43 protein-coding genes and 3 tRNA genes (2 of these 46 only partly in view) are annotated in these 57,671 nt (G+C 68.9%); 28 read left to right on the forward strand and 18 right to left on the reverse strand.

All coding sequences use genetic code 11. The features are described from left to right. The 3 genes from ACQ1RG_RS02075 to ACQ1RG_RS02085 form a co-directional block, all read left to right on the forward strand. Nucleotides 1–460, forward strand: the end of a protein-coding gene (locus ACQ1RG_RS02075; RefSeq protein ID WP_131247877.1) for an APC family permease. 1,070 nt of this gene lie to the left of the window's left edge; the window shows 460 of its 1,530 coding nt (coding positions 1,071–1,530); the start codon falls outside the window, past its left edge; the stop codon is at nt 458–460. 256 nt (nt 461–716) lie between these two features. Next, entirely contained in the window at nt 717–2,138 is a 1,422-nt protein-coding gene (argG, locus tag ACQ1RG_RS02080) for an argininosuccinate synthase (protein WP_009381039.1), read from the forward strand. Nucleotides 2,139–2,451: 313 nt separating this feature from the next. Next, complete coding sequence (locus ACQ1RG_RS02085) at nt 2,452–3,255, forward strand: DNA alkylation repair protein (RefSeq protein WP_260984428.1); 804 nt, start codon at nt 2,452–2,454, stop codon at nt 3,253–3,255. A 192-nt stretch (nt 3,256–3,447) separates the two neighbouring features. On the opposite strand, the gene ACQ1RG_RS02090 is transcribed toward ACQ1RG_RS02085, so the two are convergent. After that, nucleotides 3,448–4,143 carry an alpha/beta hydrolase gene (locus ACQ1RG_RS02090; protein ID WP_144588944.1) on the reverse strand — a complete coding sequence of 232 codons (696 nt, stop codon included), beginning with the start codon at nt 4,141–4,143 and terminating at the stop codon, nt 3,448–3,450. A gap of 259 nt (nt 4,144–4,402) precedes the next feature. On the opposite strand from ACQ1RG_RS02090, the gene ACQ1RG_RS02095 reads away from it, so the two are divergent. The 12 genes from ACQ1RG_RS02095 to ACQ1RG_RS02150 all read left to right on the forward strand — a co-directional run bounded on the left by ACQ1RG_RS02095 (nt 4,403) and on the right by ACQ1RG_RS02150 (nt 17,667). Then, entirely contained in the window at nt 4,403–5,587 is a 1,185-nt protein-coding gene (locus ACQ1RG_RS02095; RefSeq protein WP_144588942.1) for a Gfo/Idh/MocA family protein, read from the forward strand. Continuing rightward, nucleotides 5,584–6,576 carry a sugar phosphate isomerase/epimerase family protein gene (locus ACQ1RG_RS02100; protein ID WP_144588940.1) on the forward strand — a complete coding sequence of 331 codons (993 nt, stop codon included), beginning with the start codon at nt 5,584–5,586 and terminating at the stop codon, nt 6,574–6,576. Before ACQ1RG_RS02095 ends, ACQ1RG_RS02100 begins: the two co-directional genes overlap by 4 nt. Nucleotides 6,577–6,616: 40 nt before the next feature. Further along, nucleotides 6,617–7,384 carry a GntR family transcriptional regulator gene (locus tag ACQ1RG_RS02105; RefSeq protein ID WP_009381048.1) on the forward strand — a complete coding sequence of 256 codons (768 nt, stop codon included), beginning with the start codon at nt 6,617–6,619 and terminating at the stop codon, nt 7,382–7,384. 323 nt (nt 7,385–7,707) lie between these two features. Continuing rightward, entirely contained in the window at nt 7,708–8,898 is a 1,191-nt protein-coding gene (gene iolC / locus ACQ1RG_RS02110) for a 5-dehydro-2-deoxygluconokinase (RefSeq protein WP_082835001.1), read from the forward strand. Further along, complete coding sequence (locus tag ACQ1RG_RS02115; protein ID WP_009381058.1) at nt 8,898–9,809, forward strand: Cgl0159 family (beta/alpha)8-fold protein; 912 nt, start codon at nt 8,898–8,900, stop codon at nt 9,807–9,809. The genes iolC and ACQ1RG_RS02115 overlap by 1 nt, the downstream gene beginning before the upstream one ends. Then, nucleotides 9,806–10,792: a 5-deoxy-glucuronate isomerase gene (iolB, locus tag ACQ1RG_RS02120; RefSeq protein ID WP_430600457.1), complete on the forward strand. Its 987-nt coding sequence runs from the start codon at nt 9,806–9,808 to the stop codon at nt 10,790–10,792. Before ACQ1RG_RS02115 ends, iolB begins: the two co-directional genes overlap by 4 nt. After that, the gene (iolD, locus tag ACQ1RG_RS02125; protein WP_009381062.1) at nt 10,789–12,690 is read left to right on the forward strand and encodes a 3D-(3,5/4)-trihydroxycyclohexane-1,2-dione acylhydrolase (decyclizing); all 1,902 of its coding nucleotides are present in this window, start codon (nt 10,789–10,791) and stop codon (nt 12,688–12,690) included. Before iolB ends, iolD begins: the two co-directional genes overlap by 4 nt. Nucleotides 12,691–12,752: 62 nt before the next feature. Next, nucleotides 12,753–13,682, forward strand: coding sequence for a sugar phosphate isomerase/epimerase family protein (locus ACQ1RG_RS02130; protein ID WP_009381064.1), 930 nt, complete (start codon nt 12,753–12,755; stop codon nt 13,680–13,682). A 61-nt stretch (nt 13,683–13,743) separates the two neighbouring features. Then, nucleotides 13,744–14,760, forward strand: coding sequence for a Gfo/Idh/MocA family protein (locus ACQ1RG_RS02135; RefSeq protein WP_009381065.1), 1,017 nt, complete (start codon nt 13,744–13,746; stop codon nt 14,758–14,760). Nucleotides 14,761–14,770: 10 nt separating this feature from the next. Further along, nucleotides 14,771–15,655 (forward strand): sugar phosphate isomerase/epimerase family protein, encoded by an 885-nt coding sequence (locus ACQ1RG_RS02140; RefSeq protein WP_009381067.1) that lies wholly within the window; start codon nt 14,771–14,773, stop codon nt 15,653–15,655. Nucleotides 15,656–15,834: 179 nt separating this feature from the next. Then, nucleotides 15,835–17,250 carry a sugar porter family MFS transporter gene (locus ACQ1RG_RS02145; protein WP_009381069.1) on the forward strand — a complete coding sequence of 472 codons (1,416 nt, stop codon included), beginning with the start codon at nt 15,835–15,837 and terminating at the stop codon, nt 17,248–17,250. Between the two features lie 57 nt (nt 17,251–17,307). Next, nucleotides 17,308–17,667 (forward strand): universal stress protein, encoded by a 360-nt coding sequence (locus ACQ1RG_RS02150; RefSeq protein ID WP_063250605.1) that lies wholly within the window; start codon nt 17,308–17,310, stop codon nt 17,665–17,667. A gap of 131 nt (nt 17,668–17,798) precedes the next feature. On the opposite strand, the gene ACQ1RG_RS02155 is transcribed toward ACQ1RG_RS02150, so the two are convergent. Continuing rightward, nucleotides 17,799–17,874: transfer RNA gene (locus ACQ1RG_RS02155), tRNA-Arg, on the reverse strand. Nucleotides 17,875–17,990: 116 nt separating this feature from the next. Beyond that, a complete protein-coding gene (locus tag ACQ1RG_RS02160) occupies nt 17,991–18,116 on the reverse strand; it encodes a hypothetical protein (protein ID WP_258403367.1) in 126 nt (41 codons plus the stop codon). A 186-nt stretch (nt 18,117–18,302) separates the two neighbouring features. Here ACQ1RG_RS02160 and ACQ1RG_RS02165 point away from each other — a divergent pair, with 186 nt between their 5' ends. After that, nucleotides 18,303–20,135 carry a phosphoenolpyruvate carboxykinase (GTP) gene (locus ACQ1RG_RS02165; protein WP_278373420.1) on the forward strand — a complete coding sequence of 611 codons (1,833 nt, stop codon included), beginning with the start codon at nt 18,303–18,305 and terminating at the stop codon, nt 20,133–20,135. A gap of 715 nt (nt 20,136–20,850) precedes the next feature. Here the strand turns inward: ACQ1RG_RS02165 and ACQ1RG_RS02170 are convergent. From ACQ1RG_RS02170 to ACQ1RG_RS02185, 4 genes are all read right to left on the reverse strand, one after another. Further along, nucleotides 20,851–21,084 carry a hypothetical protein gene (locus ACQ1RG_RS02170; RefSeq protein ID WP_009381072.1) on the reverse strand — a complete coding sequence of 78 codons (234 nt, stop codon included), beginning with the start codon at nt 21,082–21,084 and terminating at the stop codon, nt 20,851–20,853. After that, entirely contained in the window at nt 21,081–22,508 is a 1,428-nt protein-coding gene (locus ACQ1RG_RS02175) for an inorganic phosphate transporter (protein WP_430600458.1), read from the reverse strand. The genes ACQ1RG_RS02170 and ACQ1RG_RS02175 overlap by 4 nt, the downstream gene beginning before the upstream one ends. 292 nt (nt 22,509–22,800) lie before the next feature. Further along, a complete protein-coding gene (locus tag ACQ1RG_RS02180) occupies nt 22,801–24,276 on the reverse strand; it encodes an aspartate aminotransferase family protein (protein WP_009381074.1) in 1,476 nt (491 codons plus the stop codon). Between the two features lie 41 nt (nt 24,277–24,317). Then, nucleotides 24,318–25,802 (reverse strand): CoA-acylating methylmalonate-semialdehyde dehydrogenase, encoded by a 1,485-nt coding sequence (locus ACQ1RG_RS02185; RefSeq protein ID WP_009381075.1) that lies wholly within the window; start codon nt 25,800–25,802, stop codon nt 24,318–24,320. A 116-nt stretch (nt 25,803–25,918) separates the two neighbouring features. Between ACQ1RG_RS02185 and ACQ1RG_RS02190 the strand changes: the two genes are divergently transcribed. Continuing rightward, nucleotides 25,919–27,526, forward strand: a complete 1,608-nt coding sequence (locus ACQ1RG_RS02190) for a PucR family transcriptional regulator (protein WP_009381076.1) — start codon at nt 25,919–25,921, stop codon at nt 27,524–27,526. A 41-nt stretch (nt 27,527–27,567) separates the two neighbouring features. Here the strand turns inward: ACQ1RG_RS02190 and ACQ1RG_RS02195 are convergent, their stop codons facing one another. Beyond that, entirely contained in the window at nt 27,568–28,161 is a 594-nt protein-coding gene (locus ACQ1RG_RS02195; RefSeq protein WP_009381077.1) for a short chain dehydrogenase, read from the reverse strand. A 322-nt stretch (nt 28,162–28,483) separates the two neighbouring features. Next, nucleotides 28,484–28,572 (reverse strand) — tRNA-Ser (locus tag ACQ1RG_RS02200). A gap of 736 nt (nt 28,573–29,308) precedes the next feature. Between ACQ1RG_RS02200 and ACQ1RG_RS02205 the strand changes: the two genes are divergently transcribed. Continuing rightward, on the forward strand, nt 29,309–31,285 hold the full coding sequence (locus ACQ1RG_RS02205) for an LCP family protein (RefSeq protein WP_201671929.1): 1,977 nt from the start codon (nt 29,309–29,311) through the stop codon (nt 31,283–31,285). Next, a complete protein-coding gene (locus ACQ1RG_RS02210) occupies nt 31,282–33,618 on the forward strand; it encodes an FAD/NAD(P)-binding protein (RefSeq protein ID WP_131247852.1) in 2,337 nt (778 codons plus the stop codon). Before ACQ1RG_RS02205 ends, ACQ1RG_RS02210 begins: the two co-directional genes overlap by 4 nt. A gap of 186 nt (nt 33,619–33,804) precedes the next feature. Here ACQ1RG_RS02210 and ACQ1RG_RS02215 read toward each other — a convergent pair whose 3' ends face one another. Both ACQ1RG_RS02215 and ACQ1RG_RS02220 read right to left on the reverse strand, forming a co-directional pair. Further along, nucleotides 33,805–36,291 (reverse strand): YhgE/Pip family protein, encoded by a 2,487-nt coding sequence (locus tag ACQ1RG_RS02215; RefSeq protein WP_040342535.1) that lies wholly within the window; start codon nt 36,289–36,291, stop codon nt 33,805–33,807. Continuing rightward, nucleotides 36,288–39,245, reverse strand: coding sequence for an MMPL family transporter (locus ACQ1RG_RS02220; RefSeq protein ID WP_009381081.1), 2,958 nt, complete (start codon nt 39,243–39,245; stop codon nt 36,288–36,290). Before ACQ1RG_RS02220 ends, ACQ1RG_RS02215 begins: the two co-directional genes overlap by 4 nt. Before the next feature lie 171 nt (nt 39,246–39,416). Here ACQ1RG_RS02220 and ACQ1RG_RS02225 point away from each other — a divergent pair, with 171 nt between their 5' ends. After that, nucleotides 39,417–40,076 carry a TetR/AcrR family transcriptional regulator gene (locus ACQ1RG_RS02225; protein ID WP_430600459.1) on the forward strand — a complete coding sequence of 220 codons (660 nt, stop codon included), beginning with the start codon at nt 39,417–39,419 and terminating at the stop codon, nt 40,074–40,076. Nucleotides 40,077–40,100: 24 nt separating this feature from the next. Next, a complete protein-coding gene (locus ACQ1RG_RS02230; protein WP_009381091.1) occupies nt 40,101–41,117 on the forward strand; it encodes a hypothetical protein in 1,017 nt (338 codons plus the stop codon). Here ACQ1RG_RS02230 and ACQ1RG_RS02235 read toward each other — a convergent pair. Continuing rightward, nucleotides 41,114–42,250, reverse strand: a complete 1,137-nt coding sequence (locus tag ACQ1RG_RS02235; RefSeq protein WP_259820042.1) for a C45 family autoproteolytic acyltransferase/hydolase — start codon at nt 42,248–42,250, stop codon at nt 41,114–41,116. The two genes, ACQ1RG_RS02230 and ACQ1RG_RS02235, sit on opposite strands and share 4 nt — an antisense overlap. Beyond that, nucleotides 42,247–43,374, reverse strand: a complete 1,128-nt coding sequence (locus ACQ1RG_RS02240; protein ID WP_009381094.1) for an MBL fold metallo-hydrolase — start codon at nt 43,372–43,374, stop codon at nt 42,247–42,249. The genes ACQ1RG_RS02235 and ACQ1RG_RS02240 overlap by 4 nt, the downstream gene beginning before the upstream one ends. A 289-nt stretch (nt 43,375–43,663) precedes the next feature. On the opposite strand from ACQ1RG_RS02240, the gene ACQ1RG_RS02245 reads away from it, so the two are divergent. Next, complete coding sequence (locus ACQ1RG_RS02245) at nt 43,664–45,067, forward strand: APC family permease (RefSeq protein WP_167560582.1); 1,404 nt, start codon at nt 43,664–43,666, stop codon at nt 45,065–45,067. A 509-nt stretch (nt 45,068–45,576) separates the two neighbouring features. On the opposite strand, the gene ACQ1RG_RS02250 is transcribed toward ACQ1RG_RS02245, so the two are convergent. Both ACQ1RG_RS02250 and ACQ1RG_RS02255 read right to left on the reverse strand, forming a co-directional pair. Next, nucleotides 45,577–45,664, reverse strand: a tRNA-Ser gene (locus tag ACQ1RG_RS02250). 103 nt (nt 45,665–45,767) lie between these two features. Further along, the gene (locus tag ACQ1RG_RS02255; protein WP_430600460.1) at nt 45,768–49,259 is read right to left on the reverse strand and encodes a maltokinase N-terminal cap-like domain-containing protein; all 3,492 of its coding nucleotides are present in this window, start codon (nt 49,257–49,259) and stop codon (nt 45,768–45,770) included. 285 nt (nt 49,260–49,544) lie between these two features. Between ACQ1RG_RS02255 and ilvA the strand changes: the two genes are divergently transcribed. Beyond that, the gene (gene ilvA / locus ACQ1RG_RS02260; protein ID WP_223289898.1) at nt 49,545–50,831 is read left to right on the forward strand and encodes a threonine ammonia-lyase IlvA; all 1,287 of its coding nucleotides are present in this window, start codon (nt 49,545–49,547) and stop codon (nt 50,829–50,831) included. A gap of 76 nt (nt 50,832–50,907) precedes the next feature. Here ilvA and ACQ1RG_RS02265 read toward each other — a convergent pair whose 3' ends face one another. Then, entirely contained in the window at nt 50,908–52,101 is a 1,194-nt protein-coding gene (locus tag ACQ1RG_RS02265; protein ID WP_051995659.1) for an epoxide hydrolase family protein, read from the reverse strand. Nucleotides 52,102–52,246: 145 nt separating this feature from the next. Between ACQ1RG_RS02265 and ACQ1RG_RS02270 the strand changes: the two genes are divergently transcribed. The 5 genes from ACQ1RG_RS02270 to ACQ1RG_RS02290 all read left to right on the forward strand — a co-directional run bounded on the left by ACQ1RG_RS02270 (nt 52,247) and on the right by ACQ1RG_RS02290 (nt 56,096). Further along, entirely contained in the window at nt 52,247–52,837 is a 591-nt protein-coding gene (locus tag ACQ1RG_RS02270; RefSeq protein ID WP_095376382.1) for a CGNR zinc finger domain-containing protein, read from the forward strand. 79 nt (nt 52,838–52,916) lie between these two features. Continuing rightward, the gene (locus ACQ1RG_RS02275; RefSeq protein WP_063250613.1) at nt 52,917–53,993 is read left to right on the forward strand and encodes an NAD(P)H-quinone oxidoreductase; all 1,077 of its coding nucleotides are present in this window, start codon (nt 52,917–52,919) and stop codon (nt 53,991–53,993) included. Then, a complete protein-coding gene (locus ACQ1RG_RS02280) occupies nt 53,990–54,724 on the forward strand; it encodes a proteasome activator (RefSeq protein WP_009381112.1) in 735 nt (244 codons plus the stop codon). The genes ACQ1RG_RS02275 and ACQ1RG_RS02280 overlap by 4 nt, the downstream gene beginning before the upstream one ends. After that, nucleotides 54,721–55,266 carry a hypothetical protein gene (locus ACQ1RG_RS02285; RefSeq protein WP_009381114.1) on the forward strand — a complete coding sequence of 182 codons (546 nt, stop codon included), beginning with the start codon at nt 54,721–54,723 and terminating at the stop codon, nt 55,264–55,266. The genes ACQ1RG_RS02280 and ACQ1RG_RS02285 overlap by 4 nt, the downstream gene beginning before the upstream one ends. Further along, nucleotides 55,263–56,096 (forward strand): Cof-type HAD-IIB family hydrolase, encoded by an 834-nt coding sequence (locus ACQ1RG_RS02290; protein WP_063250614.1) that lies wholly within the window; start codon nt 55,263–55,265, stop codon nt 56,094–56,096. Before ACQ1RG_RS02285 ends, ACQ1RG_RS02290 begins: the two co-directional genes overlap by 4 nt. A gap of 18 nt (nt 56,097–56,114) precedes the next feature. On the opposite strand, the gene ACQ1RG_RS02295 is transcribed toward ACQ1RG_RS02290, so the two are convergent. Both ACQ1RG_RS02295 and serS read right to left on the reverse strand, forming a co-directional pair. After that, the gene (locus ACQ1RG_RS02295) at nt 56,115–56,963 is read right to left on the reverse strand and encodes an HAD family hydrolase (protein ID WP_095376383.1); all 849 of its coding nucleotides are present in this window, start codon (nt 56,961–56,963) and stop codon (nt 56,115–56,117) included. Nucleotides 56,964–56,995: 32 nt separating this feature from the next. Further along, nucleotides 56,996–57,671: the 3' portion of a serine--tRNA ligase gene (gene serS / locus ACQ1RG_RS02300; RefSeq protein ID WP_040342538.1), read on the reverse strand. Its footprint extends 605 nt past the window's final position; only the last 676 of its 1,281 coding nucleotides appear in the window; the start codon falls outside the window, past its right edge; the stop codon is at nt 56,996–56,998.

The following is a 57,671-nucleotide window of genomic DNA, read 5'->3' on the forward strand; positions in this document are numbered from 1 at the left end:
AGTCGCCGAGGGCACGAAGGTCCCCCGCAACGCCCTCATCGTCGCGTGCACCGCGCCCGCGCTCATCTGCGTGCTCATCTGGTTCAACGACGGCATCCTCGTCGCGGTCACCTCGTTCGCGATCCTCGGCATCTACCTGAGCTTCCAGATGGTCGTCCTCGCCTCCCTGCGCCAGCGCGCCAAGGGGTGGAAGCCGGCGGGTCCGTGGTCGCTGGGAGCGTGGGGAATCGTCGTCAACGTCCTCGCGCTCGCGTACGGGATCTTCGCGATGATCCTGCTCGCCCGGCCCGGCGAGTCGGGGGCGTTCTTCGCCGACTACGTCGTCCTCATCGGTCTCGTCGTCGTCCTCGCCGTCGGGTTCCTCTACCTCTTCATCGCGCGTCCCGACCGGAAGTCGGATGCGCCGGAGGGTGATGCCATCGCCGTCGCCGAGGCGATCCGCGCCCACCGCCGCGACTGACCTCCCAGCGGGGCGGGGACGCGGCGCGGGCGCATCGCCGCAACCGCTCGGTTTCGATCCGCATGGCATGGATCGATCCGTACCGTGCGGATCGAAACCGAGCGGTTGTGCCGCCGTCGCAGGGCCGGCCGGACACGGCACGGCGGACCACCTCGGCGAACCACCCAGGCGGACCACCTCGGCGCCTCCACATAAAAATTCATTCCCCTGCATAACAATTCGACACAGGCACCTCGGGACGGCTACAGTGAGGGGCATGTCGAAAGTTCTCTCCTCCCTGCCCATCGGTGAGCACGTCGGGATCGCCTTCTCCGGCGGCCTCGACACGTCCTGCGCGGTCGCGTGGATGCGTCACAAGGGCGCGATTCCGTGCACGTACACCGCGGACATCGGCCAGTACGACGAACCCGACCTCGAGGGCGTGACCGCTCGGGCCAAGGAGTACGGCGCCGAGATCGCGCGCTTCGTCGATGCCAAGCGCCTCCTCGTCGAAGAGGGCTTCGTCGCCCTCCAGTGCGGGGCGTTCAACGTCCGTTCGGGCGGGAAGACCTACTTCAACACGACCCCGCTGGGTCGGGCGGTGACGGGCACGATGCTCGTGCGCGCGATGAAGGAGGACGGCGTCGACATCTGGGGCGACGGTTCGACCTACAAGGGCAACGACATCGAGCGGTTCTACCGCTACGGGCTCATGGCAAACCCGAAGCTGCGGATCTACAAGCCGTGGCTCGACTCGGCCTTCGTCGAGGAGCTCGGCGGTCGGCAGGAGATGAGCGAATGGCTCGTCGCCCACGGCTACCCCTACCGCGACTCCGCGGAGAAGGCGTACTCGACGGATGCGAACATCTGGGGTGCGACGCATGAGGCGAAGAGCCTCGAATTCCTCGACGCGGGACTCGACATCGTCGAACCGATCATGGGCGTACCCGCCTGGCGCGACGACGTCGAGGTCGAGACCGAAGAGGTCACCGTCCGCTTCGAAGCCGGTCGCCCGGTCGCGATCAACGGCGAGGTCTTCGACGACCCGGTGGCACTCGTCTACAAGGCCAACGAGATCGGCGGTCGGCACGGGCTCGGCGTCTCCGACCAGATCGAGAACCGGATCATCGAGGCGAAGTCCCGCGGCATCTACGAGGCCCCGGGCATGGCCCTGCTCCACATCACCTACGAGCGTCTCCTCAACGCCATCCACAACGAGGACACGATCGCGCTCTACCACGAAGAGGGGCGCCGGCTGGGGCGGCGGATGTACGAGGGCCGGTGGCTCGACCCGCAGTCGCTTATGCTCCGCGAATCCATGCAGCGGTGGGTCGCCTCGGCGATCACGGGCGAGGTGACGCTGCGCCTGCGCCGAGGCGACGACTACACGATCGTCAACACCGAGGGCCCCAACCTCTCCTACCACCCGGAGAAGCTGTCGATGGAGCGCGTCGGCGACGCCGCATTCGGACCCGAGGATCGGATCGGCCAGATGACGATGCGCAACCTCGACATCGCCGACTCCCGCGCCCGCCTCGAGCAGTACGCGGCGATGGGCATCGTCTCGGGCCCGACCTCGGAGCTCGTCGGATCGCTCGAGGCCGGAGGCGCCGAGGAGATCGCCAGCACCGATGTCGACGTCGATGCCGCGACCGACCGGTCGGGCCTCTCGGCCGCGTTCGACACCGGCACGGACTGAGATCCGCGGCCCGCCGGGCGTGACCTGTGCCTGCGATCGATGGGCCGTCGGCGTCGTCCGGCACCGGTGCAGCTGCCGGGCGACGCTCACACGGAGGACCCGCCTCGAATGGGTATCGGATTTCGAGGCGGGTCCTCCGCTTGTCTGCTTATCTGCGCTGACCGGTCGGGTGCGCGTGCCCCCTCCCGTGATGGCACCGGCTGTTCGTGCTCCCCTCTCGGAATCGCGCTCGCGAGGAGGATCGGAGTCGACATCTCCGTGATTCTCGAGCCTGATCCTCCTCGCGGGCGCTGCGCTCATGCAGACTGAAGCCATGACCACGGAAGGCGCGACCGATTCCCGAACCCTCGCCGAGGTGATCGACGCCGAACTCCGTGCCCGCGCGGATCCCGCTCGCGCTGAGAAGGAGAAGGCGTACCTCAAGAGCGCGCTCACGCACTACGGGGTGAGCGTTCCCGACACCCGCGCCGTGGTCACGGACGTGATGCGCGGCATCGACTTCGACCACGATGCGGTCGTCGGTCTGGCCACGGAGCTGTGGTCCGGACCGGTCGGCGCACGCCCGTCGGCGGCTGTGCGTCAACTGCGCTCGGTCCCGATCTACGAACGGCGATCGGCGGCGGTCATGGTGCTCATTCGGGGGAAGGGCCACCTCAGCGGCGCGGATGCCGATCTCATTGAAGCCTTCATCCGGGAGGCCGGAACCTGGGCCCTCGTGGATCCTCTCGCCGGCGATCTCGCCGGTCCTCTCGCCGATGCGAGCGGCGAGTTCGATCAAGTGCTCGAGAGATGGGCGGTCGATGAGGACTTCTGGGTGCGGCGGGCGGCTCTGTTGGCCCACCTGCGGCCACTGCGCGTCGGGGCCGGTGACTTCGAGCGCTTCTCGCGCTTCGCCGACGCGATGCTCGAGGAGCGTGAGTTCTTCATTCGCAAGGCGATCGGCTGGGTCCTGCGCGACACCGCGAAGAAGCGGCCTGACCTCATCTTCGAGTGGCTGCTGCCGCGGGCGCACCGCGCCTCAGGTGTGACGGTCCGGGAGGCGCTCAGACCGCTGTCGCCCGATCAGCAGACCGCGATCCGCTCGACACACCAGAGTGGACGCTCGTCGCACGCTTAGCAGCACCCCGCACCTTCGACGACACATCGCCCCGACAGCACAGCCCCGGAGGCGGATCTGGTTCGAAACGCGACGCGATATCGAACCGGATCCGCCTCCGGGGCGCTGGCAGACGGGCGCCGGGCAGGCGGCCGCGCGTGGACGGCCGCCCGGCCGCCGCACCGAGCGGCGCCGCCTGGCCGGACGCCTGCGTCAGGCGGTGACGGCGGCCGCAGCCTCGTCGATGAGGTCGGCGACGGCCTTCGGCTGCGAGGCGAGCGAGGCATGGCTCGCGTCGAGCTCGATCGTCTTCTGCGGCTGCATCCGCTCGGCCATCCGACGCTCGTTGTCGGGCGCGATCATCCGGTCCTGCGTCGAGACCTGATACCAGGTCGGCTTCGCCTTCCACGCCGGGTCAGTGACTGCGTCTTCGAAGGTGGAGCCGAGCGGGGCCTTCTGCGTGACGGCCATGACGAGGGCCTGCTCGTCACCGAGGTCCTGGCAGAAGCTCTCGTGGAACTTGTCCTGCTTGACCCACAGGTAGCCGTCCGAGTCGGGCTCGAGGTTCGGGGCGGCCTCCGGAGGCATCTCCTGCGTGATCCCGCCCGGGCTCTCACCGGCGTCGGGCGCGAAGGCGGCGATGTAGACGAGGCCGAGGACGTTGGGCTGATCGCCCATCTCGGTGATGACGGCTCCACCGTACGAGTGGCCGACGAGGATGACGGGGCCGTCGATCTGGGCGACCATCTTGCGTGTGCGCTCAGCATCGTCGGCGAGGGAGGTGAGGGGATTCTCCACAGCATGGAGGTCGGTGTAGCCGCGCTTGCTCAGCTCGACGATGACGTCGGCCCAGTGGGCTGCACCTCCCCAGAATCCGTGGACCAGGACAACACTCGGCTTGTCTGACATCTGTACTCCTCGAATCAGCGGACGCGTCCCGTTCGGGGCGGCGTCCCATTCTCAGCGGGGGTGCAGGGCGGGTGCCCACCGTGAGCCTACAACGGCCCTTGAGCCTCCCACCGGGGAATTCCCTGTGAAGGCACCGTCCGTCCGCGTCTCAATAGGCTCAAATTTCATGTCCGGACAAATTAAACTCGCAAACCTCTTTTGACCGGACAAATTCCTCGCTAGTGTGGTGTGTGCTCACCCCGTCTTCGAAGGAGAAGTCATGACCGAACGACTCGGCGTCGCCGTCATCGGAGCCGGCATGGCCGGTCGCGCCCATGCCGCCGCCTGGCGGGCCGCCCCGACCGTCGGCACCGGAACTCTGCCGACCATCGACCTCGTCTCGATCTGCGACGTCGTGCCGGACGCCGCTCGAACCACGGCCGAACGCTTCGGCTACTCCCGCTTCGACACCGATTGGCAGGACATCGCCGCCGCCGATGACATCGACATCGTCAGCGTCGTCGTCGCCAACTCGCTCCACAAGCCGATCGTCGAGGCGCTCCTCGGCGCCGGCAAGCACGTGCTGTGCGAGAAGCCGCTCACCGATACGATCCCCGAGGCGGACGCCATGATCGCCGCCGCTGAGAACGCGGATTCGATCGCCCGCCTCGGTTTCACCTTCCGCCGCACCCCGGGTCTCGCGGCGATCGCCGACCTCGTCGCGAACGGCACTCTCGGTCCAGTCCAGCACGTCGACGCCCACTACTGGACCGACTACGCGTGCTCGCCGACCGCGCCGATGAGCTGGCGGTACCAGGGAGGTGCCGGCACCGGGGCACTCGCCGACGTCGGCAGCCACCTCACCGACTCCGTCGAGTTCATCGCCGGTCCGATCACCGCGGTCTCGGGAGGGCGGTTCCACACCTCGATCGCCGAACGCCCGCTGCCGCTGGGCCACGTCACCGGCCATGACCATGTCGAGGTCAGCGACGAGTACGAGCCCGTGACCAACGACGACTACGCAGGCTTCGGCGTCGAGTTCGGCACCGGCTCGGGCACCCTCCAGGTCTCGCGCATCGCCGCCGGGCACCCGAACACCTTCGCCATCGAGGTCTTCTGCGAGAACGGCTCCGCCGGCTTCGACTTCCGCCGCCCCGGGGAGATCACGCTCGGTCGCACAAGCGGCGATCCCACCCGCGACGGGCTGACGACCATCCAGCTCGGGCCGGCCCACCCGTACTTCGGCACCGGCGTGCCGATGGCCGCCCCAGGCGTGGGCATCGGTCAGAACGACGGCTTCACCTTCCAGGCCCGCGCCTTCCTCGACGAGGTCGTCGGTCGACCCGAATCCGAGTCCTACCCGCGGTGCGCGACCTTCGCCGACGGTCTCCACGCCCTGGCCGTGCGCGACGCCGTCATCGCCTCGGCCGCGAACGGCGGGGCTGCCGAGGAGGTCACCCGATGAGGCTCGGCGTCTACACGGCCATCCTCCACGACCGCGGGCTGCCCGAGGCGCTCAACGCGGTCCGCGATCTCGGCCTCGATGCGGCCGAGATCAACGTCGGCGGCTTCCTCCCTCCCGTGCACATGCCGACGATCGACGACATCCTCACCTCCGATGCCGCCCGCGACGACTACCTCGCGACCTTCGCCGAGGCGGGGGTCGCCCTGGCGGGCCTCAACGCCAACGGCAATCCGCTCGACCCGAACCCGGAGATCGGCCCGCCCACGCTCGCCGACATCGAACGCGCCATCGACGTCGCCGCTCGCCTCGGTCAGACCCGGGTGGTGACGATGTCGGGACTGCCCGGCGCCCGCGCGGGGGCCGCGACCCCGACGTGGATCGTCAACCCGTGGGAGTCCTCGCACCTCGACACCCTCGAGGACCAGTGGACCCGCGCCGTGCCCGTGTGGCGCGAACTCGACCGCCGTGCCGCCGACCGCGGGGTGATGATCGCCATCGAGATGCACCCGCACAACCTCGTCTTCAACCCCGCGACCCTCGAGCGTCTCATCGACGCCACCGGGGGTGCGAACATCGGGGCGGAGATGGACCCCTCCCACCTGTTCTGGCAGGGGATCGATCCGATCGCCGCGATCGACCACCTCGGCGATCGGGTCGTCCACGCCGCAGCCAAGGACGTGCGGATCAATCCGGCGGCGGCCGTCCACGGCGTCCTCGACGACCGGCACACCCGGTTCGCCGGGGACCGGATCACGCGCATCCGCGGGGGCGCGGCGATCAACCGGTGGCCGGAGGGCTCCGCCTGGGACTTCGTCGCGCTCGGACGCGGACACGACCAGGACTTCTGGAACCGGTTCGTCGCAGCCCTCGCCGCCGTCGACCCCGACATGGCCGTCCACATCGAACACGAGGACGAGTCGCTCGGGCGCATCGAAGGACTCGAGACCGCCGCCGAGGTGCTGCTCACCGCCCGCGATCACGCCGGGTAAGCTCGAGGGCAGACCGAGTACGGAACGAAGCAGGGACCCCATGGCACGCGCACCCGAGACCGAGCTGAGCGAGGAGTTCTTCGGCACCCTCGACCGCTCCGCCGGAGCCGCGCCGCTCTACGTCCAGATCGCCCGCCGCCTCGAGGCCGCGATCACCGCCGGAGACATCGCCGCGGGCACCCGTCTGGAGAATGAGGTCTCGATGGCCGAGCGGCTCGGTCTCTCCCGACCGACGATCCGGCAGGCGATCCAGGACCTCGTCGACAAGGGGCTGCTCGTGCGTCGGCGCGGGGTCGGAACGCAGGTCCTCCAACGCCCCGTCGCCCGGGCCGTCGATCTCACGAGCCTCCACGAGGACCTGCAGAAGTCGGGCAACGCACCGGCGACGACCGTGCTCAGCCACCGCGTCGAGGCGGCGGACGCGGAATTCGCCGAGCGCCTCGGTGTGGCGGTGGGGTCCCCGACCCTCCACCTGCGCCGACTCCGGCTCATCGGCTCGACGCCGCTCGCGATCCTCCACAACGTCCTGCCCGAGCCGTTCGCCGATATCACCGCCGCCGAGCTCGTCACCGCCGGTCTCTATGAGACCCTGCGCGAGCGCGGGGTCGTCTTCTCCGTCGCCCATCAGACGATCGGCGCCCGCGCTGCCGCCGACGACGAGGCCGACCTCCTCGACATCACCCCAGGTGCCCCGCTGCTGACGATGCACCGGACCGCGCTCGACCATTCGGGCCAGATCATCGAATGGGGCGACCACTGCTACCGGCCCGACCTCTACTCCTTCGAGACGACGCTCGTCTCCCGGTGAGGGGCGCCCCCGGCTGGTGGCGCGGCACAGATCGTCTCGGGGCCAGCTGAGGGACGGGAACGCTGAGCGGCAGGAGCGCTCGTGCTCGTTGCGAGCCGCTGCAACGCCGCGGTGTGGATCCGCACGCGGTGGTTCGATCCGTACCAGGGGGATCGAAACCGAGCGGCTGCCTCACGACCGCTCCCGGGATGCGAGCACTCCCCAGAACCGCCCCCAAAAAAAGGGGGTGACGCAGAGCACGATGAGTGATATTGTCATGACAAATAGTTTGTCCTGACAAATAGACACGCGGCACTGCAGCCGCACGGAGGGAACCGACGTCCATGACTCAGACACCTTCGCCGTCACCGCAGGATCACCCGCGGAACGAGCAGGCTGACGCGCAGCCGGTTCACCCGCGGACCGGTACGGCTCACCCGCGAATCGAGCAGGCCGACGCGCAGACCGACCGGACTCCCGCTCCGACGACCCCGCGCACCACCCCGTTCGACCTTGTGAGCATCGGGCGCATCGGCGTCGACATCTACCCGCTCCAGGACGGTGTCGGCCTCGAGAGCGTCGAGACCTTCGGCAAATACCTCGGCGGTTCGGCCTCAAACGTCGCCGTCGCCGCTGCCCGCTACGGACTCAACTCCGCGATCGTCACCGCCGTCGGCGACGACCCGTTCGGGCGGTACCTCCGCGATGAGCTCACCCGCCTCGGCGTCGACAACCGTTTCGTCGCCACCGACACCGAGCACAACACCCCGGTGACGTTCTGCGAGATCTTCCCGCCCGATGAATTCCCCCTCTACTTCTACCGCGACCCGATCGCCCCCGATCTCACGCTCACCGAGGCCGATCTCGACCTCGACGCGATCCGGACCGCCCGGATCTTCTGGGCCACGGTCACGGGTCTGAGCGTCGAACCCAGCCGTTCGACCCACCATGCGGCCTGGGCGGCCCGCGGTCGCGCCGAGCACACGGTCCTCGACCTCGACTACCGCCCGATGTTCTGGTCCGATCCCGCGACGGCCACCGCCGAGGTGTCCCGAGCCCTCGACCACGTCACCGTCGCCGTCGGCAACCGGGAGGAGTGCGAGATCGCCGTCGGCGAGACGGACCCCGACCGCGCCGCCGACGCCCTGCTCGAGCGCGGCATCGAACTCGCCATCGTCAAGCAGGGACCCAAGGGCGTGCTGGCGAAGACCGTCGACGAACGCGTCGAGGTCCCGCCGTATCCCGTCGACGTCGTCAACGGTCTCGGCGCCGGCGACGGCTTCGGCGGCGCCCTGTGCTTCGGACTGCTCGAAGGCTGGGATCTCGAGTACCTGCTGCGCTTCGCCAACGTCGCCGGTGCCATCGTCGCCACCCGTCGGGAGTGCTCGACGGCGATGCCGACGACCGCCGAGGTGACCGCCGTCGTCGGTGGCCCCGGTACCACGCAGACCGCCTCGGCGAACGACAACGCCGGAGCCGACCTCGCTCACACCTCACCCTCGACCCCCGCCGCCTCGACATCGAAGGACCGCTGATGCCGACTCCCACCCTCTCCCCCGCGGCGTTCGCCCGCCTCCGCGACGCGCGCTTCGACGACCCGGCAGCGATCTCCGCCGCGTGGTCCGCCCGCGCCCGCCGCCCGATCGGCGGTGCCGATTCGAAGCTCTTCATCGTCGCCGCCGACCACCCCGCCCGCGGAGCGAACGCCGTCGGCGACGACCGGTTGGCCATGGCCGACCGCGAGGACCTCCTCAACCGGCTCGCCACGGCACTCTCCCGTCCCGGCGTCGACGGCGTCCTCGGCACTCCCGACGTCCTCGACGACCTCGCGTTCCTCGGCTGCCTCGAAGGCAAGCTCGCCGTCGGGTCGATGAACCGCGGCGGCCTCGCCAGCTCGGCCTTCGAGATCGACGACCGCTTCACCGGTCACACCGCCGCCGGCATGGCCCGCGACGGCATCGACCTCGCGAAGACCCTGCTGCGGATCAACCTCGGTGACCCGGCGACCGCATCGGCGCTCGAAGCCAACGCCCGCGCCGTCAACGACTGTGCAGCCGAGGACATCCCGGTGATGATCGAACCCTTCCTCAACGAATGGGCCGACGATCGGGTGCGCAACATCCTCACCCCCGAAGCCGTCATCACCTCGATCGGGATCGCCCAGGGCCTCGGCACCTCCTCGGCGCACACATGGCTGAAGATCCCCGTCGTCGACGATATGGACCGAGTGCTCGCGGCGACGACCCTGCCCACCCTCCTCCTCGGCGGCGAGCGCTCGGACGACCCCGAGGCAACGTTCCGCAGCTGGGAGGCCGCGCTCGCGCTGCCCGGGGTCCGCGGCCTCGTCATCGGCCGCTCCATCGTCTACCCCGCCGACGGCGACGTCGGCGCCGCCGTCGACCGGGCGGCCGCACTCGTCCACGGATCGGAGAGGACCTCGGCATGATCAACGACTGGCTCCACCGCCGCGACACCCTGAGCTCGGGCGCCTGCGAATCCCTCGTCGATGCCTCCCTGCCCGGGTGGGCGCACACCGGCCTGCGGATCCTCGAGCTCGCCGATGCGACCGTCGACCTCCCCGCCGAGGCGGTCGAACGGGTGCTCGTGCCCCTGTCCGGGCCGACATTCACCGTGAAGTACTCCGCGCCCGAGGGCATCGTCGGGGAGCAGAACCTCGCCGGTCGCCGCTCGGTCTTCCACGGTCCTGCCGACTGCCTCTACCTGCCCACCGGCACCGCCGCGACGGTCAGGGGCTCGGGACGCATCGCCGTGTGCGAAGCCCCGACCGAGGAGACCCGACCCGTCCAGTACCTGCCTGCGGCCGATGTCCCCGTCGAGCTGCGCGGGGCCGGGCGCTCGAGCCGACAGGTTCACAACTTCGCGACCCCGGCGGGACTCGACTGCGTGAAGATCATCGCGTGCGAGGTCATCACCCCGGCCGAGAACTGGTCGTCCTATCCCCCGCACAAGCACGACGAAGCGATCGCCGGGACCGAGACCCGGCTCGAGGAGATCTACTACTTCGAATCCGCAGTCTCCCGCGGTCTGACCGCCCCGGCTGCGGCCGATCCGTTCGCGCTCTTCGCGACGTACTCCTCGGTGGCCGGGGAGATCGAGACCTCGGCGATCGTGCGCACCGGCGACATCGCCCTCGTCCCCTACGGGTACCACGGCCCCGTCGCCGCGGCCCCCGGCTACGACAACTACTACCTCAACGTCATGGCGGGCCCCGACCCCGACCGTGCGTGGCTCATCACCGACGATCCCGCCCACGGCTGGGTCCGCGAACAATGGGAGGGTGAGGAGTTCGACCCGCGGCTGCCCTACACGGCGGAGCCGACCGGCGATGAGGACACCACAGGCACTCAAAACGCCGCCGCACCCGGACGCGACGGGTTCACCACCGAGGATGGAGGAGAACGGCGATGACGACGATGACGGTCGCGCAGGCGCTGATGACGTTCCTGACCCGCCAGTACACGGTCGACGGCGATACCCGGGTGCGCACGATCGCAGGGACCTTCGGGATCTTCGGCCACGGCAATGTCGCCGGCATCGGTCAGGCGCTGCGTCAGCTCCACCATGACGAGCCCGGGGCGATGCCTTACCACCAGGCGCGGAACGAACAGGCGATGGTCCACCAGTCCGTCGGCTACGCCCGGATGAACCGGAGACTTTCGACGTTCGCCTCGGCGGCCTCGGTCGGTCCGGGAGCGGCGAACATGCTCACCGGGGCGGCCTTGGCGACATCGAACCGGATGCCCGCGCTGCTTCTGCCCTCCGACACGTTCGCCACTCGCGTCGCCGACCCCGTCCTCCAGCAGCTCGAACACCCGCACGACACATCCTTGCAGGTCACCGACGCGTTCCGGCCGCTGTCCCGGTTCTTCGACCGTGTCGACCGGCCCGAGCAGCTCTTCTCGATCGCTCTGACGGCGATGCGCGTGCTCACCGACCCCGCCGAGACCGGGGCGGTGACGATCGCCCTGCCCGAGGACGTCCAGGCCGAGACCATCGAGGTCCCCGCCGAGTTCCTCACCGAACGCGACTGGCACCTGCGCCGGCCCCTGCCGGAGACCGGTCCGCTCGAGCGGGCGGTCGCAGCGATCCGCGAGTCCCGGACCCCGCTCATCGTCGCCGGAGGCGGTGTCCTCTACTCCCACGCCGAGGACGAGCTGCGGGCCTTCGCCGAGGCGACCGGGATCCCCGTGGCCACGACCCAGGCCGGGGGCGGGGTCCTCGACTGGGATCACCCCCTCAATCTCGGCGGGATCGGAGCGACGGGGTCGACCGCAGCGAACCGGATCGCCGCCGACGCCGACCTCGTCATCGGCATCGGCACCCGCTACAGCGACTTCACCACCGCGAGCCGGACCGTATTCCAGAACCCGGAGGTCCGCTTCGTCAACCTCAACGTCGCCGCCTTCGATGCGTTCAAGCACGGCAGTCGCCTCCCCCTCGTCGCCGACGCGAGGGAGGGGATCCGGGGACTGCACGAGCACCTCGGCGATTTCCGGGTGAGTGAGGACCTGAGCGCACGGGTCGACCGTGAGCGCACGGACTGGATCGCCGTCGTCGATGAGGCCACGGCCCCCACCGATGCCGCGCTGCCCGGTCAGGCCGAGGTCATCGGGGCGGTCAACACCGCCGCCGGTCCCCGCGACGTCGTCATCCAGGCAGCCGGTTCCCTACCCGGTGACCTGCAGAAGCTCTGGCGCACGAACGATCCGCTCGGCTACCACGTCGAGTACGCGTTCTCGTGCATGGGCTACGAGATCGCCGGCGGGCTCGGCGTCCGCCGCGCGATCGACGCCGCCGGTGAGGACCGGGAGGCGATCGTCATGGTCGGCGACGGGTCGTACCTCATGCTCCACACGGAACTCGTCACCGCGGTCGCCGAAGGGCTCAAGCTCATCGTCGTCCTCATCCAGAACCACGGCTTCGCCTCGATCGGCCACCTCTCCGAGACCGTGGGCGCACCCCGGTTCGGCACGTGGTACCGGAAGTACGACGCCGAGGCGAGCGACTTCCGCACCGACGAGGTCCTCCCCGTCGATCTCGCCGCCAACGCCCGGTCGTACGGCATCGACGTCGTCGAGATCGACCCGGGACCGGATGCGAGCACGCGGCTGGCCGAGGCGGTCGCCGCAGCCAGGGAGGCGGAGACCTCGACGCTCATCCACATCCATTCCGATCCTCTCGTCTACGCCCCCGACGGTGAAGGCTGGTGGGATGTCCCCGTCGCCGAGGTCTCGACGATGGGCGACACCCAGGCTGCCCGCGACGAGTACGAGATCGCCGTCAAGAAGCAGAGGCCGCTGTTGTGAGCACTGCACTCGACACCAGCCCACAGGCCACCGCACCCGACCGCACACGAAGGACACCCACCATGACCACCTCGACGGCGGCAACGCAACCGCTGCGCATCGGCACCGCCCCCGACTCGTGGGGCGTGTGGTTCCCCGACCATCCCGGCCAGGTGCCCTGGCAGCGGTTCCTCGACGAGGTCGCCGAGGCCGGGTACACGTGGATCGAACTCGGACCCTACGGCTACCTTCCCACCGATCCCGCACAGCTCGGCGAGGAGCTCGGCAGCCGCGGCCTCAAACTCTCCGGCGGAACGGTCTTCACCGGCTTCCACAAGTCGGGCGACCAGTTCGCCCGGGCCTGGGAGCAGGTCGAACGCGTCGCGAAGCTCACTGCGGCCCTCGGCGGCGAGCACATCGTCGTCATCCCCGACCTGTGGCGCTCGGACGCCACCAGCGAAGTCCTCGAAGCCCGCACCCTCGACGCGGAGGGCTGGCAGCGTCTCGCCGCCGGCCACGACGCCCTCGGCAAGGCGCTCGAGGAGGAGTACGGCCTCCACCAGCAGTTCCATTCGCACGCCGACTCCCACGTCGGCACCCACTCCGAGGTCGAACGGTTCCTCGAACTCACCGACGAGCGCTTCACCAACCTCTGCCTCGACACCGGCCACTTCTCCTACTACGGCGGGGACAACCTGCGGCTCATCGAGGACCATCCCTCCCGGATCGGCTACCTCCACCTCAAGCAGGTCGACCCGGTGAGGATCTGGGACGTCCTCAAGTCAGATCAGCCCTTCGCCGAGGCGGTCGCCGAGGGAATCATGGTCGAACCGAACCAGGGGATCCCGCCGCTCGATCCGATCATCGAGGCCGTCGCCGCCCTCGACCCGAACACCTTCGCCATCGTCGAACAGGACATGTTCGGCTGCAGCGTCGACGCCCCCTACCCCATCGCCGAGCGGACGCTGCAGACGATCCTCGCCTCGACCCCGTCCGCCGCCACCGACCACTGAGGACACGATCATGTCGACACCGACAGCCACCTCGGCGAGAGCACAATCGCAAGGAGCGAGCATGAACGCACAGGACTTCCGCATCGGCGTCGTCGGCGCCGGGATGATGGGCGCCGACCACATCCGGCGCATCACCCGCTCGATCAGCGGAGCGAACGTCTCGGCCGTCATTGAACCCGACACGGGCCGGGCCCAGGCGGCGCTCGGCGATGCTCCGGCCGCGCAGGCCTTCACCCGGGTCGAGGACGCCCTCGATGCGGGCGCCGTCGACGGTCTGCTCATCGCCACCCCCGGCTTCCTCCATGAGCCGGTGCTCCTGCCGGCGATCGAGGCCGGAATCCCGACCCTGTGCGAGAAGCCGCTCACTCCCGACCCCGAATCCTCGCTGCGCGTCCTCGAGGCCGAACAGGCAGGCGGGCGCAGGCTCATCCAGGTCGGGTTCATGCGCCGCTTCGACCCCGAATACCGGCAGCTGCGCGGTCTCGTCGAATCGGGTGAGACCGGGGAGCTGCTCATGCTCCGGTGCGCCCACCGCAACGCGGTCGTCCCCGACTCCTACCAGCAGGAATCGCTCATCACCGACTCCGTCGTCCACGAGTTCGACATCGTCCCGTGGCTCGCCGGATCGCCGATCAGATCCGTCGAGGTCAAGTTCGCCCGCCGCAATCCGCTCACGCCTGAGCGCCTGCGTGAACCGATCCTCGTGCTCATGGAACTCGAGAACGGGGTCCTCGTCGACCTCGAAATGAACGTCAGCGTCCAGTTCGGCTACCAGGTGTCCACCGAGGCGGTGTTCTCCTCCGGCATCGCCCGCATCGGCGAGCCCACCGGACTCCAGACCTGGCACGCGGGCCGCTTCTCAATGGGCGAGCACGCCGACTTCACCACCCGGTTCGCCACCGCCTACGATGCACAGGTCCAAGCCTGGGTCGACGCCTCCCGGGCGGGCACGACGACCGGTCCGTCAGCGTGGGACGGATACCGGGTCGCCGTCGCCTGCCAGGAGGGAGTCGCCTCGCTGGGCGGCGGCGGTCAGCGCACGATCGATGTTCCGCCGACCCCGGCGTTCTACGCGTGAGGAGCAGACGATGAAGATCGCCTACGACCCGACCCCGCTCCACCACACGCACAGGCTGCTCGACTTCGCCGCAGCCACCGCCGACCTCGGGTTCGAGCACATGCAGCTCACCCCGCATCCGGACTTCGCGACGCACTTCCGGTACCCGAAGATGGACCGCGACCTCATCAAGCGCTTCGCCCACAGCGTCGACGCCGCCGGGATCACCGTACCGGCGCTCCTGCCCGTGCAGCGGATCGCGTGGCCCGATGAGGCGAAACGGCAGGCTGCGGTGAAGAACTTCGACCGCGTCATCGACATCGCCGTCGACCTCGGCGTGGGCACGATCAACACCGAGTTCAGCGGCCGACCCGAGTCGTTCGAGGACTCCGAGGAATCGTTCTACCGGTCGATGGACGAGCTGCTGCCCCGCGTCGAACGCGAGGGCCTCAGGCTCAACTTCGACCCCCACCCCGACGACTTCGTCGAGGACGGCCACGAGGCGTGGCGGGTGCTGCGCGGGCTCGATTCGGACGCCATCGGCTTCGTCTACGTCGCCCCGCACACCTTCCACTACGGCGACTGCCTTGACACGCTCGTCCCCGAACTCGGCGACCGCCTCCGCGCGGTCTACATCTCCGACGCCTACGACCACCGGGCCTCACACGGGCTGCGGTACATCGCGAACCCGCCGACCACCTCGGCGAGGGTGCACCAGCACCTCAAGGTGGGCGACGGGGACGTCGACTTCGACGCCCTCTTCGCGACCCTGGGGACTGCAGGATCCCTCGACCGGGAGGATGCGCTCATCGTCTCCAACGTCTTCGGGGAGAACGAGAACAACGACACCGTCAGCCGGTACCAGAAGCAGGCGATCGACGAGCTCGTCGCCGGACATCGAGGTGATGCCGACTGACGAGAACCCCCAGGGCCGCCTGACACATCGGCCGCCGATCCGAACGAGCACAGGCTCACCCATCGCCTGAGGCTGGCGGACATCGCCCTACCCGACGTGCGCCCGCGCACATCCGAACCGCACCATTCACCGAGTCATTCAGCACCATTCACTGAGTCATTCAAAGGAGAGTGAACGCCATGAGCGGTCAACAGAAGTCACTCGTGGACCTGCCCCCTGACACCAAAGGTCCGCACACCTCCCGGTTGGGGATCATCGCCGTCGTCGCCACCTTCGGCGGTCTGCTCTTCGGCTACGACACCGGCGTCGTCAACGGTGCCCTCGAGCCGCTCACCCAGGACTTCGGGCTCACCCCGCGCACCGAGGGGATCGTCGTCAGCTTCCTCACGATCGGGGCCGCTTTCGGCGCCGTCATCGGTGGGCGGCTCTCCGATGCCTTCGGCAGGCGGTCGAACATCCTCCTGCTCGCGACGTTCTTCATCGTCGGCACGCTTGCGTGCGCGCTCGCACCGAACTGGCAGTTCCTCGCCGGTGCCCGGTTCTTCCTCGGTCTCGCCGTCGGCGCTGCGTCGACGACAGTGCCGGTCTACCTCGCCGAGCTCGCCCCGTTCGAACGGCGAGGTTCGCTGGTGACCCGCAACGAGGTGATGATCGTCGTCGGTCAGTTCGCGGCCTTCGTCATCAACGCGATCATCTTCAACATCTGGGGAGAGCACGAGGGCGTGTGGCGGTACATGCTCGCCGTCGCCGTGCTGCCAGCGATCGCTCTGCTCATCGGCATGCTCTTCCTCCCCGAGAGCCCGCGCTGGCTGATCTCGAAACACCGTGACGACCAGGCGTTCGAGGTGCTCAAACAGGTCCGCTCGACCGAACGCGCCGAGGCGGAGATGAAGGAGGTCGAACTCCTCGCCGAGGAGGAGGAGAAGTCGAAGACGGGCGGACTGTCCGACCTCGCCTCGAAGTGGGTGCTGCGCCTCGTCATCATCGGCGTCGGCCTCGGCATCGCCCAGCAGCTCACCGGCATCAACTCGGTGATGTACTACGGCACCCAGCTGCTCACCGACGCCGGTTTCTCCGCCGACGCCGCAATCATCGCGAACACCTTCAACGGACTCTTCTCCGTCCTCGGCGTCACCGTCGGCATCATGCTCATCAACAAGCTGCCGCGGCGGGTCATGCTGCTCGGCGGGTTCACACTCACGAGCACGTTCCACCTCCTCATCGGCCTCTCCGCGGTGTTCCTCCCGGACGGGCAGTTCAAGGCGTACGCGATCCTCGTCTTCGTCGTCCTCTTCGTCTTCTCGATGCAGGGCACGCTCGGACCCCTCGTATGGCTCATGCTCGCCGAGATCTTCCCGCTGAAGATCCGCTCGTTCGCCATGGGCATCTGCGTCTTCGCCCTGTGGATGGCCAATGCCGCCGTGGCCCAGTTCTTCCCCAGCGTCGTCGCCGGCATGGGGATCGCGAACACCTTCTTCATGTTCGCCGGCCTCGGAGTTCTCGCCCTCATCTTCATCTACTTCATGGTCCCCGAAACGAGGAACAAGACCCTCGAGGACCTCGAAGAGGAGTTCCGCACGAAGTACGGTCGCTGAGGGTCCCGAGTATCCTCGATGACACATCCCCGCCCACCGAGCATCCAAGGAGTGACCATGGCCATCATGGTGGCAGTCCCCGACAACGCCTCAGCCGACGCAGCCGTCACGGCCGCGATCGGCGAAGCCCGGCATTTCGACACGAACCTCGTCGTCATCCCGCTGGGTATCCAGTCCGATTTCGACACGACCGTGCTCGACGCCTCCGAAGTGCCGTACGAGCTCGTCGGCCGCCAGGGTCGCGGTGATCGCGATCCCGCCGAGGCCGTCCTCGACGAACTCGAGGAACGCGACGACATCGCACGGCTTGTCATCGGCATGAAGCGCCGCTCCCGGGTCGGCAAGGCTCTCATGGGCTCGGTGAGTCAGCGGCTGCTCCTCGACTCGCCGGTGCCGGTGCTCGCGGTCAAAGCCTGATCACCCCGGGCGTTCTGCCAGTGATGCGCCGGCCCCATCAGCGTCGGAGTCAGTGGTGGGGTCCTAGGGGCGGACGACGCGGACATGACGAAGGCCCCTCACCGGAATCTCTCCTGGTGAGGGGCCTTTCGTGGTGCGCCACGAGGGATTCGAACCCCCAACCTTCTGATCCGTAGTCAGATGCTCTATCCGTTGAGCTAGTGGCGCATCGTCACCGGGCTCCCGCCCTGCAACTCGATCAACTATACACACGATGCCGATCCGACCTCAAATCTCCGACCAGTGCCCTTCGCCACAGTTTCGGGCGACTTCCGCCGCAACGTTCAGCGCTGACCGCAGGAATCCGCTCCGCCGGACGGCTGCCAAAGGGGACGCACGGGACGGTTGACCGCCTCGGCGAGGAAATCGATGATCCAGTTTTCAAGCAGATCATCGATCTGAAACTTCACGTCACACTTCTGCAAAAACACGGCATGTGCTTGCCGAGAATAAGTCACAAGTGCCCTGGTTGTGTTCCAATGCACATCTTCGAGCGGCGATATTCGGTGATCTTCACCATTGCGCCCACCCTACCGTGGAGATGTACCGCCCTCCGACATCCGTCGCGAAACCCCCGATACACCAGGAGACCACTCATGACGGTCCTCGACCATGACGTCGTCGCTGACCAGCTGAAGAACGCCCCCACGAAGAACGAGAAGGTGCTTTCGTTCGTCAGCCGGATCGCCACCCTCACCACCCCCGACGAGATCGTGTGGATCGACGGCTCCGAGGGTCAGCGGGACCTCATCACGCAGCAGCTCGTCGATGCCGGCACGCTCGTGCGCCTCACCGGCACGAAGGACTCCTACTACGCCGCCTCGGATCCCGAGGACGTCGCCCGCGTCGAGGACCGCACCTACATCTGCTCGGTCGACGAGAAGGACGCCGGCGCGCTCAACAACTGGGTCGCCCCCGCGGAGATGAAGGAGACCCTCAACGGTCTCTTCGACGGCTCGATGCGCGGACGCACGATGTACGTCATCCCCTTCGTCATGGGCCTCGCCGAGGCGGATCAGCCGATGTTCGGCATCGAGGTCACCGACTCGCCCTACGTCGTGCTCTCGATGCTCATCATGGCTCGCTCGGGCAAGTACGCCCTCGACGCGATCGATGCGCAGGACGCGGACTTCGTCGAGTGCGTCCACTCGGTGGGCGCCCCGCTCGCTGAGGGCGAGGCCGATGTCGCTTGGCCGAACAACTCGACGAAGTACATCACCCACTTCCCCGAGGAGCGCTCGATCTGGTCGTTCGGCTCCGGCTACGGCGGCAACGCGCTGCTCGGCAAGAAGTGCTACGCACTGCGCATCGCCTCGGCGATCGCCCACGACGAGGGCTGGCTGGCCGAGCACATGCTCATCCTCAAGCTGACGAACCCGGAGGGCCAGGTCAAGTACATCGCCGCCGCGTTCCCCTCGGCCTGCGGCAAGACCAACCTCGCCATGATCGAGCCGACGATCCCCGGCTGGAAGGCCGAGACACTCGGTGACGACATCGCGTGGATGCGCTTCGGCGAGGACGGCCAACTCTACGCCGTCAACCCCGAGTTCGGCCTCTTCGGCGTCGCGCCGGGTACCGGCTACTCGACCAACCCGACCGCGATGCACGCGATCGAGGCCGGCGGCAACATCTTCACGAACGTCGCGCTCACCGACGACGGCGACGTGTGGTGGGAGGGCAAGACCGACGAGAAGCCCGCGCACCTCACCGACTGGCGGGGCAACGACTGGACTCCGGACTCGGAGACCCCGGCCGCGCACCCGAACTCGCGCTTCTGCACCCCGATCGCCAACGTTCCCACGCTCGCTCCCGAGTGGCAGAACCCCAACGGCGTACCGATCTCGGCGATCCTCTTCGGCGGACGCCGCAACACGACGATGCCGCTGGTCACCGAGACCCGCGACTGGAACCACGGTGTGTTCATGGGCTCGGTGCTCTCCTCGGAGACCACCGCGGCAGCCACCGGTGCCGTCGGCGTCGTCCGTCGTGACCCCATGGCGATGCGTCCGTTCATCGGCTACAACGTCGGCGACTACCTCCAGCACTGGCTCAACATCGGCCAGACCGAGGGTGCGAAGCTGCCGAAGATCTTCTACGTCAACTGGTTCCGTCGCGATGACGACAACTCGTTCCTGTGGCCCGGGTTCTCCGAGAACTCGCGTGTCCTCAAGTGGGTCTTCGAGCGCGTCGCCGGCACCGCCGACGCTGTCGAGTCCCCGCTCGGCTTCACCCCGGCTGAGGGCGCACTCGACACCGAGGGCCTCGACTTCACCGCGGAGCAGCTGCGCAAGGCGCTCGCGATCAAGCCCGAGGAGTGGGAGACCGAGCTCGCCTCGATCGAAGAGTGGTACGCCGAGCTCGGTGATTCGGTTCCGGCCGAACTCCGCGCCGAGGTCGACAGCCTCCGCGAGCGCCTCGGCCTTGCCTGAAGTGCTGATCTGCGTGAGTCGCTGAGCACGTGCAGTGCTCAGCGGTGCGGATGTGTGGCAGCGGTTCACGTGAACCGCTGAGCCTCACGGCGTCGCACTGACACCGACGATCCCCCGATCACCGCCGAGGTGGTCGGGGGATCGTCGTGTTCGACGTCGGTCGGGGGTTCCGGGCGGCGTCGGGTGGCAGCCTTGGCCGGGCGGCCTCCGCAGTGCCGGGCCGCCTTGGCCCGGCAGTCTCAGGAGCGCCGGGCCGCTCCGCTGACCCTCCCCGAAGCGGCAATTCATCCCGGTGCAAGGGGAGGAATCAGCGCTCCAGCGAGGGGGTGGCGCGCTCGAGGTTGTTCGTTCAGCTGCGGGTGCGAAGCATCGCTTGGGGTGTGAATAGATGCCGACGGTGGGATGTGGCCGGCGCGGCAGCACGGCGACACTGCACCATGCGTGCACCACTCCTCGGAGTTGCAAATCCTACGCTTGCAAACGTAGGACGTAACGCTGCGGCGCAGGGGTGGCGTGCTCGAGGTTGTTCGTGCGACTGCCGGTGCGAAGCAGCGCCACGGGTGCGACGCCGCGCAACGGGTGCGGAGTGACGCTAAGGGTGCGGCGTGCGACTGCGGGTACGGGGCGTTCGAGCTGTGTCTCGGGAGGAGCTCAGGCTGAGCGCCCGCATGTCAGCGACGACACGGCGACCCGGCGAAGTCCGCGGCGGGAGCGCTCAGGCACCGTGGAGGACGGGGACGATGAGGTAGACCCCGAAGAGGACAAGCGCACCGCAGAGTGCGAAGACGGCCCAGTATCCGGCCTTGAGCAGCGGGTTGCCGTGGCCCTCGGCGACCTGATCGATGTGGACCGCGCGCATGCGCACCGCGGTCGAGAACAGTCCGATGACGACGAGCGACGAGAACCACGTCGCAATCGCCACGATGGCGAACGAGCTCCACTCGATCATTTGGCGCCTCCCTTGTCAGCATCGGCGTCTTGCCTCGATGCGTCGGCAGCCGACGTGCCTGTCGCCCGGACGTCCGTTGCGGAACCAGCGCTGCTCGCCGTGCCAGCGACTGCCTCCTTCGCGACGGCATCCGTCGTCACAGCGCCGTTGGCCGCCGCAGTGCGACGCGCCTGGGACTTCCGGCTCTTCTTCTCCGCGTCCTTCTTCGTCTGCGCCTCGGTGCGGGCCTCACGACGCGCCTCGGCGCGCTTGCGGTTGCGATCCTGGCGCAGCTTGCGCTTGCGGCCGCGGATGTTGACGGCCTCGCCGACGGTGTCGAAGTTCGAGATCTCGGCAGTCTTGTCCTGGCGGGAGCTGAGGTAGATCCAGAGGACGGCGACGACGGCGACGGCGGTGTCGATAAGAACGCCGAACAGCCCCAGGTGGGCGACACCGGCCGCGGCCGCACCGACGATGCCCGCGGCCGGGATCGTCAGCAGCCAGCCCGAGGCGATGCGTCCGGCCGTCGACCACCGGACGTCGGCACCCTTGCGGCCGAGACCCGACCCGAGCACCGAACCGGAGGCGACCTGCGTCGTCGACAGGGCGAAGCCGAGGTGCGAGGAGGCGAGGATCGCCGCAGCGGTCGAGGTCTCAGCGGAGAGTCCCTGGGCGGGCTTGACGGTGGTGAGCTTCGTGCCGAGCGTGTCGATGATCCGCCATCCGCCGACGTAGGTGCCGAAGGCGATCGCGAAGGCACACGTGGCGATGACCCAGAACTGCGGGCCAGTGCCCTGCGCCTGGAGGTTCGCGGAGATGAGGACGAGGGTGATGACGCCCATCGTCTTCTGCGCATCGTTCGTGCCGTGGGCGAGCGCGACAAGCGAGGAGCTGAAGATCTGCCCGTACTTGAACGGCGCCCGGTGCGCGGTCTGTCCGTCGCCGTTGCGGCGGGTGATGTAGTACGCGAGTCGCGTGCACAGGTAGGCGCTGATGCCGGCGATGAGCGGCGCGGCGATCGCCGGGATGACGACCTTGGAGAGGAAGACCCCGAAGTCGACCGAGTTCAGGCCCGCACCGACGATGGCCGCACCGATGAGGCCGCCGAAGAGCGCGTGCGAGGACGACGACGGCAGTCCGAACCGCCACGTCGCCATGTTCCAGATGATCGCGCCGATGAGGCCGGCGAGGATGAAGTCCGGAGTGATCTGGACCCCGCCCTCGCCTTCGCGGATGATGCCCCCGGAGATCGTCTTCGCCACCTCGGTGGAGAGGAAGGCGCCGACGAGGTTGAGGATCGCGGCGAGGGTGACGGCGGCCCTCGGCTTGATCGCGCCCGTGGCGATCGGCGTGGCCATCGCGTTGGCCGTATCGTGAAAGCCGTTGGTGAAGTCGAAGAAGAGTGCCAGTGCGACGACGAGCACGACGACGAAGATGATTTCCACTCAGCGACCTTGGATGTAGACACAACGGGGACCGGGGATTGAACGCACTGCCAGGCAGCGGCCTCAAACACGTGTGAGTCTACAACGTGAGACGCCGAAGCTTCACACAGCCTTCAGCCTGCAGTCACCCCATTCATCTTCCGTTCATCTGCGAACTGGGTCAATACCTGCAGCCGCAGGGACGATGTATCAGCTCTCACATCCCGCCGAGGCGGCCGCCGGGTCCCAGCGCACCGGTCGTTCGGTGCCGGAACGACCCCGCCGAGGCGGCCGCCGGGTCCCAGCGTCCGATTCAGTGCACGTATCCGTCGGCGACGGCCAGCGCCCGATCGAGGGCCTCGAGGCCGCGGCGGACATCGGCGTCGGGGGTGTTGAGCGGGGGCACGATGTGGATGCGGTTGAAGTTCGCGAACGGGAGCACACCACCCGCCTTGAGGGCGGCGATGACCGCGTTCATCTCCTCAGACGATCCGCCGTAGGCGGCGAGCGGCTCCTTCGTCTCCCGGGTCCGGACAAGCTCGACGGCCCAGAAGCAGCCCATCCCCCGGACGTCGCCGACGGAAGGGTGGCGCTCGGCGAGCTCGCGCAGGGCGGGACCGATCACCTCGGTGCCGAGGCGGTCGGCGTTCTCGACCATCCCCTCCTCACGCATCGCCCCGATCGTCGCCACCGCCGCCGCGCACGCGAGCGGGTGCCCGGAGTACGTCAGCCCGCCGGGGTAGGCACGGTCGCGGAAGGTCTCGTAGATCGCCTCCGAGATCGCGACCCCGCCGAGCGGGACGTAGCCGGAGTTCACACCCTTGGCGAAGGTGAGGAGGTCGGGGGTGACGTCCCAACGAGCGACGGCGAACCAGCGTCCCGTCCGGCCGAACCCGGCCATGACCTCGTCGGCGATGTAGACGATGCCGTAGCGCCGGGTCAGCTCCCGCACGCCCGCGAGGTAGCCGGCGGGCGGGCCGTAGATGCCGGCGGTTCCGGGCACGGTCTCGAGGACGAGGGCCGCGATGTTCGCCGGGCCCTCGAGGACGATGAGGTCCTCGAGGTGGCGCAGCGCGCGCTCGGTCTCCTCCGCCTCGGTGGTCGAGCCGAAGTACGAACGGTACTGATAGGCGGGCATGAAGTGGACGACGCCCTCAGCCGAGTAGTCGTTGGGGAAGCGGCGCGGATCCCCGGTGACGTTGACGGCGAGCTGAGTGCCGCCGTGGTAGCTGCGGTAGGCGGAGAGGACCTTCGTCCGGCCCGTGTGCAGGCGCGCCATGCGGATCGCGTGCTCGTTCGCATCCGCTCCCCCGTTGGTGAAGAACACGTGGTCGAGATCGCCGGGGGCGAGCTCGGCGATGAGGCGGGCGGCCTCCGAGCGGGCGTCGTTGACGTGCTGGGGTGCGATCGTGCACAGCCGGCCCGCCTGCTCCTGAATGGCGGCGACCACTGCGGGGTGCTGGTGGCCGATGTTCGTGTTCACCAGCTGCGAGGAGAAGTCGAGGAGCTTCCGACCCTCGCCGTCCCAGACGTACGAGCCCTCGGCCGCGACGACGGTCATCGGGGCGAACGGTCCCTGTGCCTGCCACGAATGGAAGACGTGGGCCCGGTCGAGCTCGTGGGCGCGCCGCCCGGCAGCGAGCTGCTCCTCGGTGGGTCCCTCGAGGCGGGGCGCCTCGGTGCCGGGTGCCTCGGTGCGGGCTGCGGCGTTCGTGGTCGCAGTCTCCTGGTTCGCAGCCAGCGCCGCCGTGTCCGCTGCGGACCCTGTCGGATCGATCGTCGTCGTCATCGTCGTGTCCTTGTCTTGTCGCCGAGGCGGTCAGTCGTGGGTCAGTCGTGGGTCGGGAAGCCGAGGTTGAGGCCGCCGTGGCTGGGGTCGAGCCAGCGGGAGGTGACGACCTTGCCGCGGGTGAAGAAGTGCACGCCCTCCTCGCCGTACGCGTGGGTGTCGCCGAAGAGCGAGTTCTTCCACCCGCCGAACGAGTACCAGCCGACGGGGACGGGGATGGGCACGTTGACGCCGACCATGCCGACCTCGACCTCGCGTTCGAAGCGGCGCGCGGCACCGCCGTCGTTGGTGAAGATCGCGGTGCCGTTGCCGTACGGGTTGGCGTTGATGAGTTCGAGGCCTTCGTCGTAGCCGGGCACGCGGACGACGGAGAGGACGGGTCCGAAGATCTCGTCGGTGTAGATCGACATGTCCGGGCTGACGTGGTCGAAGAGCGTCGGATTGAGGAAGAACCCGTCGGCGGGGACATCGTCCCGGCCGTCGAGGACGACGGTGGCTCCCGCCTCGGCGCCGGCATCGATGTAGCCTGCCACCTTGTCACGGTGGGCGGCGGTGATGAGCGGCCCCATATCGGGTTCGGTCGCGCCGTCGCCGACGCGCAGGGTGCGGGTGCGTTCGGCGATCTTCTCCACGAGCTCATCGGCGATCTGCTCGACGGCGACGACGACGGAGATCGCCATGCACCGCTCCCCCGCGGCGCCGTATCCGGCGTTGACGGCGGCATCGGCGGCGAGGTCGAGGTCGGAGTCGGGGAGGACGAGCATGTGGTTCTTCGCCCCGCCGAGGGCTTGGACCCGTTTGCCGGTGGCGGTCCCGGTCTCGTAGACGTACTTCGCGATCGGGGTGGAGCCGACGAAGGACACCGAGGCGACGTCCGGGCTGGTGAGGATCGTGTCGACGGCCGCCTTGTCGCCGTGGACGACGTTGAAGACACCGTCGGGCAGTCCGGCCTCCTGCCAGAGGGCGGCGAGCCAGTTCGCGGCGCTCGGGTCCTTCTCGCTGGGCTTGAGGACGACGGTGTTGCCGGCGGCGATCGCGACGGGGAAGAACCACATGGGGACCATCGCGGGGAAGTTGAAGGGCGAGATGATCGCTGAGACACCGAGCGGCTGGCGCAGCGAGTGGACGTCGACGGTCGTCGAGACGTTCTCGGAGAAGCCGCCCTTGAGCAGGCCGGCGATGCCGCACGCGAACTCGACGACCTCCTGCCCGCGGGCGATCTCGCCGAGGGCGTCGGAGAGGACCTTGCCGTGTTCGGCGGTGATGATCTCGGCGAGCTCCTGCTTGCGGGCGTTGAGCAGTTCGCGGAACGCGAAGAGGATCGCCGTGCGCTTGGCCAGGGACGTGTCGCGCCAGCCGGGGAACGCCTCGGTGGCGGCCCGGATCGCGCCTTCCGTGGTGGCGGCATCGGCGAGCGCGACCTCCCCCGTGACCTCTCCGGTGGCGGGGTTCGTCACCTCGCCGAGGCGGGTGTCGGGTCCGGCGGGAACGGTCCGTCCGTTGATCCAGTGGGAGATGGCGGCCATGGGGGTGTCCTTCTGCGTCGATGACAGGGGTGCTCTGCTCCCATCGTCGTCGCCCACCCGGCCGCACGACAGTGTCAGAGTGTCAGTTCTGCCGTCTTGAGAATTACACTGTGTCAATGAACGTTGAGAGGTCGGAGGCCGCAGCGAGCCTCACCGTCGCCGGGGTGCTCGATCTCGAGGAGATCCGCAGCGGTGCGCCCGAGGTCGTGGCCGGGGAGGCCGACCTCGATCGCCCGATCCGGTGGGTGCACATCGCCGATTCCGAACACGTCGAGCAGTTCCTCGAAGGCGGCGAACTCGTCCTTACGACCGCGCAGACCTTCCGCCGCTCCCCTGCCGCAATGACGGTCTTCCTCGATCAGCTCGAGGCGGCTGGTGCCGCGGGTGTCGTCGTCGAACTCGTCGACGATGCCTCGGATCCGGATGAGCAGGCCGCCGAGGTGGTCCGCCATGCGGCGTCCGGGCGCGAGCTTCCCGTCGTCGTCCTCACGCATCGGATCAAGTTCGTCCGCATCACCGAGGTCGCCCACCGCTCGCTGCTGGCCGAGCAGCTCGGGCGTCTCGAACGGGCGCGGGAGATCCATGAGACCTACACGCAGCTCAGCCTCGAGCGGGCCGAGGTCAGTGCGATCGTCGCGCGCACTGCCGAGCTGCTCGGAGCCCCGGTCGTCCTCGAGGATGTCGCCCATCGGGTGCTCGCCCAGGCCGGTCCGGGAGCAGAGGCGCTCGTCGCCAACTGGGTCGCACTCGTCTCCGGGGCCGACGCGTATGTCCGACGTGACTGGCCGCAGATCCCGGTCGGTCTGCAGTCGCGGCGGTGGGGCCGCCTCGTCGTGCCGGGCCTGCCGACCGGCGCGGCCAATGTCGAGCAGATCATCGAACGGGCGGCACAAGCGCTCACGCTCACCCGCATGGCAGAGACCGACGAACGGGATCTGCTGCTCCAGGCCCAGGCGGGTTTCGTCCGCGAGCTCATGGATGTCGGCGCCGAGGACGAGGCGCAGGCCAGAGCCCGGGCGCGTTCGCTCGGGTTCGAACCGCCTGGCGCGTCGCGGCTTGTGCCCGCCGTCATCCGCCTCGACCGGGATCCGAGCACGGATCCGACGCGGATGCAGCTATGGGAGCGCGCACTCATCCAGGAGGCGACTGCCGCTGCCGCCCGAGCCGGTGTCTCGACGCTGTCGACGGGACTGCAGTCCGGGTCGTTCGGGCTCGTCCTCGCTCTGCCTGGGCGCGGCGATGAGTCGAAGGCTCTGCACCGCGTGTTCGAGGAGATCGCCGATCTCGGGACGACGTGGGCGGTGGGGGTGGGCCGGAGCAGCTCGTCCCTGCTCACGGCGGTGTCGCGTCTCGAGTCAGCCGCTCAGGTCGCCGAGGTGGTCGCCACCCTCGATGTCCGCGAGCAGGTCTTCTACCGCGCCGGCGACGTGCGGCTGCGCGGACTTCTCGCGCTCCTCGGCGACGATCCTCGGCTGCGCGGCTTCGCCGAAGGGGAGCTCGGACCGCTGCTCGAGACCGACGACGAGGAGATGCTCGACTTCCTCGAGCTCGTCCTCGCCCACGGTGGGAACAAGTCAGCGGTGGCACGGGCCGGGTTCCTCTCCCGACCCGCCCTCTACGCGCGGCTCGCGAAGCTCCAGGACCGACTCGGCGTCTCCCTCGACGACGCCGAGTCGAGGACCGCGCTCCACGTCGCCCTCCTGTGGTGGCGGATGAATCGGTGAGGAGCCGCACCGGATGAATCGGTGAGGCGTACTGACAGGGCTCAGACGGTCAGGGTGCGGCCGGTGACGTTGCCCTCGACGGCACGCACGAAGGCCGCGGCCACCTCCTCATCGGTCACGGGGATCATCCCGGCGAAGGCGTCGTGGAAGTGCGGCGAGTTCGCGAGCACATTGGGGCTGACGGCATTGATCCGGATCCCCCTCGGCAGCTCCGGGGCAGCGGCCATGACGAAGGACTCGAGTGCGCCGTTGGCCAGCGCGGCCGCTGCCGCGGTCGGCACCGATTCGCGACTGAGGACTCCGCTGGTCAGCGTGATCGATCCGCCGTCCCGAACATGGTCGAGGCCCTGGGTGACGAACTCGACCTGGCCGAGGACCTTCGAGGTCAGGGCCGAGAGATAGTCGTCGCGGGTGAGGTCGGTGACGGGTTTGAATGGGACGGAGCCGGCGGCGACGACGATGGCATCGACCTCGCCGACCGCGTCGAGCAACCCCTGGATCGACGCGGGATCACTCGTGTCGACTCCTGGGTCCGTCGACCGTGAGGCGGAGATGACCTCGTGTCCGCGCGCTTCGAACTCGGCCACGGCCACCCGCCCGACATGACCGCCTGCTCCGACGACAAGAATTCTCATAGTGGGCACTCCTTCGCACCTTTGCTTCTCGTGCGGATCGCCGAGGACTCGGCGGTTCGCCCGGTCATCGCCGGCAAGGTCCGACCGGCACTGACCACACTAGACCTCGGCACTGACCTTCAGGGGATCCGCCGACTCCTCGGCTGTTTGTGGTCGAAGAACCGAGGATTCTGAGCCGTTTGGGCGTTTTTCCCTCAGTTATTCGACCACAACGGGGAGGCCAACAGACCTCGTGCACAGTCGGCTCTCCGGCCGCAGCCGGGCACGCAGAAGCCCCTGCGATCCGCTCAGACAAACGGATCGCAGGGGCTTCTCACAAACGCGGAGCCGGTGGGATTTGAACCCACGGTCCCCAGTTCAAGGGACTTCACCTTAGCAGGGTGATGCTTTCGGCCGCTCAGCCACGACTCCAGATTCTCGCCTCGGGGCGACACGCTCGACGCATGCCCCGAAACCACAGTTGACACTGCGAAGACCAGCCTATGCGAAAGGAACCTCCCAGAGCAAAGTTCACTGCGGCAGAGTGGGCTTGATCATAGTCGCTGGTACGAGGATCGTCGCATTTGCTGATGTTAGGGCGGTTTCGCAGGCGCATATCCGCGCGAATTCCAGCATTCGTCAATGTAGGGGCGTAAAATCGACCTGATGTGACCCGTGGTTCGCGCTCCGATACGCCCCCAACGACGGACATTGCGGGAGACATCTGCGCCGAAGACGAGGCGTCAACGGCCCGACACGCGGCGCACGAGATGAGCAACGAGGAGTTAAGAACTTGCCAGAGTTTCCCCCTGACAAGAGAGGACCTCAGGGGAGCGACCCCGATTCTCCATCTGCAGGCCGCCGCCTCCGCGCGTCATCCCGCCCCCGCTTCCGCGGCGAGGCCGCCGCCAGCTCGACCGAGAACCACACCGATGCACCGCCGCAGTCCCCGCGCGGCGCCGACTCGACCCGCCGGGCCTCCGAACCAGCCCCACCGTCTGCCGCCCACCAGCCTCCGCGTCCGTCCGGCTCCGATTCCCGCGGGGACTACTCCCTCAACAGCTCTCGCCGAGGCGGCTCCACCTCCGATTCGTCCGACGAGCAGTCGCCCCGGTCCAAAGCCCCGACCCCGCGTCCCGTCGCACCCCGCACCCGCCGTGAGGCGAGGATGCTCCGCGCGGCTGCCGCCGGCGGGGCGAGCGCTGCCGGCGTCGCCGCAGCCGCCGGCAACGTTGACCGCGGGCGCTCCTCCGCACCTGAGTCCCGAACCGCCTCGGCGCGGGCCGACGATTCCCGCGCAGATCAGGATCAGCGCTCCTCCCGGGACTCCGACTCCGGCCGTCGCCGCTCGCAGCGCGCAGCCGCGGCGGCGGCTCCGACAGCCGCAGCGGCAGCACCGGCAACCGCCGTCAGCGCCGGCTCCCCCGCCCCGGGCAACAGCTCCGGCTCCGGCTACAGCTCCGGCAACAACGGCAACGGTGACGGTGACAAGCCCGCCTCCGGCGGTCCCGAGCGCGCCCGCCGTCATTCCTCCCGCCTCGGCGAGGCCTTCCCCAGCCTTGTCGGATGGACGTCGCTGAGCACCCTGCTTCCGGGCATCGGACTCCTGCGCACGCGGTTCCGTCCGCTCGGCCTCATCGTCTTCGGCGGGTTCGTCCTCACGATCCTCTTCGTCATCGGCTACCTCCTCATCAAGGGACCCGTCCACGCGATCGGCACGATCATCGCGAGCCCCTCCCTGCTCAACTTCATCGCGTTCGCCGCCGTCGCCGTCGGTCTCATCTGGATCATCGTCGTCGTCCTCTCCTACCTCGGACTCCGGCGCGGGCATCGCTACCTGCCCTGGCAGAACCGCCTCTCCGGTGTGCTCATCGTCTCCCTCGTCCTCATCATCGGGATCCCCTTCGGCATCGGCTCCGTCTACGCCCGCGTCCAGAGCGACACGATCGCGAGCCTCTTCGGCGAGAGCACTGGAAAGACGGTCGACGCCAAGGAGCTGTGGAAGGACAAGCCCTACATCAACGTCTTCCTCATCGGCCGCGACAACGGCGACGACCGTCAGGGCACCCGCCCGGATACTATGCTCGTCGCCTCGATCGACACGAAGACCGGCAACGCCGCCCTCATCTCCGTGCCGCGCAACCTCGCGTTCCCGATCTTCCCCGAAGGCAGCCCCGAGGCCGAGGTCTGGCCCAACGGGTTCCGTCCCACCGGGGACTCCTCGGAGGACCTCATCAACGCCGTGTGGCAGTGGGGCGAGCAGAATCCCGACGCCGTTGGCGAAACGAACGGCCTCGAACCGGGGATGACGGCGACGATGGCCGCGGTCGAAGGATCACTCGGCCTCAATCTCGACTACTGGGCTTCGGTCGACATGGCCGGGTTCGAGGACGTCGTCGACGCCATCGGCGGAGTGAACATCGACGTCGAACGCCCCATCCCGATGGGCGGCGGCAAGTCGATGTCCGGAGTGCCGAACCGGGTCTTCGGCTGGATCGACCCCGGTCAGCAGAACCTCAAGGGCAAGAAGGCCCTGTGGTACGTCCGCTCCCGTGAGGGCAGCGACAACTACGACCGCATGTGCCGTCAGCAGCGGATGCTCAAGACGATGCTCGAGCAGATCGACCCGCAGGAGCTCGCCGCGGCCTACCCGAAGCTCGCCGGGTCGGCGACGAAGAACATCGCGACCTCGATCCCCCAGAACGAGATCCCGGCCTTCATCGAACTCGCCGTGGCCATGCAGAAGGGCGACGTGACGACGGTCCAGATCAACAACGACGTCACCCCCACCTACAACCCCGACTTCGATGTCCTCCACAAGTGGATCCAGGGCGAGATCAAGGGTGCCTCCGACGGCGCCGAATCGCCGCGCCCGACGAACGACCCGTCGAAGACTGACGGAGCCACCGACTCCGGTGACTCTTCAGAGTCCTCGGAGTCCTCGGAGGACCAGGGCCAGCAGGACCACAGCCAGGACGTCGAGACCGGCACCGATGCCCCGAGCGGCGACGGTGCGGGAACCTCGACCGATGACTCGGGTGTGCCCGGCGAACCCAACGCCGAGGGCAAGTGCTACCCCAAGGACTACCAGCCCGGTGACCCCTGGCCCGGCTACCCCGGCCCGGGCGCCGGAGACCAGGAGTGAGCGCCGACCACTCCGTCGCGATCATCGGGGTCGGCCCACGCGGGCTGAGCGTCCTCGAGCGACTCGTCGCCCTCGGTGCCCGCCGCTGGGATCCCGCGCGCGGACCGATCGTCATCCACCTCGTCGACCCGTACCCACCGGGTGCGGGCATCGTCTGGCGCACCGACCAGCCGACGAGCCTGCTCATGAACACGACGATCGGCGAACAGACGATCTTCCCCGACGGCAGCTGCTCCTTCCTCGCCGAGGCGATCGATGCCGGTGACGCGGCCCGCCCCGACGACCGCACCCCCGGGTCCACCGACAGCTCCTCCGTGGCGTCCGCCTCCTCCACCGGGGCGGCGGTCCCCTCCCCCGATGCGGCCGGCCGCTCTCCGTTCGGTCCGTCGATGGCCGAGTGGTACCGCGCATCCGGCGGCACCGAGCCCGTCGATTCGACGTTCCCCAGCCGCACCCTCTACGGGGAGTACCTCAGCGACGCCTACGCCCGGATCCGCGACTCCGCCCCCGATTTCATCCAGATCGTCGAACACCGCACCCGCGCCGAGTCGGTCATCGACCTTCCCGCCGTCGACCTTCCCGGTGACCCCGCCGAGGCGGTTCCCCCTCAGCTCATCCGGTGCGAGGACGGAACGACGATCATCGCCGCAGCCGTCGTCCTCGCCGTCGGCCACATCCCCAGCACTCCGACCGAGGAGCGTGCCCGTCTCGCCGCCTTCGCCCAGCGCTCAGGCGGGATCTACATCCCCCAGAGCCTCCCGGCCGAAGCCCCGCTCGACGAGATCCCCGCCCACGCGCGCGTCCTCGTCCGGGGCATGGGGCTCAACTACTTCGACGTCCAGACGCTGCTGACGATCGAGCGCGGCGGCAGCTTCGTCGACGCCGGCACGTCAGATGGCGCCGGCACGTCGGACGCCGGCGCATCCGCCGCGGAGTCCGCCGCGGAGTCCGACGCATGGTCCGATAACTCCGCGACCTCGACCGCCTCCGGGACCGTCCGCTACCTCCCGAGCGGGAAGGAACCCGCCCTCTTCCTCGGCTCCCGGCGCGGCATCCCCTACCGGAGCAAGCCGATCAGCCACGAGCATCCGCGCTCGGCTTGGCCGCTGCGGTACTTCACGAAGGAGAATGTCGCCCTCCTCGCCGGCATCGACGATCTCGAGGGCGAACGCCGGGCCGGGGCCCGCTTCAACGACCAGCTGTGGCCGCTCATCCTCGCCGACCTCCGCTTCGCCTACTACCGCACGCTCGCGCGCACGGATCCCGACGCGTTCGCCGACGATCCCGGGCGCCTGCGCGAAGCCATCGCCGAGGCGGTCTCCCGCCACCTGACCCGCCGCACCTGGCAGGAGACCCACCCGGAGGCCGAGTCGGCGAGCGACTCCTCCCGCCAGGGCCGTGTCACGCGTGAGGCCTTCGCCTGGGCGGAGATCGAAGAGGAGCTCGTCCCCGATCCGGCTCACCGGATGTCGCTCCACGATCTCCTCGACCCGCTCGACGGGCTCGAGTTCTCAAGCCGCGAACCCGGCGAACCGGACTCCCTCCACGACTGGATGCTCGACTTCCTCCGCACCGACCTGCGCGACTCGCTCGCCGGCCCCAAGGACAGCCCGGTCAAAGCGCTGTTCATGGTCCTCTGGCAGTCGAGGCTCCTTCTCAAGGAGCTCATCGCCGCTGGCCACATCGATCCGGTGAGCGTCGACATGGAGATCCGCGGCTGGTTCGAGGGCTTCGTGTCCGGAATCTGCGACGGTCCCCCGCCGAGGCGGATCGCCGAACTCATCGCCCTCGCCGAGGCGGACGTCGTCCGCTTCATCGGCCCCGATATGCACATCGGCGAGAACCCCGAGTACTCGGTGGAGACGGACCCGCAGAGTTCGACCGCACAGGATCCTGCAGCATCGGTGGAATCCGCAGCATCGGTGGACTCCGGTGCTGACGACGATCCTCTCCCGCAGATCTTCGCGGTCACCTCGGCGAGGATGGGAGGAACGATCACGGGAAGCGTCGTCATCGATGCCGCCTCCCCGACGAACTCCCTCGCTCTCGCCGCCGATGTCCTCATCCACGGGATGGTCGACCGCGGTCAGCTCACCCCGGCCCGCCTGACCTTGGACGACGGTCGCGAGAAGCGGCTGAGCGGTCTCGCGGTCACGGAGCGCCCCTACCGCACGATCGACGAGGAGGGTTCGGCCCATCCGCGTCGCTTCGCACTGTCGATCCAGCTCTCCTCGGTCCAGTGGGGTCTTGCGATCGCGGCCAACCCCGACTCCGATGCGACGACTCTCGCGGACTCGCACGCTGCCGCCGAGGCGATCCTCGACCTCATCTGAGGCCCGGGCCGACGAACCCGGTCGCTGCTGGAACAAGCTGATCGCTCCGGCACTCTCGATCCACGCGCAGCCGGGAATCCGCGTCGCGGGCGACGCGGAATCCGTGCCAACTGTGGATCGAGCGGACGGGTGGTTGCAACGAGCGGACGGAAGGCTGGATCGAGCGGGCGGGTGGCAGGCTCCGGCCTACGCCATGGCGAGGGCGGCCTCCGGCTTCGTCGTGCGCGCCCGCACGATCGCGAGCAGCGAGGCCACGAGGCCGATGACCGCCCACGCGAGCAGCCCACCGTACGCCGCGGCCAGTCCCGGGGTGCCCGCGGCGATCGCTGCGAACCCGTTCATCGCCGGGGTCAGCGGCAGCAGCGGGGCGATGAACGTGAAGAACTCGGGCACCGCGCCGATCGTGCGACCGGCGACGGCGAGGACGACCGCGATCACCGAGAGGAATCTGCCCACTCCCCCAAGCCACGCGACGAGCGCGAAGTTGAGGATCATGAACACGATCGCGGAGACGAACGTGAGGACCGCGATGTCGAAGCCCTGGATCGCGTCGATGTCCATGACGGTGACCGCGAGGATCGCGAGCACGAGCGCCTGGACGAGCCCGACGGCGACGCCCGGCACCAGCCCGCGCAGCCACACGAGGACCGAGGACTGCGTCGACAGCAGCGTCGAGGACGGGATGGGCTTGAGCACGGTGTAGGTGACGAGTCCGCCGACCCAGAGGGCGAGCATGATGAGCAGGGCGATCGTCGACCCGGTGAGCAGGTTCGTCACCGAATCCGTGTCCGGTGCCTCGATGTTCGCCGCGGCGACCGTCGACAGCGTGTCCCGTTCCGGGGCCGTGTACGAGGGCACCTCGTCGGCACCGTCCTGGACGCCGTCGGAGAACTCCCCGACGCCGTCGGAGTACTTCTCCGATCCGTCGGCGAGCTGGTCGAGTCCGCCCGCAAGGTCCTGCGATCCCGTCGCCGCCTGGGACACACCCGTCGTGTACTTCCCGACACCGCCGGCGAACTGGTCGGCGCCCTCGGCGAGCTTCCCGGCACCGTCATCGAGCTTCCCGGCACCGTCAGCGGCCTCGGCGATGCCGTCGGTGAGCTTGGGCATCCCGTCGGCGAGCTGCTGGGTGCCGTCACTGAGGTCGGAGGCTCCTTCGGCGAGCTTGGCATTGCCGTCGGCGACCCCGGACGCCCCCTCGCGCAGCCCCTTCGAGGCCTCGAGGAGCTTCGGCGCGTTGTCGGTGATGTCCTTCATCCCCTTCGCGAGGTCACCGAGGCCCTTCTCGAGCCCCTTCGCGAACTCGCTCATCCCCGAGCTGAGTTCGGCGCTGCCGTCCTTGAGGGACGCCGCCCCGCCGAGGAGGGACTGCTTGTCGTCGGTCGAGCCGAGGCCGTCGACGGCTGAGTCCAGCCCACCCGAGGTGCCGTTGAGCAGCCCCTGTGCGTAGGCTTTCTCCATCCCGGCGCAGACCTCGTCGGGGGTGCCCGCCGGGCACAGCTGTGCCCGGATCTGGTCGGCCTCGCCGCTCGAGATCATTCCCGCGCTGACAAGACCGTCGAGGCCCGGGTTCGACTGCGCCAGCTGGTCGGCATCGTCGGCGCCCTTCTGCAGCCCGTCTCGGTACGACCCCAGTCCGTCGGAGAGCCCGCTGGCCCCTTCCGCGACGCCCTGGGCGCCCTTGTCGAGGTCCTTCGCCCCGTCGATGAGGTCGTCGAGGCCGCCCTCACCGGAGCCCGAGCCGCCGGCCCCCGACCCGGAGAGTCCCCTGATGATCTTGTCGATCGAGGTCGTGTACTCGTCGACGCCGTCGGAGAGGTCCCCGGCCCCCTTCGAGAGGTCGTCGGCTCCGGTCGAGAGCTCGTCGGCGCCGTCGGCGAGCTTCTGCGCGTTCTCCGGCAGGTCCTTCGTCTGCGTCTTCATGGTGTCGAGGCCGGTTGCGAGCCCCGAGGTGCCTTCGGCAAGATCGCCCGCGCCCTTCGCGAGGTCCCCGGCAGCCTTGTTCAGCTCACCGCCCGACTCGTCGAGCTGGCCCATTCCGTCGGCAAGCTCTCCGGCGCCGTCGGCGGACTGCCGGGTGCCCGAGGAGAGCTGCTGGGCTCCGTCGTCGAGTTCGCCCGCGGCATCGCCGAGCTTGCGCATCTGCGTGCCGATGTCGTTGAAGCCGAGGTAGATGTTGTCGAGGTAGTTCTCGGTCATCGACGTGTTGAACGTCGTCCGGGCCACCTCGGCGACCGAACGGGAGATGAGCTGGTCGCTGGCCGGGACGACCCCGGAAACGTCGACGTCGAGCTGGGTCTGCGTCGCGGACTTCGCATCCGAGACCGAGGTGACCGCCCGGGAGAACCCCTCGGGGATCGTCAGCCGCGCCGCGTACGTGCCGTCGGCGAGACCCTTCTCCGCGTCCGCCTCGTCGGTGATGACCCAGTGGATGTTGTTCTCCGTCTCGCCGACGAGTCCGCTGGTCAGTTCACGGCCGATGGGCACGGTCTTCCCGTCGACCTCCGCGCCGTCGTCGTTGTTGACGATGGCCGCGTCGATCGTCTCGAGGCGGTCGCTGCTCTTCCACGTGGCGAGGATGAATCCGGCGGCCACGATGATGGGGATGAGCACGAGGCCTGCGAAGGACACCCAGGTCACAGGCCTCTTCGAGTTCGCTCGCTCAAGTCTCATGACTGTACGCCTTCCCTGTTGAAGTCATCGGCGCGCACGCCGGGTCCATCGCCTCTCTCGCCGAGGCGGTCCTCGCCTGCCGTGGGGCTCCCGCCGAGGCGGTCGTCCGGATCGTCGACCGCGGTCGCTTCGCCGTCGGCCGTCGCACCGACAGCGGTCGCATCGCCGTCGGCCGCCGCACCGACGGCGGCGGCCTCGAGATCGAGGTGGAGGTAGTCCGCGTTCGGTGCGAGGATGCCGCGCACGTCCGCGTCCGGCAGGGCGAGGACGAGAGCCGTGCCGTCGGCGGTGAGCTCGGGCAGGGCGTCGGCGAGGTACCGTCCCTGACTGCGCGCGAGCGCCTCGGCGCCGTCGATGACGAGGAGATCCGGTGGATCCGTCCGCAGTCGGGCGATCTCCCCGGCTCCCGGTGCCGGTGTTCCCACCCTGCCGAGGTCGAAGAACGGCACCGTGCGCCTGACCTTGCCCGCGTGTTCGGGGAGGACAAGGGATCCGATCTTCAGTTCGCCTGCGCTCAGGGGCACACGCCCGGTGAGCGCGAGGAGCAGCGCGGTCCGGTCGGTGCCGCTGACGACGAGCGTCTGCCCGGGCAGGAGTGCGAGGTCGACGTGGGAGAAGCCCCTGCCGCCGGCGCTCACCCCGAGACCGCGCCCGTAGATCCGGTAGGGCGAGTTCGGTTCGGGCCAGTCGCGCAGCGCCACCTCGTGGGCGAGCCCCTCCCCTTCGACGTCGAGGCGGGGAAGGATCCGGTCGAGCCACGTCGGCAGCCACCACGCCTTGTCGCCGAGGAGCTGCATGATCGCGGGCACGAGCGACATCCGCACGAGGAAAGCGTCGACGAAGATGCCTGCGGCGAGCGCCAGCGCGATCGATTTGATGATCGGCTCACCGGCGGGGACGAAGGCGGCGAAGACGGAGAACATGATGACGGCGGCGGCGGAGACGACGCGGGCCGAGGACATGAAGCCCGCCCGGATCGCCGCGGTCGCACTCGCCCCGTGGACGTAGGCCTCGCGCATCCCGGAGACGAGGAAGACCTCGTAGTCCATCGCGAGGCCGAAGAGGATGCCCATGAGGATGATCGGCAGGAAGCTGATGACCGGCCCGGTCTGGTCGATCCCGAGGGGGCCGGCGAGGAACCCCTCGTGGAAGACGAGGACGACCGAACCGAAGGAGGCGAAGACCGAGAGGAAGAACCCGCCTGTGGCCTTGAGCGGTACGGCGATCGAGCGGAAGACGATCGTGAGGAGGATGATCGAGAGGCCGACGACGAAGATGCCGAAGGGCACGAGCGCCTTGCCGAGCTGATCGGAGACGTCGATCTGGATGGCCGTGGCCCCGGTGACGGCGGTCTCGAAGCCGTAGTCGTCCTCGATCTGGGTGCTCAGGTCCCGGAGTCGGTTGACGGTGTCGAGGGTCGCCGGGTCGTCCGAGGCGGTCGTCGGGATGATCTGGAAGAGCGCGGAGGTCGCATCCCGGTTCGGTGTGGCGAGCACGACCTCGTCGACGCCGGGGACCGCGGCGATGCGCTCCTCGATGTCCTCGACGTCGCCGAGCGGGTCGTCGGAGGTGACGATCTGGCTCGTCATCACCAGCGGTCCGTTGAAGCCGGGGCCGAAGTGCTCCTCGATGAGGTCGTACGTCGTCCGCGCCGGGCTGCCCTCCTCCTGGCTGCCGGCGGTGGGCAGGGAGAGCTGGAGCTGGGAGGCGGGGATCGCGAAGAGGCTGAGGCCTCCGACGATGAGGACGATCGTCACGATCGGCGCCTTCGTCACCAGGGACAGCCAGCCGGCGAAGAACCGGTCGGTGCGGGTGGCCGGATAGGGCTCGCCCGCCTCGGCGAGGACGGCGGGATCGGTGCGGGGATCGGGTCCCCCGGAGGCGGCGGCCGCCTCGGCGCGGGCCATGGCCTTCCGGTACCGGCGGGAGGGCTTCGGGGTGATCTTCCCCTTCGCGATGCCGAGCAGTGCGGGGACCATCGTCAGGGAGATCATCACGGCAATCGCCACGGCGCCCGAGGCGCCGATGCCCATGACGGTGAGGAACGGGATGCCGGCCAGGGAGAGGCCGAGGAGGGCGATCATCACGGTGAGCCCGGCGAAGACGACGGCGGATCCGGCGGTCGCGGTCGCCCGTCCCGCAGCCTCCTGGGGTTCGAGGCCTTCGGCGAGGAGCGAGCGGGCGCGGGAGACGATGAAGAGCGCGTAGTCGATGCCGACGGCGAGGCCGAGCATGAGGGCGAGCATGATCGACGAGGAGTTCACCGGTCCGAACGCCGTCGAGCCGACGACGAGGAGGACGGAGATGCCGACGCCGATGAGCGCGGTGATGAGCGGCATGCCCGCGGCCCGGAACGAGCCGAGGGTGAGGAGGAGGACGATGAAGGCGATGACGACGCCGACGCCTTCGACCCAGGACACGTGCACCCCGGTGATCTGGAAGAGCTCACCGCCGGCCTCGACCTGGGCGCCGGGCAGGTCCGCGCGGATGGGGTCGAGGGCGGCCGTCAGGGCGTTCGAGGCGGTCTCCCCGCCGACCTCCTGGAGGGTCCCGTCGTATTGGACGGAGATCATCGCCGCCGACTTGTCCCCGCTGATCGCGCCCGTGACCATGTCGTCGAACGGTGAGGTCACAGCGTCGACGTGGGGCAGCTCGCCGAGGTCGTCGACGGCCTTCTCGATCGCGTCGCGGTAAGGCTGGTCCTCGACCGAGTCCCCGTCGGCGGCGACGACGATGACCGACGCCGAGGTGCCGGCGGCTTCGGGGAAGGTCGCGCGCATCGCGTCGAGCGCGGTCTGGGCTTCGGAGCCGGGCAGGGTGAAGTCGTCGTCGAAGTCCTTGGCGAAGGCGGCGACTCCCGCGGCGACGAGTCCGAGGATGACGAGCCAGAGTGCGACGAAGCGCAGCGGCTGACGGAACGCTCTGCGGCCGAGAGCGTAGAGGAATGTCGACACGGAAACCTCGATACAAAAGTGTATTGGATACAGTCATGTATTCTTGTTGACACCTCCCGCTCAGCGCAAATCACTGTGAGAGAATCGTGTGATCTCCCATGGGATGCTCAGTTTCATGCGGCCTCCCCGACGGGAGGCATCCCCACCCAGAGAGACGAAGACAGACAGGCGATGAACACAGAGAACCTCAGCGAACGCAGGCGCCGCACCCGTTCCACCCTCGTCGAAGCGGGGGTCTCCGTGTTCGCGGTCAAGGGCATCGAGGGCGCATCGATCGAGGAGATCTGCGAGGCCGGCGGGCTCACCCGCGGTGCGTTTTACTCGAATTTCTCCAGTCGCGACGACCTCGTCCTCGCAACGACCGAGATCCGCACCGCCGAGACCCTCGACCGCCTCGATGCGACGATCCAGCGGTGGAAGGAGCAGCTCGACGACACCGACGCCGGAGAGATCAGGCCCCTGCTCACCCAGTTCATCGAGGAGATCTTCACCGAGAAGCTCCTCACCGCCGCCGATGCGATCGCCGAGCAGGAGATCACCCTCTACTGCCTGCGGGTGCCCGAGCTCTACGTGCGCTACCAGGAACTCGACGCCCGGCGACTCGAACGGCTGGCCCGTCTCGTCCAGACCGCGATCGACAACGTCCACGCGGTGCCGACGGTGCCGCTCGACAGCCTGCTCACCATCCTCATCTCGCTCTTCACCCACCTCTCCCTCGAGTCGGCGGCCGGTCTCGACCTCCACGAGACCGTCGACATCGACCCGAGCCTCATCGTCGAGGTGCTCCTCCGCTTCCTCGACTTCGACGGCCGGGAGTGCCCCCGCGCCTGAGACCCAGCGGCTAAGGTGGAGGGCGTGACTGAACTTCAGCGTGAATACACGGCCTTCATCAACAACATGGACGTCCGCCTCGGCGCGTTCGTCCTCGCGGACCTCCCCGAGTCCGTCGAGCAGGAGGACGGCACCCAGGCCCCGTTCCGCAAGGATCTCAGCCCCGAGTCCCTGCCGCTCATCGAGCACTTCGTGCTCTCCCGGTTCGCCACCCCCGACGAGGTGGTCGCCCCCGAGAACCACCGGTTCGTCGAGGGACTCATCCGCTACCTCGGCGAGACGTACCTGCGCTCCGTGGGCGGGGCCTGGGACCACGATGAGACGACGGGCAACGGGATGCCGTTCATCCGTCCCGACAACGCGCAGGGCCAGCTCGAGGGCGAGCCGATCCCCCTCGTCGCCGTCGTCCTCACCGCCGTCGACCAGCGCACGGGCGGGATCTTCACCGCCGTCCTCGACCGCGCCCAGCAGGAGCTCGGGGACGCCGAGCGCCGCACGAGCACGGGCCTGTCGATCGGAATGCTCACGCGACAGAACTCCACCGAGGAGGAGGTCGAGTTCCTCTCCCGCTTCATCGGGACCATCGAGCCCGGCATCGCCGCGTGGACGAAGGAGCAGGCCGACCCGGAGTCGTGGGCGCTCGACCGCGACAGCCTTGTGCGCCTCGGCAAGCAGCTCGCCGTCCGCTACGACACCCGAGACGAGATGATGGCCGACGACGAAGTCGCCTTCGTCGCCGGAGCGATGCGCTTCATCGGCGAGACGATCCGGCGCATCGGGCTCGGCCAGTGGCGCTACGGCGCCGACCTCGAAGCCGACGATCCGCGCAGCAAGCAGCCCTACATCCGTCTCGTCATCGGCGACCAGAACCTCGACCTCGTTCCGTGGAAGCTCGCGCAGGCCGCCCTCGAGGACTCCGAGGCGATCGCGAAGGGACTCGACACGGTCATCGAGATGCGCGAGGAGGAAGCCGCGGGGGCAAGCTCGTCGTCGGACGGCACGGACGCGCCTGCCGACAAGGACACGGCGTCGGAGAGCTAGAGCTGAAAGCGGCGGTTGCCGCGCAGTCCATCGGCCGGTGACCCGGGTGCGAGATCGATCGTCTTCGCACCCGGGTCGATCTGCACCGTCGCCAGGGTCGCTGACCGGTCGCCATAGAGTGCGCCGGGTTCCGGGAGGCACGAGACCGGAGGATCTCCCGGTCCCGTCGTGAGCAGAGCGACGAGGTCGGCGGTCGTCTCCGGGGCGGTGGTGCCCTCGATCTTCGCGGCGAGGTGGTCATACCGCGGCCGGGAGCTCGAATCCGCGCGCAGCTCGAGAGCTCCGGTCTGGAGATCGGGGTGGAGGAAGTGGTTCGTGTGCATGAGCACGCCCTCGTCCGCGATGTCGCCCGCCGAGGCCGGGGCGTCGGCCGGCAGGGGATCGCCGGGTCGGAGTTCGCGCTTGGTCTCCCCTGCGATCTCGACCTGGACGGCCGCCTCGGCGGTGACGACGGTGATGACCGACGACGAGGAGGTCGGGGCCGAGCGGATCGTCTCGAGCGCCTCGGCGAGATCATGCGCCGTCGACAGCACCTGGGCGAGGACGGCGTGGACGGGCACTCCCCCGGGCCGGTCGCCTGCGTGCTTGAGGATGTTGAGGTGGACGCCGACGCCGTCCTCGTTGAGGCCGATCTTGCCGAGCATCCCGTACTCGGCCATGCCGATATGGCGCAGCTGGCCGGGCACCGCGCCGACATCAGCAAGGTGCCACAGGGTCGAGAAGTCGGCGAGCCAGTCCCATGTCTGAGCCGAGATCGTCGCTCCCGGGCGGGTCCGGCTCAGCGTCGAGCATTCGGTGGGCGCCGCCTTGGCGAGCGTCATGATCTCGGTGCGGGCGATGACCTGCATGATCTCGTTCGTCGTCCGCCCCGACCCTTCGGCGACGGCGGAGATCTCGGCCGCCTGGTCGGGGGCCCAGTCGCCGAGGCGGGCGAAACTGTCGCCGGCAGCGGCCCGGACGTCCGCCTCGGCGATGCCGAGGAAGGAGAAGTAGCGCTGGTAGCCGGCGATCGCTGACCCGATGCCGGTGCGCAGTTCCCTGCCGCGCTGGAGTCCGCGCTGGACGTGGTCGCGGGCCCGGGTGACGAAGAGTTCGGGGCGGACGTTCGCGGCCGGGACGACCTCGGTGCTCATGGGCGCCCCTGCGGAACGAGCGAGTCCACGCCGACGTCGAGGTCGAGGTAGTGCATGTGCGCTGCGGTCTCGGCGAGGGCGGCGAAGAGGTTGAAGTGGTGGAGTTCGTCGAAGCCGCGTGCCCAGTGCAGGCCCTGGGCGATCGAGTAGACGGAGTGGTCGTCGGTCTCGGTCATCCGGGCTTCGATCTCGGCGAGGCGCCGCCGGTGGTGGTCGACGAGTTCACGGCTGCGCTCCTGCAGGCCCTGGAACCGGAATCCGTGGGCGGGGAGGACGGCGATGTCCCCGGGCAGGTCGCCGAGCTTCTCGAGCGAACCGAGGTAGTCGCCGAGGCTGTGGGTGATCGCCCCGGAGTCGAGGCCGATGTTCGGGGTGATCGTCGGCAGGACGTGGTCGCCGGAGAGGAGGAGCGCGTCCTCGCGGACGAAGGCCGTGTGACCGAAGGTGTGCCCGGGCGTCCACATCGCCGTGAGCCGCCCGGTCTCGAGCGGCAGGGTCGCCCCGTCCTCGAGAGTGAGGATCGAGTCGGGCAGGTGCGCCATCTGCAGGGCGAAGGGGTCCCGTCGGGGCTTCTCGCCATCGCCGGCCGGGCGGTCGCTGTCGCCGGCCGGGCGGTCGCCGTCCTTGGCCGGCCTGCTCACCTGGAGGCTCTCGACCTCGTGCCACCGCTCTTCGGGCACCCCGTAGGCGCGGGCGATGTTGAGGTTGGGATCCGTGCCGGTGCCGAGGTCGACCGCCCGGGAGGCGAAGCGCTTGACCGCACGGAGGTCCTCGCCATGGATGGCGAGCCACATCTCAGGGTTGGCCTTGAGGAGGGCGGGGACGAGTCCGATGTGGTCCCGGTGGTAGTGGGTGACGGCGATGCCGTGGATGTCGCTGACGGCGAAGCCGATCCCCGCCAGCGCCGAGGTGAGGGCCCCGAACTGGTCCCGTCCGTCCCAGCCCGGGTCGATGAGGGCGACGCCGGAGCCGTCGGCGATCGCGTAGCAGTAGGTGAAGACGAGCGGATTGTTCGGAATGGGGACCGGAATCGCCCAGACCCCCTCGGCGACCTCTTCGACGGCGGGGAGGACGCGGTCCTTCCACGCGTGCGACTGCTGGGGGCTGAGCGTTTCGATCGGCATACGGCGGTGTCCCTCTCTCCTCATCGAGCCTCGGCGAGGTTCTCCATCCAACCTACTCCCCTGGCACGAAAACTGAAAGATCGTTCGACAATGAAAATTGAACTCTGCGCATGCCAGCCCTCTGACAACGGATTTCGTTGATTTTCGATCTAGACATCGATGTTGCCGTCTCATTCCGCGTCAGGAGTTTCGCTTTCAGTTGTCGTGCTCTACCATCACCTATGGCGCAGGTCACTCCTGCGCACTGTCGGACGACGCTTCGACGCAAGACTCATTGGGGAGGATTGATATGGCTGGTTCGGGATCGCTCAAACGGAACCTGGGGCTGTGGTCCATCGTCGGGCTCGGGCTCGGGTACATGACGCCGACGGTCGTCTTCGACACCTTCGGCATCGTCTCGGAGGGGACGAACGGAGCGGTGCCCGCGGCCTACCTCGTCGCTCTCGTCGTCATGGTCTTCACGGCCATCAGCTACGGGAAGATGGTGCGGATCTTCCCCACCGCCGGATCGGCGTACACGTACACCCGGGAGACGATGACGCCGGGGCTCGGCTTCCTCGTCGGCTGGACCTCGCTCATGGACTACCTGCTCCTGCCGATGGTCAACTGCCTCATCATCCGGCTCTACATGGAGTCGATGGTCCCCGATGCGCCGCCGTGGGTGTGGGTGGTCGCGTACACGGTCATCATGACCGGCATCGTCCTGTCCTCGATGCGGGGCACGGCGAACATCAACGCGATCCTGCTCGTCTTCTCCCTCGTCCTCATGGTCACGTACTGCGTGCTTGCGATCGCCCAGCTCAATGCCGGTGAGGGTGCGGGGACAGTGTTCAGCCCGGAGCCCTTCGTCCATGACGGCGTCGAGTTCAGCGCGGTGCTCACCGGAGCCACGGTCGTGTGCTTCTCCTTCATCGGCTTCGACGCGGTGACGATGTACACGAACGAGGCCAAGCACGTGAACATCATGCCGAAGGCGATCATGATCACCGTCATCGCCGGCGGGATGATCTTCCTCATCGCCTCGTACTTCACCCAGCTGCTCTACCCGGACAACTCGCAGTTCACGATCGTCGACGATCCGCTGCCGGAGATCGGCCTACTCACGGGCGGCCCGTTCTTCCAGCTCTTCTTCGTTGCCGCCGCGTTCGCCGCGACCGTCGCCTCGGGCCTGGCCTCGCATGCCTCGGTCTCGCGCATGCTCCTCGTCATGGGCCGCAACGGCGTCCTGCCGCGCAAGGCCTTCGGCTACATCAATCCGCGCACGCACACTCCGGTGTTCAACATCGTCCTCGTCGGCGCCGTGTGCCTCTTCGCGATGTCGTTCAGCCTCGAGCTCATCTCGGCGTTCATCAACTTCGGTGCGCTCATCGCGTTCACGTTCGTCAACCTCACGGTCATCGCCCACTATGCGTTCCGCACCCGGCAGGTCGTCGATGTCCGGACGGCGTTCAAATACGTCGTCATGCCCGGACTCGGTGCGATCCTCACCGGAGTGCTGTGGGTGAGCCTCCATGCGACCGCGCTCATCGGCGGTCTCGTCTGGCTGGCGATCGGCGTCATCTACCTCGCCGTGCTCACCCGCGGGTTCACGCGTACGGTGCGCAGCTTCGACGACCCGGAGGCCGACGCCGACATGTCGGAGCCGGAGGATCCGGAGTCGGCCGCTGTGGCAGCGGAGAAGGCAGCGGACTGAGGTCGCGGCTCGCGTGATTCTCTGGTCGCTGCGCCGAGGCGGGCGGTGCGATTTCGGCCCGTGCGCCTCGGCGCAGCGACCAGCAAAAGGCGCGGCCTCGGTGGAGTGACCAGGAATTTCCTAGCACGAACGGTGTGGGACGCGTCGCGGAGGCGCACGGCATCGTTGCCCTGCCTCGCGGGGTGGGGATTGTGCGCCGGGTCGGCGCGGGGGGTGCTGTCGAGTCGCTCTGCGGGGACAGAACGACGTGACCCCAGCACGGTATCAGCGCATCACCTCGGAGCGCCTCACACGGAAGTATGAGATCAGGGAGGTTTCTCAGCACGTCGAGTGTGCTGCCGCTCGTCGTCTCCGGAAGGGCGCCGGTCATCGTCTCCGCAGTGGCACCGGTCATCGTCTCCGCAGTGGCACCGGGCCAGGGCGCCGGGTCAGTGCGTCAGGTCAGGGCGCCAGGTCAGAAATGAGAAATGTGCTGCGACGTCGGTCGATGTCGCAGCACATTTCATCGGCGGAAGCGGTGGGATTCGAACCCACGGTACGGGGTTACCGCACAACGGTTTTCAAGACCGTCTCCTTCGGCCGCTCGGACACGCTTCCCTCGGTTCGACGCCCGTCGAACCCGGCCTGCCCAGCGCGAGCTGAGCCAGAACAGTTTCTCACAGTCCCGCGAGCAACTGCCAATCGCTCGGGCGGGCTGACCTCAGTGCTTGTTCCTGCCCTTCTTGTCCCTCTTCTCACCGGGAACCTCGCGTGCGGGCCCGCCGTCGTGCTTGTGCTGCTCGTGCGGACTGCGCCCGGTCGAATCCGCATCCGCCGAGGTGGCTCCCCGTGCCGCGAAGGTCGCCGGGACGCGGGAGGGGACGAAGTCCGCTTCCTCCTCGTCCTCGAATTCCTCGTCGTCAGCGACTGCCCGGGCACCCCGATCGGCGACCTTCGGGGCTCGCGCGTCGGCGACCTCCGGTGCCGGAGGTGCCGAGTCCGCGGGCACTTCGTCACCGGCCTCCTCGTCACCGGGGTCCGCTGCGTCGTCGCCGGGGACCGCGGGAGCGTCCGGCAGGGGCGCAGCGGCGACCTCGGGCGGCTCGGTCGGCATCGGCGGCGCGTCAGGCATCGGCGTCGCGACGGGCCCCGGATCCTCCGCACGGAGCGGGGGCGCCTCGTCGCCGACCGACTCCGCCGAGCGGTCCGTGCCGCTGTCCGCAGGATCAGCGTCCCTCTCCGGGGAGAGCGCAGGGTCCGCCGCCTCGGTTGCATCATCAGGATCGTAGCCGTCGGCAGTGTCGTGATCGGAGAGTCCGTTCCCGGAGTCCTCACCGACCGCCGTCTCATCGCGGGCTTCGACATCGACTTCGGCGAGGTCGTGAACGCCGAGATCGACCTCGGGCACCCCGTCGTTGACCGGCTCGACCGTCTCTGTCGTCACCGCGTCGACGTAGGTGTCCTCGACGACCGCGCCGCCCGTGATCCGCACGTCCCCGGTCGCCGAGGCGGCACCGCCGGTGCTCGTCGCCTCGCCGACGAAGAGGGTGCGAGTGACCGTCGTTCCCCTCGCCGAGGTGGTCGTGCCGTCCCGCCCGGACCCCCCCGAGTCCGTGGCCGAGTCTGCGGCGGTCGGTCCGGTGGCCTTCGGTGCGGTCTCGGTGACGTCGTTCGGTGCTTCGACACTCGGTTCGACGAAGCCGCCGGCGTCGGGCACCATCTCGGCGATCTCGGCCTGACGCGGTTCGACCGATTCGGTCGACACCGCATCGACCATGACGACCTGCGGGTCCCCGTCGGCGGTGACGTCTCCGGGCTCGCCACGGTCCGTGGTCTCGGAACCTTCACCGGGCTGCGCAACGGCGTCGGCGTCGGCTGCGGCGGAGTCCTCAGCGCGGTTCTCCGTCTGCGCGGGTGCCGCACCGGCAGAGTCAGCTCCATCGGAGGAGTTCGCGTCGCTCGTTCGCGATCCATCGGTGGCATCGTCGACGGTGGCGGCGGACGAACCGGCACCTTCGTTGCGCGGGCGCTCGTCGTCGGCCGAGGACGCAACTGCCGCACCGGCGACTCCGGCCGCACCGACGACCCCGGCGGCGCCGGCGACGAATGCCGCACCGCCTGTCCTCGAATCGTCGACACCATCGGTCGGCCCAGCCGGGTCGTCTGCGGCATCGCTGCGAGCACCATCATCGCTCTCCGGCGCTGAACCCAAACCGACCGAGTCCACGTCCGCCGGCTCAGCGTCGTCCGTCGACGCCGACTTCACAGTGTCAGAGCCGGACTTCGCGGTGCCCGCGTCCGACTTTGCAGCCTCCGAGTCCGTCGTCGCGGCACCCGAGCCCGACGAATCCGACTCGACGGTGCTCGACGCTGACAGAGACCCACCAGCTTTGTCGGACGGCGCCGGCTCGTCGACGTCGGCGGCCTCTCGCTCCTCGGCGGAACCGCCGGTGGCATCGACCTCGCGCGATTCGTCGGAAGCCACGTCGGCGTCACCGTCGGCACTCGGTTCTGAGGACGAACCAGCGCCCGCACCGGCATCGGTCGCGGGCACACTGAGCTCCGCCTCGGTGGGGTCATCGGTCGAGCGCGCCGGCTTGCCCTTGAGGATGAGGGTGAGCGTCGCGAGCGGCACGGACAGCCAGTTCGGGCGGTTGCGCAGCTCGGTGACGACCTCGACGAGGAGCCGGTCGATGAGCGCTGCCCGGAGCACGGGATCGTTCAGCCCGATGCTCTCACCGCGTGCCCTGGAATACCCGCTGAGCAGGGAGTTCTGCACCTGGGAGGCCCAGAGGTACTCGGGCGAATCGTAGATGGCCCGCAGCGCGGCCGGGTCGTTGCCGAAGCCGTTGACGACGAGCCCGCCGTCCTCCGCATTGAGTGCCTCGGTGCGCTGGAGCCGCGCGAATCCGGCGGCGTAGTCGACGCTGCGCAGCAGGGCCACGAGGTCGAGGGCGATGGGCTTCGGATCGGAGTTCGACGAGTCGGTGAACTTGACGACCTGGTAGCCCTCGCTCGGCGAGCTGACGACGTGGTCGAGGGTGAGCTCGCCGTGGATCTTCTGCAGCCGCCCGATCGAATCGAGCGAACGCAGCCGGTTCCGGTGCTGCTTGAGCTCGGGAACGAGGGAGTCGAGGGCGAGCGGGGCCCGACCGAGCGCCCAGTCGACGCGCTCGACCCACTTAGCGACGAACTGCTTCGTCGGCTCACCGGCGCCCGCGACGATGCCGAACTCAGCAGCCATGTCGGAATGGAGTTCGCCGATCCGGCGCCCCATCTCCGCGGCATGCGCGTTGTATCCGCCGATCGACCCGGAATCGACGCCGACGACGATGTCGACGGCCTCCCGCCAGGCCGGTTCGGCCTCGACGTCGGCCTGGGAGAGGAGCGCCATCGGCGCCTCCATCTCCGTGACCTCGAACATGTCGTACCAGCGGCCCGAGCTCCACCCGATGACCTCGGGAACGCTGCGCGATCCCGCCTCGGTGAGGAGGACGGGGATCGTCAGCGACGACGGCATCCCGTTCTCGAGCACCCGGAAGAAGCTCAGCTCCACCGGTTCGTACTCGTCGTGGATGATCACCGTCGACTTGTTCGCCCCGGAGTCGGCGACCTCGATCGGGCGGATCGGCACGTCGATCTCGTCCTTGACCTCCGACGACGACGGTGCGGTCGTCGGCTTCGGTGGGACCGCCTCGGCGCCGGATCCCTGAGGATCAGACCCCACCGTCGCCGAGGCGGGAGCCGGGACCGTCTCCCGGGTCCGACCTCGGGTCGGCAGTTCGGAACGGTCACGGCTGTGGCGCAGTGACTCCGTGCTCAGCTGGCCGCCGTCGAAGACCTTGCGCTTGGTGATCGCGTCGGCGAGGAGGTTGACGAAGACGGGATCGGCGGCACCGTCGTAGACGAAGACACGGCCGAGCGCGAGGTCATCGACGGTGCCGATGAGCGCGTGGCGGAGGTGGAGGTCCTCGGCGCCGCGGAAGGACAGGGGGATGTTGAGGCGGCGCAGGGTCGGCCCGTCGCCGACGGAGATGACCGTGACGAGTCCCGAGAACCCGCCGAGCTCCTCGGCGGTGAAGGTGAAGGCGCGGGCCACCGACATCGGGGTGATGTCGGGGTCGACTCCGAAGTCAGCAGCCAGCTTCGGGAACCACGACTGCCGGGGAATCCAGCGGGCTAGGAGCTGCTCGAGCTCACTGCTGATGGCCATGACGCCTCCTTGAAGGGATTACGGGCATCTTCCATCAAATCATGATATTGCCGTCTCACCTCTGAGGGCGCACCCGAAACCGCCCAAGTCCCCATGTGCCCGGCGGGACTGCGTGGGTTGCAGCCGACCGGCCGGCGAGGGGTCGGCCGCCTCGGCGGGGACGGTCGCAACACGTCGGCGGGGAAGGGCGCACCGCGTCGGCGAGAAGGGGTCGCAGAGTGACCCGCGGGTCTGCGATGCGGGACAGTTTGCCGAATGGCAAGACGGAGGGCGCACAATGGTGATGTGTTGAGAACAGACGAATCACCCCAGCAGCAGACACTCGCACACGAGGTCGAAGCGGCCGCTGCGCGAATCGCCGACTCCGTGATCACGTCTCCGCTCCAGATTTCGGAGCGGCTCTCCGCCGCGACCGGGGCCACGGTCTACCTCAAGCGCGAAGACCTCCAGCCCGTGCGGTCGTACAAGATCCGCGGCGCCTTCAACTTCATGCTCCAGCTCGACGAGGACGAACGCGCCCGCGGCGTCGTCTGCGCCTCGGCGGGCAACCACGCACAGGGCTTCGCGCTCGCGTGCAGGCAGCTCGAGATCCGGGGGACGATCTTCGTCCCCAAGACGACGCCGAAGCAGAAGGTCGAGCGCATCCGCCACTTCGGCGGGGAATGGGCGACGATCGAGATCTCCGGGTCGACCTATGACGACGCCTCGGCGCTCGCGCACAGGTTCGCCGACCGCAATGACGCCCTCCTCGTCTCCGCGTTCGACGACCGCCGCACGATCGCCGGGCAGGGCACCGTGGCCGTCGACATCGCAGGTCAGCTCGAGACGCACCCCGACGCCATCATCGTGCCCGTCGGGGGAGGCGGCGTCATCGCCGGGATCGCCGCCTACGCGGCCGAGCACATGCCGAACACGAAGATCATCGGCGCCGAACCCGCCGGTGCCGCCTCGATGATCGCCGCACTCAAGGCCGGGCACCCCGTCACCTTGGACAACATCGACCGGTTCGCCGACGGCACCGCCGTGAGACGCGCCGGCAACATCACCTACGAGATCGTCTCCGACCTCGGCGTCGACGTCCGACCCGTGGCCGAAGGGGCCGTGGCCTCCGAGATGCTCCAGATGTATCAGGTCGACGGCATCATCGCCGAGCCCTCCGGGGCGCTGGCCTCGGCCGCTGTCGGGGCCGCTGGGTCGGGCAGGCCGATCGTCGTCGAACCCGGGGCGACGGTCGTGTGCCTCGTCTCGGGCGGGAACAACGATTTCTCCCGCTACCCGGAGATCCTCGAGCGCTCGCTCGTCCACGAAGGCCTCAAGCACTACTTCATCGTCGACTTCCCGCAGGAGCCGGGGGCGCTGCGCCGTTTCCTCAATGAGATCCTCGGACCCGACGACGACATCGCGCTCTTCGAGTACGTCAAGCGCTCCGACCGGGAGACGGGACCGGCGTTCGTCGGCATCCAGCTCGGCGCCGCCGAGGATCTGCCCGGCCTCCTCGAGCGGATGGAGTCCTCGCAGATCGAGATCGAGCGCGTCCACCAGAACTCCCCGCTGTTCCGGCTCTTCGCGTAGGCAGGATCCGACTCGCGGCCGCCGCTGCGCGATGCCCGGACTGCTGCGTCAGCGCTCGGCTGCCCGCACTGCTGCGTCAGCGCGTGGCCGCCAGCACCGCCGCGAGTCCTGCCCGGACGTCATCGACGAAGAAGTCCGGCATCTCGAGCGACGGGAAGTGACCGCCCCTGACCGGCTCGCGCCATCGCACGATCTGGCGGTACCGCTGTGCGGCCCACGGGCGCGGGCACTTCGAGGAGACGTCGACCGGGTACATCGTCATCGCCGCGGGTACGTCGACGCGCAGCTGCGGATCGAGCGAATCGTGGCTCTCGGCGTAGATCCGCGCCGCCGAGGCACCCGTCCGCGTCAGCCAGTAGAGGGTGACATTGTCGAGGACCCGGTCGCGCGGGATCGTCTCGAACGGACTGTCGTCGGTGTCCGACCACTCGGCGAACTTGTCGAGGATCCACGCGAGCAGGCCGACCGGTGAGTCGACGAGCCCGTAGCCGACCGTCTGCGGGCTTGTCGCCTGCGCCTTCGCATACCCCGCACGGGCGAGCCAGAAGTCGCGGTGGTCCTCGACCCAGCTCCGCTCGGCGTCGGTGAGGCCTTCGATGCTGAGCCCGGGCGGCGCCTCGGCGAACGTCGAGTGGATCCCGATGACGTGCTCGGGGAACCGGCCGCCGAGGATCGTTGTGACCACTCCGCCCCAGACCCCGCCGTGGGCGAGGAAGCGATCGTAACCGAGGCGGGACATGAGCTCGACCCACGCCGAGGCGATCGCCTCCGTTCCCCACCCCGTCGCGGTCGGGCGATCGCTGAAGCCGAACCCCGGCAGCGAGGGCGCGACGACGTGGAAGGCCGGAGCGCCGCGGTCGCTGGGATCGGCGAGCGCGTCGATGATGTCGACGAACTCGGCGACGCTGCCCGGCCAGCCGTGGGTGATGACGAGCGGCACGGCGTCGGGACGGGGAGAACGATGATGGAGGAAGTGGATGCCGAGGCCGTCGATGTCCGTGCGGAACTGGCCGATCTTGTCGAGCCGCGACTCGAAGCTGCGCCAGTCGTAGCCGTCCTGCCAGTACGCGACCAGCTCCGTGAGATCGGCGAGGGGGACGCCCTGCGCCCACCGATCGGCGCCGGTGGCCGCCGGGTCGGTCGGTTCCCGTTCGGGCAGTCGGGCTGCCGTCAGTCGGGCCCGCAGGTCGTCTAGGTCGGCATCGAACGCCGGTGCCGAGAAGGGCTGCACTTCGGCCGTACTCGAAGCAGTGGTGCAGTGGAGAGACATGAGACCTCCCGAACGTCGCGGTCTGCCGCCGGATTCATCGATGAACCAGCTAAGACGGTTCTATCATGGTGGCGGCGTCGGCACAACCGTCGACAGTCATCTGCCGTCACCGCGCCGACGGCCTCTCCCCAGTTAGGGTGTTTGCATGAGTGAGGGACGACTGGACTTCCGGCTCGGCGCCATTCTGGCGACGAGCTTCACCGGCACACTCTCGGAACGCCAGGGCGATCGGATCGAGCGCATCCGCACTCCCGACCGCCTGCTCGCGTGGCTCTCGATCTCCGGTCTCGACGTCGAGACGTGCACGGACGACGAACTCGACCTCGCCCGCGAGCTGCGGGAGGCCATCCACCTCGCCGCCACCGCCACAGCACTCGGGGACCCGCTTCCCGCCTCGGCGCTCGCGACGATCAACGACCGGAGCCGGAGCGGACGGGCCGCTCCCGTGCTCCTGGAGAGTGGTGAGCGTCGGTGGGAGCTCGGCCCCCCTCCCACCGTCGCCGACGCCTTGAGCGTCATCGCCGCCGATGCGATCTCCATCCTCTCCGGGGAGCGGGGCGGCAGGCTCGCACTCTGCGCGTCCCCCACGTGTCGGGCCGCCTTCTTCGACACGAGCCGCAGCCGCAGCCGCCGCTGGTGCGATATGAACACGTGCGGCAATCGGGAGAAGAAGGCACGGTTCAAGGCTCGTCATCGTCCGCCGTCGGAGGCGGGTGCCGCCGGCGACCCGAGGTGAGGCGCCCACCCACGATTCGCTCATCGGATTCACTGCAGGTGCCCCTGTCGCTGTCCGCTCCACGGACTAGAGTGGTCCCATGCGCGCCATCACGATTCCCGTCCCGGGTGATCCCGAGTCCCTGAAGCTGACCGAAGTGCCCACTCCCGAGATCGCGCCCGACGAAGTCCTCGTCGCAGTCCACGCCGCCGGGGTGAATCGTGCCGACCTCCTCCAGCGCCAGGGCTTCTACAACCCGCCGCCCGGCGCCACCGACATCCCCGGGCTCGAGATCTCCGGGACGATCACCGCCCTCGGCGCCGAGGTGACCGGGTGGAACGTCGGCGACCGGGTGGCAGCCCTCCTCTCCGGCGGCGGTTACGCCGAGGAGGTCGCCGTCCCCGCGGCCCAGCTCCTGCCGGTGCCCGACACCTACGACCTCACCGCCGCGGCGGCCCTGCCCGAGGTGCTCGCCACCGTCTACTCGAACGTCGTCGGCCGCGGCCGCATCCGCATCGGCGAGTGGCTCCTCGTCCACGGCGGCGGATCCGGGATCGGCACCGCCGCGATCCAGGTCGCGAACCTCCTCGGCGTGAAGATCGTCGTCACCGTCGGTTCCGAGGAGAAGGCGGCGTTCTGCCGCGACCTCGGCGCCGACGCCGTCATCAACTACCGCACCGAGGACTTCGCCGAACGCGTCCACGAGATCTGCGTCCACCCCGACGGCACGACGGGGGCCGACGTCATCCTCGACATCATCGGAGCGAAGTACCTCGAGCGCAACATCCGCGCGCTGCGGACCGACGGCCGTCTCGTCATCATCGGCCTCCAGGGCGGGACGACCGCCGACCTCGACCTCAGCACCCTGCTCACGGGCCGGAAGACGATCACCGCGACGACCCTGCGCGCCCGCCCTGCCGAGCAGAAGGCCACGATCATCGCCGAGGTGGGCGACCAGCTCTGGCCGGCCGTGATCTCAGGGGACATCCGCCCGATCATCTTCGACACCGTCCCCCTCGCCGAGGCGGCCCGCGCCCACCGCATCCTCGAGGACGGCGCGAACATCGGCAAGGTCCTCCTCACGGTCGACGGCACCGCCGCCGGGGGCGCAGGGACCGCCGCAGCCACGGGCGGCCACGGGACCCAGCCACGAGGGGAAGAAGGAATGCGACCATGACCGAGCGTCCGACGTCCGCTGAGAACGACCGGCCCGCCGAGGCGGTGCCACCGACCGAATCCCCCGCCGAGGCGGTGCAGCCGTCCCCGTCCCCCGCCGACCCTGCCGGCCCCGACGACGGGCAGTCGACAACGGCCGCCCGACCGGATGCCGACGCACCGGCAACCGCGGCCGAGGCGGCCCAGCCGGCATCGGCCGACGCGGTCCAGCCGCCGTCGCCCCAGCCTCCTGCCCCGGACAGCGCCGAGGCGGCCGACCGTGCCGGAGCCGACGAGGACGATGAGGAACCCGACATCTCCTCGCCCGCGAAGGTCATGCGCATCGGCACGATGGTCAAGCAGCTCCTCGAAGAGGTCCGCGGCACCGAGCTCGACGAGAAGGGCCGCGAACGCCTCGCACAGATCCACCGTCAGGCGATCGACGACCTCGAGGACGGGATCTCCGCGGAGCTCGTCGCCGAGCTCGACCGCTTCGCCCGCCCCTTCGACTCGACCGACGGCCCGCCCTCGGCCTCCGAGCTGCGCGTCGCCCAGGCTCAGCTCGTCGGCTGGCTCGAAGGCCTCTTCCACGGCATCCAGACCGCGATCATGGCGCAGCAGGCCATGGCCCAGCAGGACGGCGGCGGACGCGGTCGGATTCCGGGGATCGTACCTCCCGGCGCGGGCGGTCCCGGCACGACTGCCGGACCCGAGTCCGAGGAGGACAGACGCAGAACCGGCAACTATCTGTGAAGAAGCTCCTCTCCTTCCGCTCCCGCGGACCCGACAAGCGCTTCGGCACCGGGCTGTGGCGGCACAACCACGACCGCTTCCTCCGCGCCGTCGACCGCTACTACGCCACTGCCGTCGCGATCCACGAGGCCGCCCCCTCTGCCACCGGCACGGACGAACCCGGGCCCGCCGGGATCGGCACGGTCGATGCCGACCAGGCGGCCGCCTCGGCGAGGGAGCTCATCATGACCGGCACCCATCGGCTCAACGACCTGGCCACCCGGATCGATGAGCTCACCGAGCGACTCCACGCCCGCTGGCCGATCGAGGACCAGGTCGTGCCCGGGCACGTCCGGGTGGAGGTCGGGGACACCCCTGAGGTCCTCACGCGGGCGTCGGCGAAGGTCGCCGAGGCGGTGCTCGCCGCCTCGATGGTCCGCGCGGAGACCGCCCAAGGACCCGCTCTGTCCTCGGCCGCCGCCGCGACCGACCGCTACATCTCCGACGCCGCCGACCTCCTCGACCGCGCCCAGCGGACCATCGCCGAGGCGGAGAGCCGATGAGCGGGCACCGCCGACTGCCCGTGGACTTCGACCTCGGGCTCGTCGCCAGCGACATCGACGGGACGCTGCTGCTCGACTGGCAGCCGATCTCCGAGGCGACGATCGACGCGATCCACCGCTGCCAGCGCGAGGGCATCCCCTTCGTCCTCGTCACCGGTCGACCGATCCGCTGGCTTGCCCCGATCGCCGAACAGATCCCCGACCTCGGCCGGGTCGTGTGCCTCAACGGCGCCGTCGTCTACGACATCGCCTCCGAATCCGTCGTCGACGCCCACACCCTCGGCCACGCCGAGGTGGTCGAGATCGTCTCTGCGATCTCCGGCGAGCACCCCGAAGCGCACTTCGCCTTCGAGACCCTCACCGGGCTCTTCATCGACGACGGCTTCGCAACACGCTCTCCGCGGGACGCCACCGTCATCGGAGACATCAGTGAGATCGCCGACCGCGACGTCGTCAAGATCCTCGTCAGCCTCGGCACCGAGGACTCCGCGGCCCTCCACGATCTCCTCGGCCCGCTCGTCACCCGCTCATGCCACGCGACGTTCTCCGACCCGGTCAACGGCCTCGTCGAACTCGCACCCCGCGGAATCACCAAGGCGAAGACGCTCGAGTCGGTGTGCGACCACCTCGGCGTGGGGCAGGAGCAGGTGATGGCCTTCGGGGACATGCCCAACGACGTCGAGATGCTCTCCTGGGCCGGGCACGGAGTGGCGATGGGCAACGCCCTCGACATCGTCAAGGAGTCCGCGGACGCCGTGACCGATGCGGTCGAGGACGACGGCGTCGCCCACTATCTCACGGCGATGCTCGACGCCCTGCCCGCCCGCTGACCTCTTCTCTCGGCAGCCCTACGGGCGGGTCTGGGTCGACCCCTCGGTGTCGAGCACAGCCGGATCGAGGTCGAAGTGATCGACGAGCGCGACCGCGAGGCCGTCGTCCTCGACCGGGTCGGTGACGACGCTCGCGAGGACCTTGAGCTCGTCCTTCGCCTGCCCCATGACGATCGCGTGGGCGGCCCATTCGATCATCTCGATGTCGTTGAGTCCGTCCCCGGCAGCGACGGTGAGCGCGTGGTCGATGCCGAGCTCGTCCTCGACGAGGGCGAGGCCGCTGGCCTTCGACACTCCGTCCGGGGCGATGTCGAGCCAGTTGCTCCATCCCACCGAGTAGCTCACCTCGTGGAGTCCGAGACGGTCGACCGCGGCGGCGAACTCCTCCGCAGTGCCGTTGACGTCGCGCATGACGATGCGGGTCGCCCGCTTCTCCAGCAGCTCGTCGAAGGGCACGATGTCGAGGGTGTCGGACTCGGCGAGCTCACCGGGCGGGAACGCCCCGGAGGCCCAGCGGTGGAGGTCAGGATCCTCGACGAGGAAGAGGGCACCCGGCAGGACCTCGCGCATCCGTTCGAGAGCCGCGCGGGGATCGAACGAGACGACGTTGTGCATCTCCCAGCCCAACGGCAGCGAGGGATCGAGCCTGACGACGACCGAGCCGTTCGAGCACACGACGTAGCCTTCGGTCAGGCCGAGGGCGTGGACGAGCTCGAGCGCACCCGGCAGGGCACGGCCGGTCGAGATGACGAGGTGGTGACCCGCCTCGGCGAGGTCGAGGAGCACCCGTCGCACCGTTTCCGACAGGGTGCCGTCGTAGTCGATGATCGTGCCGTCGACGTCGAGCGCGATGAGGTGTGCGGGCAATGGTTCTCCTTGACCGGCAGGGGCTGCGCTGCTCAGAATCGCGGACCCTCCGGTCCCTGAGCAGTCATTCCGCCGAGGTAGGGGCGCAGGGCTTCGGGGACCGTGACCGATCCGTCCGCCTGCTGATGGTTCTCGAGGATCGCCACGAGCCACCGGGTGTTCGCCATCGTGCCGTTGAGCGTGGCGACCGGACGCGTGGCACCGTCGTGGCGTTCGCGGATCTGCAGGCGCCGGGCCTGGAACGTCGTGCAGTTCGACGTCGAGGTGAGCTCGCGGTAGGTCTCCTGCGTCGGCACCCAGGCTTCGCAGTCGTACTTCCGTGCCGCGGAATCGCCGAGGTCGCCGGCGGCGACGTCGATGACCCGGTACGGCAGCTCGCACAGCTGGAGCATCTTCTCCTGCAGGGAGAGCATGCGCTCGTGCTCGGCCTCGGCGTCCTCGACCTCGACGTAGGAGAACATCTCGACCTTCTGGAACTGGTGGACGCGGATGATGCCGCGGGTGTCCTTGCCGTACGAGCCGGCCTCCCGGCGGTAGCACGAGGAGATGCCGGCGAAGCGCAGCGGACCGTCGGAGAGGTCGATGATCTCGTCCATGTAGTACCCGGCCAGCGGCACCTCGGAGGTGCCGACGAGGAAGAGGTCGTCGGCTTCGAGGCGGTAGACCTCATCGGCGTGCTCGCCGAGGAACCCGGTGCCGCGCATGACC

It is taken from the genome of Brevibacterium sp. K72 (assembly GCF_050562175.1).
Taxonomy (GTDB): domain Bacteria; phylum Actinomycetota; class Actinomycetes; order Actinomycetales; family Brevibacteriaceae; genus Brevibacterium; species Brevibacterium casei.

What these genes read in the sequence shown, in the direction of transcription:
- ACQ1RG_RS02105 (WP_009381048.1), top strand. Translation starts at nt 6,617, where the DNA reads ATGGCACGCGCACCCGAGACCGAGCTGAGCGAGGAGTTCTTCGGCACC.
- ACQ1RG_RS02265 (WP_051995659.1), bottom strand. Translation starts at nt 52,101, where the DNA reads ATGTCTCTCCACTGCACCACTGCTTCGAGTACGGCCGAAGTGCAGCCC.
- argG (WP_009381039.1), top strand. Translation starts at nt 717, where the DNA reads ATGTCGAAAGTTCTCTCCTCCCTGCCCATCGGTGAGCACGTCGGGATC.
- ACQ1RG_RS02095 (WP_144588942.1), top strand. Translation starts at nt 4,403, where the DNA reads ATGACCGAACGACTCGGCGTCGCCGTCATCGGAGCCGGCATGGCCGGT.
- ACQ1RG_RS02270 (WP_095376382.1), top strand. Translation starts at nt 52,247, where the DNA reads ATGAGTGAGGGACGACTGGACTTCCGGCTCGGCGCCATTCTGGCGACG.
- iolD (WP_009381062.1), top strand. Translation starts at nt 10,789, where the DNA reads ATGACGACGATGACGGTCGCGCAGGCGCTGATGACGTTCCTGACCCGC.
- iolC (WP_082835001.1), top strand. Translation starts at nt 7,708, where the DNA reads ATGACTCAGACACCTTCGCCGTCACCGCAGGATCACCCGCGGAACGAG.
- ACQ1RG_RS02205 (WP_201671929.1), top strand. Translation starts at nt 29,309, where the DNA reads ATGCTCCGCGCGGCTGCCGCCGGCGGGGCGAGCGCTGCCGGCGTCGCC.
- ACQ1RG_RS02275 (WP_063250613.1), top strand. Translation starts at nt 52,917, where the DNA reads ATGCGCGCCATCACGATTCCCGTCCCGGGTGATCCCGAGTCCCTGAAG.
- ACQ1RG_RS02115 (WP_009381058.1), top strand. Translation starts at nt 8,898, where the DNA reads ATGCCGACTCCCACCCTCTCCCCCGCGGCGTTCGCCCGCCTCCGCGAC.
- ACQ1RG_RS02290 (WP_063250614.1), top strand. Translation starts at nt 55,263, where the DNA reads ATGAGCGGGCACCGCCGACTGCCCGTGGACTTCGACCTCGGGCTCGTC.
- ACQ1RG_RS02090 (WP_144588944.1), bottom strand. Translation starts at nt 4,143, where the DNA reads ATGTCAGACAAGCCGAGTGTTGTCCTGGTCCACGGATTCTGGGGAGGT.
- iolB (WP_430600457.1), top strand. Translation starts at nt 9,806, where the DNA reads ATGATCAACGACTGGCTCCACCGCCGCGACACCCTGAGCTCGGGCGCC.
- ACQ1RG_RS02240 (WP_009381094.1), bottom strand. Translation starts at nt 43,374, where the DNA reads ATGCCGATCGAAACGCTCAGCCCCCAGCAGTCGCACGCGTGGAAGGAC.
- ACQ1RG_RS02100 (WP_144588940.1), top strand. Translation starts at nt 5,584, where the DNA reads ATGAGGCTCGGCGTCTACACGGCCATCCTCCACGACCGCGGGCTGCCC.
- ACQ1RG_RS02165 (WP_278373420.1), top strand. Translation starts at nt 18,303, where the DNA reads ATGACGGTCCTCGACCATGACGTCGTCGCTGACCAGCTGAAGAACGCC.
- ACQ1RG_RS02170 (WP_009381072.1), bottom strand. Translation starts at nt 21,084, where the DNA reads ATGATCGAGTGGAGCTCGTTCGCCATCGTGGCGATTGCGACGTGGTTC.
- ACQ1RG_RS02140 (WP_009381067.1), top strand. Translation starts at nt 14,771, where the DNA reads ATGAAGATCGCCTACGACCCGACCCCGCTCCACCACACGCACAGGCTG.
- ACQ1RG_RS02150 (WP_063250605.1), top strand. Translation starts at nt 17,308, where the DNA reads ATGGCCATCATGGTGGCAGTCCCCGACAACGCCTCAGCCGACGCAGCC.
- ACQ1RG_RS02135 (WP_009381065.1), top strand. Translation starts at nt 13,744, where the DNA reads ATGAACGCACAGGACTTCCGCATCGGCGTCGTCGGCGCCGGGATGATG.
- ACQ1RG_RS02195 (WP_009381077.1), bottom strand. Translation starts at nt 28,161, where the DNA reads ATGAGAATTCTTGTCGTCGGAGCAGGCGGTCATGTCGGGCGGGTGGCC.
- ACQ1RG_RS02280 (WP_009381112.1), top strand. Translation starts at nt 53,990, where the DNA reads ATGACCGAGCGTCCGACGTCCGCTGAGAACGACCGGCCCGCCGAGGCG.
- ACQ1RG_RS02185 (WP_009381075.1), bottom strand. Translation starts at nt 25,802, where the DNA reads ATGGCCGCCATCTCCCACTGGATCAACGGACGGACCGTTCCCGCCGGA.
- ACQ1RG_RS02180 (WP_009381074.1), bottom strand. Translation starts at nt 24,276, where the DNA reads ATGACGACGACGATCGATCCGACAGGGTCCGCAGCGGACACGGCGGCG.
- ACQ1RG_RS02130 (WP_009381064.1), top strand. Translation starts at nt 12,753, where the DNA reads ATGACCACCTCGACGGCGGCAACGCAACCGCTGCGCATCGGCACCGCC.
- ACQ1RG_RS02145 (WP_009381069.1), top strand. Translation starts at nt 15,835, where the DNA reads ATGAGCGGTCAACAGAAGTCACTCGTGGACCTGCCCCCTGACACCAAA.
- ACQ1RG_RS02225 (WP_430600459.1), top strand. Translation starts at nt 39,417, where the DNA reads ATGAACACAGAGAACCTCAGCGAACGCAGGCGCCGCACCCGTTCCACC.
- ACQ1RG_RS02215 (WP_040342535.1), bottom strand. Translation starts at nt 36,291, where the DNA reads ATGAGACTTGAGCGAGCGAACTCGAAGAGGCCTGTGACCTGGGTGTCC.
- ACQ1RG_RS02235 (WP_259820042.1), bottom strand. Translation starts at nt 42,250, where the DNA reads ATGAGCACCGAGGTCGTCCCGGCCGCGAACGTCCGCCCCGAACTCTTC.
- ACQ1RG_RS02245 (WP_167560582.1), top strand. Translation starts at nt 43,664, where the DNA reads ATGGCTGGTTCGGGATCGCTCAAACGGAACCTGGGGCTGTGGTCCATC.
- ACQ1RG_RS02085 (WP_260984428.1), top strand. Translation starts at nt 2,452, where the DNA reads ATGACCACGGAAGGCGCGACCGATTCCCGAACCCTCGCCGAGGTGATC.
- ACQ1RG_RS02255 (WP_430600460.1), bottom strand. Translation starts at nt 49,259, where the DNA reads ATGGCCATCAGCAGTGAGCTCGAGCAGCTCCTAGCCCGCTGGATTCCC.
- ACQ1RG_RS02190 (WP_009381076.1), top strand. Translation starts at nt 25,919, where the DNA reads ATGAACGTTGAGAGGTCGGAGGCCGCAGCGAGCCTCACCGTCGCCGGG.